Raw genomic sequence first — 55851 nt, 5'->3', positions numbered from 1 at the left:
CGGCCACTTCGATGTCGGCGATCACACCATCGCGCAACGGGCGGATCGCTTCGATGCTGTCGGGGGTCTTGCCCATCATCATCTTGGCATCATCGCCCACGGCCTTCACCCGGCGGATCCCGTTGATCGTCTCAATCGCAACCACCGAAGGTTCGTTCAGAACGATCCCTTGATCCTGCACATAAACCAGCGTGTTGGCGGTGCCGAGATCGATCGCCATGTTTTGCGAGCCGAATTTGAAGAGATTGGACAGGAAGCTCATTGGTGGTGTTGTTCCAGTGGTGGCGGGGCGGGGCCGCGGACCGCGTTATGAACGCGATTGCGGGAAAATCGACCCGGTTATGACATGACGTGATGCGCCTAGCGAATCCGCGCACAAAACGCCAAAATATTTGTCCACCGCAGCGGGGATTTTTTGGGGGTTAGCCTCGAAATTGCGACCATTGATCGCTAGCGTGCGACAAATGCCCGAAATCCGCCGCCTCCCGTCCGCTCTGGTGAACCGCATTGCCGCAGGCGAGGTGGTCGAACGCCCGGCGGCGGCGCTGAAAGAGCTGGTTGAAAACGCGATTGACGCGGGTGCGCGGCGAATCGGGGTGGTGCTGGTTGATGGGGGCCTAGCCCGGATCGAGGTGGTTGATGATGGCTGCGGCATGGGGCCTGACGCGCTCGCGCTGGCGCTGGAACGCCACGCCACGTCAAAACTGCCCGATTCGCTGATTGGCGCAGACGGCGCAATCGAACTGGTCACAACGCTGGGCTTTCGCGGAGAGGCGCTGCCATCCATCGCCAGCGTCGCGCGGCTCACCATCGAAAGCCGTGAGGCAGGCGCGGCAGAAGGCTGGCGGCGGGTGGTCGATCACGGCGCGGTGCTGGCCGATGAGCCCGCTGCGCTGCCCCCCGGCACACGGGTGCGGGTAGAGGAATTGTTCGCCAAGGTGCCCGCCCGCCGAAAGTTCCTGCGCACTGCCCGCAGCGAATATGCCGCTTGCCTTGATGTGGTGCGCCGCTTGGCAATGGCGCGGGCCGACATTGCTTTTACGCTAGAAACCCTTGGCGATGCTGGCAAACGCACGGTGCTCTCGCTTCAGGCGGGAGAGGAACTCGCCACCCGCGTGGCGCGGATCATTGCGCATGAATTGAAGGACAATTCGGTTGCGATAGAGTTCAAGCGTGACACCCTGCACGGGGTGATGCGATTGACGGGCATCGCGGGCCTGCCGACTTACAACCGCGGGGTGGCCGATCACCAATATCTGTTCGTCAATGGCCGCCCGGTGAAAGACCGGTTGCTGGTGGGCGCGGTGCGCGGGGCCTATGCCGATATGCTGGCGCGCGATCGCCATGCGGTGCTGGCGCTGTTTCTCGACCTGCCGCCGCAAGACGTCGATGTGAATGTCCACCCAGCCAAGACCGAAGTGCGGTTCCGCGATTCCGCCGGGGTGCGCGGGTTCATCGTCAGCGGTTTGCGGCAGGCGCTCGGCACCGGGGATCGCCGTAGCGCGCAGGGGCCGGATCGCGGGGCGATGGCGCGGTGGGTGAGCGAACCTTCGCTTTCCCCGCTCCCCTCGGGCGAGGGGGTGCTGCCAGCATGGCCCGCTACACTCCACCCCAACCCCTCATCGCAAGGGGAGGGGCTATTGCTGCGTGAGGCCTCGCTGGCGTTCTCCGCACCATTGGGCCGCGCCGAAGAAGCCGCGCCGCTGCCGGAGCAGGCGCACCAATACCCGCTCGGCATCGCGCGGGGGCAAGTGGCGAACACCTATATCGTTGCCGAGGCTGCCGATGGGCTCGTGCTGGTCGATCAGCACGCCGCCCACGAACGCCTCGTGCTCGAACGCCTGCGCGCCGCCGGGGCAGGGGAGTTGGGCCGCCGCAGCCAAGCGCTGCTGGTTCCCGATGTGGTTGAGCTGGACGAGGTCGAATGCGACCGCTTGGAGGACGCGGCAGAAGGCCTGGCGCGTTACGGGCTGGTGATCGAACGCTTCGGGCCGGGCGCGATGCTGGTGCGCGCGCTCCCCGCCGCGCTGCCCAAGGCGGACAGTGGCAAACTGCTGCGCGATCTTGCCGACGATATCGCCAAGCACGGCAAGCAGGAAGACAGCGGCGCGCTGCTGCTGGCAGAACGGCTCGAACTGGTGCTGGCGACGATGGCCTGCCACGGATCGGTGCGGGCAGGGCGCACGCTCAACGTCGCGGAAATGAACGCACTGCTGAGGGAGATGGAAGCGACGCCGAGATCAGGCCAATGCAATCACGGACGGCCGACGTGGGTGAAGCTGAGCATGGACGATGTCGAGAAGCTGTTTGGGCGGCATTAACGTCATCCCAGCGAAAGCTGGGACCTCAGGCGGCAAGTGCTGCGTTTTCCAGCCCTAGACCCCAGCTTTCGCTGGGGTGACGGAAACGGGAAGCCGGACTCCCGCACCACCCGTTCCAAGCCTTTCGCCGCAGCCTGCCCCGCGCACCTATCGCCCGCATCAGCGCCGCAGCGCCGCACGCACATCCGCCAGCTTTCCATCAGCGTCCGCATCCTCGGGCAGCCCGAGCGTCGCGCGCAGCAGTGCTGCCACCGCGACATTGTCGAACACCGCCATCTGCTCGCCCTCGGCAAAAGCCGGGCCGTGGGCGATGAATAGCGCCAGCATTTCCGGATCGGCATTGTCATAGCCATGCGCGCCGCCCTTGACCGGGTAAGCGGGCGGGCCGGACAGGATCGTCCAGCCATTTTCCGCGAGGCAGATGATCGCCGCCACGCGCGGGTTGGTGCCGTATTTCAGCCGCGCGGGCAGGTCTTCCTTGCGGGTGCAGGTCATGTGGCCATGCGGCACCAGCAGTGCATTTGCCACGCGGTCATCGGTGCCAGTCACCGGCTCAATCGCGGCGTAAGGCCCGGTTTCAACCGCGATGTAGCTTTCGCGGTCGATCAGATCATCAAGCTGGATCACCCGGCTCTCGTCAGTCTGGCGCATTCCGTGGTCGGCGACGATCACCAGGTTCACCGGCACACCCAGCGCCGCAATCCCGTCAACCAGATCACCGATCCGTTCGTCGACCTCGGCCAGCGCGGCGTTGACCTCGGCGCTGTCGGGGCCGAAGCGGTGGCCCTGGGTATCGACCGTGTCGAAATAGAGCGTCGCGAAGGCCGGGCGGATCGCTGCCGGTCGCCGCATCCAGTCGAGCAGGGTGTTCACCCGCTGCACATTGCCGATGTTCTGATCGAACCGCAGCCAGTCACTCGGTCGCACGCCGCGGATGGCGACTTCGCTGCCGGGCCAGAACACGGTTGCGGTGCGGATTCCGGCGCGTTCAGCGGTGACCCACACCGGCTCGGCCTCGTCCCACCAGAACGGGTCGAGCGCTTGCCGCGCGTTCCCCATCGTGAACATCTGGCCGGGACGGCGCGGGTCGATCATCGAATTGCCCGAAATGCCGCTGCGATCGGGCACCATCCCTGTGACCATGGCGTAGTGGTTGGGGAAGGTCTTTGTCGGGAAACTCGGCCTCATCGCCCCGCTTGCCCCTTGTGCTGCCAGCGCGCTGAGGCGCGGGGTGATCCCACGGGTCAGGTAATCGCTGCGAAATCCGTCAATTCCGATCAGCAGGGTGACGGGCCGGACTTCGGACGACGTTTCATCCTGCGCCGCGACATGGGCGGGCATGAACAGGACGGCGAGCAGGATCAGGATATGGCGCATAACGGGCTTCCTAGATGCAGGACGCGACAATTGCGAGACGGCAGGATTGATGCGGCGGTTCAGACGTTGAACTTGAACAGCAAGATGTCGCCATCCTGCACGACATATTCCTTGCCTTCCTGCCGCAGCTTGCCCGCTTCTTTCGCGCCCGCTTCGCCGCCCAGCGTGACGTAATCGTCATAGGCAATCGTTTCAGCACGGATGAAACCGCGTTCGAAATCGGTGTGGATCTCGCCCGCTGCCTGCGGGGCCTTTGCGCCGTCATGGAACGTCCAGGCGCGCGCTTCCTTGGGGCCGACGGTGAAGAAGGTTTTGAGGCCGAGCAGCTTGTATCCGGCGCGGATCACGCGGGCGAGGCCGCTTTCGGATAGGCCAAGCGCTTCGAGGAATTCGCCCCGGTCTTCGATTGGCATCGTCACCAGATCGGCCTCAATCGCGGCGGAGACGACCACCGCCTCGGCGCCCTCGGCTGCGGCCTTGGCGAACACCTTGGCCGTCAATTCATTGCCCGTCGCCGCGTCTTCTTCGGCCACGTTGCACACATAGAGCACCGGCTTGGCGGTCAGCAACTGCGCCTGAGCAAACAGCCGCGCTTCCTCGTCATCGCCGGGAACGGTCAGGCGGGCAGGCTTGCCTTCACGCAGCAATTCGAGCGCTTGTCCCAACACGCTCGCCATCGCTTTGGCTTCCTTGTCACCCGCCGCACCGCGCTTGGCCGCTGCGGGGACGCGCTTCTCTAGGCTCTCCAGATCCGACAGCATCAACTCGGTTTCGACCACTTCGGCGTCGGCAATCGGATCGACCTTGTTGGCGACGTGCTGGACATCGTCATCCTCGAAGCACCGGAGCACGTGGACGATCGCGTCTACCTCGCGGATATTGCCGAGGAACTGGTTGCCAAGCCCTTCGCCCTTGCTCGCGCCTTTCACCAGCCCGGCGATATCGACAAAGCCCAACTGGGTTTCGATGATCTTGGCGCTTTTGCCGATGGCCGCGATCTTTTGCAGCCGTTCATCCGGCACCGCGACCTGCCCCACGTTCGGCTCGATCGTGCAAAACGGATAATTGGCTGCCTGCGCCGCCTGCGTTTCGGTGAGTGCATTGAATAAGGTCGACTTGCCGACATTAGGCAGGCCGACAATCCCGCAGCGGAAACCCATACTTCAATCCTTGGTTTTGCCGTCGATGCGCCAGGGAGGAAAGCGTCGGTTCTGGCCGCCCCAGAACAGGCAGATTTCATTGCCTGCGGGATCGCGCAACCGTGCTTCGCGCCATCCCCAGCTTTCATCGACGGGATCAGTTGTGAAACGCAAGCCCGCGCTTTTGAGGATTGCTACCGTCCGGTCAAGCTCTTCGATCTCGAAATAGACCACCGAGGTCGGTGCGGCCACCGCATCGACCTGATGGATCGAGAAGGTTTCGCCGCCCTGAGTTTCAAACCGGGCGTAGCGCGGCGGCGCGTCAACAATCTGGGTCAACCCCAGCAACGTGTAAAACCGCACCGATGCAGCATAATCCGTGCAGCCGACGGTTACCTGATTGAGCCGCATCACCGCTCATGCACGCTGCGCACCAGCGGCCCGACCAGCGGCGATCCGCCGAGCCAGTCGGTCTGCACCTGCGCGGCGACTTCGTTGATCGGCACTTGCGGCTTGTTTCCGGGATGAACCGGCAGGCGCAGCGGGCGGGTGCCGGGTCGCTGTGCGATCAGCCCGGCAATCGCGCGCGCCACATCCATGGGATCGGCACCGCTGCCAGAGCCATCGCCTTGTCCCATGCGTTCAACTTGTTGCGGATAACCATCAGTATGGCGTTCGTGGGCCCGTTCCTTCAACGCGCCGGAATAGGCGTTGCGGTTGACCCAGATTTTGGTGGGATAGCCACCGGGCTGGATGATGCTGACGTTGATATTGTGCGGCACCAGTTCATAGGCCAGCTGTTCGCTCATCGCCTCCAATGCGAATTTGGTGGCGGAATAATGCCCGGAATAGGGTGCGATCACACGGCCCAATTGGCTGGAAATCTGGATGATCTGGCCCGCGCCTTTCTTGCGCATCCCCGGCAGCACCGCGCGCGCCATGCGATGCGCGCCAAACACGTTGGTTTCAAACATCAGCCGGGTGGCTTCCATGTCCTGCACTTCGACCGGAGAGGTGATGCCGATGCCCGCATTATTGACCAGCACATCAATCGGCCCGCCGTTGATCATCTCGGCCTCGGCCACCCCGTCAGCGATCTGATCGTCAGACATCACGTCGATTTCGATGACGTGCAGATCGAGACGCTCGTTCAGTGCAAGGATGCGCAGTTGTTCCGCTTCCCGCCGGGGCAGGCCGCGCATCGTGGCAAACACCCGCGCACCCTGACGCGCGAGCAGTTCTGCCGTCAGCCGTCCGAAACCGGATGAGCAGCCCGTGACGAGCACGCTTTTCCCTGCATAGTTCGCATCAGGCCGATAAACGGGTTCAGCAGCAGCACTGGCGCGCGGTGTTGCGGCCAGCGCACCGGTAGCTGCGGCGGCGGCGATCAGCGAACGGCGATTGATACGGGGCATGGACAGGTTCCTTCGTGACCGGAAACAGGATCACGCAAGGTTATTGTGTTCGCGCCAGAGTGCAAGCGCGCTTGGAGATTCAAGCCGGATGATCTTGTTTGCCCATGGCGCGATGGCGGCCTCGGTGCGCGGGCGCGGGCCGCGGTTCCAGTTCAACACATACCAGAAAAACGCGAGGTCAAAGCGTTCGGGGCAGCCTGCGGGCATATCAGGCCGCGCTTGCCCGCGATGCGTCACGATCCGCCGGATCAACCGCCACAGGCACAGGGCAATCGGGAAATCGAGATATATTACCGTGTCCGCCCGTTTGAGCCGGGGCAGGAGCGTGCTGCCGTAGTTGCCTTCGATCAGCCACTCATCCTGCGCGACGGCTTCGGCTAGCCGGGCGTGCAATTCGGCCTTCTGAGTCTCGACCCAGCCATCCTGCCATCCGAGTTGATCCATGTGGATCAGCGGTAGACCAAGCAGCGGTGCCAGTTCGCGGGCGAGGGTGCTTTTACCCGAACCGCACGGGCCGATGATCAGCACGCGGCGCATGGTCGTCAGTCCGCGCGGACCGGCAACAGGCGGGAATCGCTGATTGCGGCGGTGCGGTGGGCGGCAATCCTCTGGCTTTCAGGATCGCTCGCAAAGGCGAGGAAGCTGGCCTTGCTTTCTTGTCGCACCAGCAAGACATAATCCCAGGTTTCGGTTGCCGGGCCGATCAGGAAGTGCGCGCTGGTTCCGGAAAACAGCACCTCACCGCCGCTGCGTTCCAACAACGGCAGCATGTCCCGCATATAGCGCTTATAGGCCTCGCGCCCGGAAATAGGGGTCTCAGGTGTAAGCTCTGGAGCGTGAGCGTAGTCAGCGCAGTCGCGAAAGCGCAACAGATTTAGCATCACGACCGGGCCTTCGTCGGGCAATCCGAAAAAGGCGGCACCCTGTTCGGGGCTAACATCGCGAAAAACGGCGGTTGTCATGGTGTTTGGTCCTGCATCCTCAAGGCAACATCATTCATGAAGCGCGCGTCATCGCCCTTGGCGAGCCATTCCGCCTCAGCCGCGATGGCTCCGAGCATCGCGGCGAGGTCATCTTCTTCGGTCTTGCCATAATTGCCGAGCACATGGCCGGTCACGCGATCCTTGTGCCCCGGATGGCCGATGCCGAGCCGCACGCGGCGGAAACTTGCCCCGCAATGCTGGTCAATCGATCGCAGGCCATTGTGTCCCGCCGTGCCGCCGCCTTGTTTCACCTTTACCTTGAACGGGGCAAGATCAAGCTCATCATGGAAGACGGTCAAGATATCGGTGCCTAGTTTGTAGAACCGCAGCGCCTCTCCGACACAGCGCCCGCTTTCATTCATGAATGTGGCGGGTTTCAGCAGCAGCACTTTGGAACCGCCGATCCGTCCTTCCTGCGCCCAGCCCTGAAACTTGCTCTGCACCGGGCCAAATCCGTGCATGTGGGCAATGACGTCCACCGCCATAAAGCCAACATTGTGGCGGTGGAGCGCGTAGCGCGGTCCAGGATTTCCAAGGCCAGCCCAGATTTGCATGATGACCCTCTAACGATACCTCACCCAAAACGAAACGCCGGACTTCTTGCGAAGCCCGGCGTTCATCAGCCGTTGGTGGCTGTGTTGGGTTATTCTTCGGTAGCTTCCTCGACAGCAGCGTCGTCGGACGACGCAGCGCCTTCGCTGCGCTTGAGCGCGGACGGGGCGACCAGTGTGGCGATGGTGAAATCGCGATCGGTGATCACGCTGGTCACGCCCTTGGGCAGGGTGACTTCGCTGATATGGATCGCATCGCCAACGTCCTTGCCGGTAACGTCGATCTGAATTTCTTCAGGGATGTTGGCGTTGGGGCACAGCAGATCAAGCTCGTGACGGACAACGTTGAGCACGCCGCCCTTCTTCAGGCCTGGCGAGGCATCTTCGTTGACGAATACCACCGGCACCTGCACTTCGACCTTGCTGTCGCCGGTAAGGCGCAGGAAATCGACGTGGAGCGGACGGTCTGTCACGGGGTGAAACGCCACATCCTTGGGCAATGTGCGAACGGTCTTGCCACCGATCTCAAGATTGACGACCGAGTTCATGAAGTGACCGGTCATCAATTGCTTGACCAGTTCCTTTTCCTCGACGTGGATCATGGTGGGTTCTTCCTTGCCGCCGTAAATCACGGCAGGAGTCCGACCTTCGCGGCGAATTGCACGGGAGGCTCCCTTGCCAGCCCGTTCGCGCGCTTCAGCCGGCAGGTTCAGAGCGTCGCTCATAATAGTGCCTTTCGAATGCGTGTTGAATAAAGACTATCGCGCGCACCGCCTCCAGGGATGACCGGAGCGCCGAAGCGCGGGCCCTTAGAGGCAAGCGCCGCGAAAGGCAACCTGTTTAGGGCAGGCGCCGGAGGCGGTAGCCTGCCGCTTGCAGCAGGCTTGCCAGCCCGTCGACCCCCACCAGATGTGCCGCACCGACCGCAATCAGAGGGCGCGGCTCATCTTCGAGCAGCGGGATAATCGCCTCGGCCCATGCGCGGTTGCGCTGCACCAGCAAAGCCTCACGCAGTTCGGGATCGGCAAGGATGCCGCTGCGGGTCGCCTCATCAAGCGCGGCGACATCACCCGTCAGCCAAGCGCGGCGCAGTTTTTGTGCCTGTGCTTTCGCGTCGCTGGCCTGCGTTATCACAGCAGCCAGCAAGTCACGCTGATCGGCTTCGGGTAGACGGTCGAAAATTGCCAGTTGCGCCCGCGCGCCTTCCAACTCGCGCACCGGACGACCGGAAAATTCGCGGATCAGCGCGCGGTCAACGCCGTTGGCCGGATCGCCTTCCGCGCTGAGTTGCGCCAGCGTCAGCGCCGCAGCCCAGGTTTCTGTCGATGCAAAGCTGCCGCTATCCAACCCGCCACGATCGAGCATATCTGCCAGCGCGGGGGCAAGGGTGGCAGGAACACGCTCGGCGATGGGCGGCAGGCCGGGCGTGGTGCCCAATTCAGCAAATGTCTCGGCCAGCGCGGCGCGATTATCCAGGGCAGCAATTTCCACCAGAAGCAAATCGGCCTCGTTTATGGCAGAGGCAATCGCTGGCGTGCGCCATTTCGTGCCATCGGGCAGGGCATGGATGGTGCCGAGCATCCACCCCTCCACCGTGCCATCGGCGCTGGCGATTTCATACAAGAGCGGGTTGGGCGGTGGGCCGTCTGCCTCATCACCGGGGGCATCACTGCAACCGACGAGGCCAAGCAACAGGATCGGGGCCAGCATCGCTGTGAAGCTGCTGCGCACAAGCTGCACCATGCCGGCCCCGGTCAAGTTCATTGCTATTCCGCTGTGCCGGTTACTTGATGCGCGTCACAGTGATGCCTTTTTCGGCAAGGTAATCCTGCATACTCCTGACCCCGGCAAGGTGGCCCGCGCCAACCGCAATGAACACCGTGCCAGGTTCATCGAGCCGCGTGTCCACCCACTCCGCCCAATTGGCGTTACGGGTATAGAGCAACGCCTCGGCAATTGCCGGATCGGTCATCCCTTCGTTCATGATCGCGGCGAGCTCATCGGCATCGCCCTCGGCCCATTTGGCAACCATCCGGTCAAGCATCGGTTTGACTTCGTCCATGCCTTCAGCCGCCTCCATCAGGAAGGTGATCTGCGCGGCCTGATCCATTCCATCAAAAATGTCGAACTGGAATTCGGCAGTTTCCAATGCACCTTGCGGCTTATCGTCGACCTTGGACAACAACACCTTTTCCACCCCTGCGCCGGGCGTGTAACCCTGCTGCATCAACGGGATCAGCGACAATGTGAGACCGGTAAGCCACGGCTTGAATTGATCAAATGCGGCAGGGGGAGCACCGACCTTGGCCAGCGCGGCTTCATAAATAATCGTCTGTTCCGGGGACAGCAGCGAACGCAGCGTGGTGCCCGCCGGCAGCACTCCCTTGGACATGGCCAGCTGCTGCTGCGCGGCCTCACTGCCCGGATCCATCCGGATTTCGGTAACGATGATATCCGATCCGGTCAGCGCATCGGCGATGGTGGCATCGTACCAGTCGATTCCTTCGGGAAGCACGTGGACGGTGCCGAACAGGTAGATCGTGGTGTCTTCATCAGCCACCTTCCACATCGCGGGACCGTTACCGATAGTTGCGGGCACAACAGCTTCGGTCGTCGCGTGGTCATCAGCGAGCGCGGGGCTGCCCGCAAACAGCGCGAGAGGGGCAGCGGTGAGGGCGAGTAGAGAGGCAAGTTTCACAGGGTTTCCTTTCATCAAGGCATAAAATTTCAGCGATTTAGTCAGTCTGAGAAACGGGTAAGGAGTTGCCTTTGTGCCGATGACCCAAAAGGCAAGCGCGGTAGACGATCAGCTCTTATGAATGATTATTGCCAGCCAAAGACAATCCGGCAAGCCATTTGGCATTGTCCATCTCATGTCCCACCACTTGCTGCATCGCACCATTGACCCTTAGGGGGTGTTGGGCCATGGCGAGCCGCCATGAACGCCGTCCCTTCTTTTACGCCCGCCCAAGGCCTGCCGGCCCGCGATCCGGCTCGTTCGTTTCAGGACATGATCCTGAACCTCCATGATTTCTGGAGCGCGCAGGGCTGCGTGATCCTGCAACCCTATGACATGCGCATGGGGGCGGGGACGTTCCACACCGCGACTACGCTGCGCGCACTGGGGCCGGAACCGTGGAACGCCGCCTTTGTGCAGCCCTGCCGTCGCCCGACAGATGGGCGCTACGGCGAAAACCCCAACCGGTTGCAGCATTATTACCAGTATCAGGTGATCCTGAAGCCTTCGCCGCCAGACATTCAGGAGCTCTATCTCAAAAGCCTCAACGCCATCGGTATCGACCCGCTGGCGCACGATATCCGCTTTGTCGAGGATGACTGGGAATCGCCCACGCTCGGCGCATGGGGGCTGGGCTGGGAGGTCTGGTGCGACGGGATGGAGGTGACGCAGTTCACCTATTTCCAACAGATGGGCGGGTTCGATTGCAAGCCCGTAGCGGGCGAATTGACCTACGGGTTGGAGCGTCTCGCGATGTATATTCAGGGCGTCGACAACGTCTATGATCTGGCGTTCAACACCGCCGGGGTTTCTTACGGTGAGGTGTTCCTTGAGAACGAACGCCAGATGTCGAAATGGAACTTCGAGGTGGCGGATACAGACGCATTGTTCGACCTGTTTGCCAAAGCCGAGGCTGAATGCCGCAATGCCCTTTCCGCAGGCGTTCCGATTGCGGCCTATGAACAGGCGGTCGAAGCAAGCCATGTGTTCAACCTGTTGCAGGCGCGCGGCGTGATTTCGGTGCAGGAACGCGCCAGTTACATGGGACGGGTGCGCGATCTGGCACGGTCTTCGTGTGAGGCCTATGCGCAAAAGATGACGCCCGAATGGGAAGCGAAATATCCGGGGTGGGTGTTGTGAGCGATTTCCTGCTCGAACTGCGCTGTGAGGAAATCCCGGCCCGGATGCAGGCGGGTGCGCGCGCCGAACTCGAAAAGCTGTTCCGGCGTGAACTGGACGCGGCGGGCGTTACGGTGGGTGATCTCACCATCTGGTCAACCCCGCGCCGCCTTGCGCTGATCGCGCGCGGATTGCCGCTGGCGACCGAAGCGGTGAGCGAGGAAGCGAAAGGCCCGCCCGAAGGCGCGCCCGATGCCGCGATTGACGGGTTCTGCCGCAAGGCCGGAGTTGCACGCGATCAATTGGAACTGCGCGACGTCAAAGGCCGGATGACTTACTTCGCGGTGATCGAGCAACCGGGCCGGGCGATGGCAGACTTGCTGGCCGCGGCGATCCCCGCGATTATCCGCGACTTCAGCTGGCCCAAGTCGATGCGCTGGGGCGCAGCGTCGATTGCGACCGAGAGCCTGCGCTGGGTGCGGCCGCTTTCTGGCATTGTCGCATTGCTCGATGGCGAAGTGGTGCCGTGTGCGGTCGATGGCATCGCCAGTGGGCGTGAAACCGCGGGGCATCGTTTCCATCACGAAGGCCTGATCACCATCGGCAGCGCGGACGATTATGCCGAGAAACTGCGCGCCTGCCATGTCATCGTGGATCACGAAGAACGCGCCGCGATCATCCGCAACGGCGCGGCGCAGGCTGCGGCGGACGCGGGTCTGACACTGGTCGCCGATGAAGGGCTGGTGATCGAGAACGCCGGACTGACCGAATGGCCGGTGCCGCTGCTGGGGCGCTTTGACGAGGCGTTCCTGGATGTGCCGCCCGAAGTCATTCAGCTGACCGCGCGGGTGAACCAGAAGTATTTTGTCGCTACGCGAGCTCCCGCGCAGGCGGGAGCCTCAGGCAGTGGCGCACAATTGACTGAGGTCCCCGCCTGCGCGGAGACTCACATTTTGGCGAACGCCTTCATCTGCACCGCCAATATCGATGCGATTGACCCCGCTGTGGTGGTTGATGGCAATCGCAAGGTGCTGGCTGCAAGGCTCTCGGACGCTCGATTTTTCTGGGAGCAGGATCAGAAGAAAACGCTCGCGGAGCACGCGAAGGGGCTGTCGCGGATCACCTTTCACGAGAAGCTGGGCACGGTCGCCGACAAGGTTGATCGCGTGGCGAAGCTGGCGCGGTGGCTGGTTGAGGAGGGGATTGTTGGCCCCGCCGCGAATCCCCGCGAAGGCGGGGACCTCCCGCAGAATGGCACTCCATCGCCTGAGATCCCCGCCTTCGCGGGGACTCGCGAGGCATTGGCCGACATGGCCGATCAGGCCGCGCAGCTGTGCAAGGCCGATCTGGTCACCGAGATGGTCGGCGAATTCCCGGAATTGCAGGGCCTTATGGGCGGATATTACGCCGCCAAGGAAGGCCTGGCGCCAGAAGTCGCCGCAGCGATCCGCGATCACTACAAGCCGGTCGGGCAGGGCGATGACGTACCGACGGCTCCGGTGACGGTGGCGGTATCTTTGGCGGATAAGTTGGATACGCTCGGAGCGTTCTTTTTTATCAATGAAAAGCCTACTGGCTCGAAGGATCCGTTTGCTTTGAGGCGGGCGGTCAACGGAATTTTGCAACTGATATTCGAAAATAATCTGCGGGCTGACTTTAAGAAGGTTTTACAGCCAGTTTTCGATCTGCTTGCATGGCCGCGTTTCTTCGATTTGATGGAGAGCAAGCTTTTCAAGGATGTCTCTAGGAGCCAAGTTTGGTCGGAAATTTGGCGCGACTATCGTAGCTTCACATTGAAGTTCACTGACAGCAAGAACTTCGACGTTCGCTTCAAGGGCGAGCCATATTTAGTCTCATTTTCCGGTAACCCCGGTCAATCGTCTGAATTTGAGAGTTTTAGCGTTTTTTCGAGCTCTTTGCTTTCGTTTGCCATCGATCGCCTCAAAGTCCAGCAACGCGAAGCGGGCGTCCGGCACGACCTGATCGACGCGGTCTTCGCGCTTGGTGGGGAGGATGATCTCGTCCGCTTGCTCGACCGTGTCCATGCGCTGCAGGCCTTTGTCACGATTGAGGATGGGGCGAACCTGCTCGCGGGCTACAAGCGTGCGGCGAATATCCTCAAGAAGGAAGGTTGGGATACGCAACCCCGTCTCCCCGGACTTGATCCGGGGTCCCGCTCCACTTCTGACGCAGATGAAGAAGCGGGATCCCGGCTCGGGGGCCGGGACGACGGGGATATTGGTATCTCATACACCCCCGAACCTGCCGAACAGGCGCTGATCGATGCGCTTGCCGCTGCGGCCCCTCGCGCTGCCGAGGCGGTGGAGGCAGAGCGCTTCGCCGATGCGATGGCGGCGCTTGCGACCTTGCGTGCGCCCATCGACCGCTTCTTCGAAGAGGTGATTGTCAACGCCGACGAAGCGGACAAACGCGCCGCGCGGCTGGCGCTGCTCGCGCGGTTTCGCGATGCGGTGCACCGGGTCGCGGATTTCAGCCGGATCGAGGGATGATTTTCCCTATCGCTCCCAATTAACCAACTGCTCGGGAACTGCCATGACATTGAAGACGGTCTATGTTTTTGGGGGCAAAGCCGACCATTCCGACCCGCGCCAGAAGGATAAAACCATCACCGGAGGCAAGGGCGCAAACCTTGCCGAAATGGCCAGCATCGGCCTGCCGGTGCCGCCGGGCTTCACCATCACCACCGAAGAATGTGTGCGTTATCTGCAAGATGGCGCGGATTTCTCGGACAAATTGCGAGCCGCCGTCGCCGCTGCGTTAACCCATGTTGAGGGGAGCGTGGGCAAGAATTTCGGCGATGCGGGCGATCCGCTGCTGGTATCGGTGCGATCAGGCGCGCGGGTTTCGATGCCGGGGATGATGGACACCGTGCTCAATCTCGGCCTCAACGATGCGACCGTCAAAGGCCTGGCGGCATCATCGGGGGACGCCCGCTTCGCGTGGGATTCCTATCGCCGGTTTATCCAGATGTATTCCGACGTCGTGCTCGGCCTCGATCACGGATTGTTTGAAGAAGCGCTGGAGATCGTCAAGGAAGACAACGGCTTCTATAACGATACCGAGATGACCTCTGAAGACTGGCAGGCGCTGGTCAGCGAATTCAAAGGGATTGTCGAACAGGAACTGGGCCGCCCGTTCCCGCAGGACGTCCACGAACAGCTGTGGGGCGCCATCCGCGCGGTGTTCGATAGCTGGGATAGCGACCGCGCCAAGGTTTACCGCCGGTTGAATGACATTCCCGCCGATTGGGGCACCGCGGTCAATGTGCAGGCGATGGTGTTCGGCAATATGGGCGACACCAGCGCCACCGGGGTCGCCTTTACCCGCGATCCGGCGACGGGGGAGCGCGCCTATTACGGCGAATACCTGATCAACGCGCAGGGAGAGGACGTGGTCGCGGGCATCCGCACACCGCAATACCTCACCAAATCCGCACGCGAAGCCGCCGGGGCCAAGCCGCTGAGCATGGAAGAGGCGCTGCCCGATGCCTATGCCGAGTTGGCCCGCGTGTTCGATCTGCTCGAACTGCATTACAAGGATATGCAGGACATCGAGTTTACCGTGGAACGCGGCACCTTGTGGATGCTGCAAACCCGCTCGGGCAAGCGCACCGCCAAGGCCGCGCTCAAGATGGCGGTCGATATGGTGGCAGAAGGTCTGATCGACACGCGTGAGGCGGTGCGGCGGGTCGATCCGATGGCGCTCGACCAATTGCTCCACCCGACCCTCGATCCCAAGGCCGAACGCCATGTGCTGACCACCGGGCTTCCTGCATCGCCGGGCGCGGCGGCGGGCAAGATCGTGCTTGATGCCGATACGGCTGAACAATGGGCCGGGCGCGGGGAGAAGGTGATTCTCGTGCGCGTTGAAACCTCGCCCGAGGATATTCACGGGATGCACGCCGCACAGGGTATCCTCACCGCGCGAGGCGGAATGACGAGCCACGCGGCGGTGGTCGCGCGCGGAATGGGCCGCCCTTGCGTGTCCGGCGCAGGCGCGGTGTCGATTGACCGCGCGGCCCGCACGCTGCGGATCGGGCAGCACGAACTGGCGGAAGGTGATGCGATCACGCTCGATGGTGCAACCGGGCAGGTCATGCTCGGCATCGTGCCCACGGTTGAGCCGGAACTGGTGGGCGATTTCGGCACGCTGATGGTTTGGGCCGATGAATTGCGGCGGATGAAGGTGCGCACCAATGCCGAAACGCCAGAAGATTGCCGCATGGCGCGGCAATTCGGCGCGGAAGGCATCGGGCTGTGCCGAACGGAACATATGTTCTTTGAAGCGTCCCGGATCAGCCTGGTGCGCCAGATGATCCTTGCCGATGACGAGGCCGGCCGCCGCCGCGCGCTGGATCAACTACTGCCCGAACAGCGCGCTGATTTTACGTCGATCTTTGAGGTGATGGCTGGGCTGCCGTGCACCATCCGCTTGCTCGATCCGCCACTGCACGAATTCCTCCCCCACGCGGATGAGGATTTTGCCGAACTGGCCGATGCGACCGGGCTGGGGGTCGATCATCTCAAGCGCCGGGCGGGTGAGCTGCACGAATTCAACCCGATGCTGGGCCATCGCGGCTGCCGCCTTGGGATCACTTATCCTGAAATCTACGAAATGCAGGCGCGCGCGATTTTCGAAGCCGTGTGCGCGGTGAAGGCTTCAAGCGGTGAGGCGCCGTTGCCCGAAATCATGATCCCGCTGGTCGCGACCAAGCGCGAATTGGCGATCTTGCGCGCGTTGATCGACCGGGTGGCTGAAGCGGTGTTCGCCGAAGTCGGCACGCGAGTGGAATACCTCGTCGGCACGATGATCGAACTGCCGCGCGCAGCGTTGATGGCGGGCGAGATTGCCGAGGAGGGTGCGTTCTTCAGTTTCGGCACCAATGATTTGACGCAGACGACACTGGGTGTGTCGCGCGATGATGCGGCAAAGTTTCTCAGCACCTATGTCGACAAAGGCATTTTCCCGCGCGATCCCTTCGTCAGCCTTGATATCGAGGGCGTCGGCCAGTTGGTCGAACTGGCGGCGCAGCGGGGCAGGGCGACGCGGCCGGGTATCAAGCTGGGCATTTGCGGCGAACACGGCGGCGATCCGGCTAGCATTGCTTTTTGCGAAAAGGTCGGGCTCGATTATGTCAGCGCCTCACCATACCGGGTGCCGATTGCGCGATTGGCAGCGGCACAGGCCGCGCTGGCGAAGGGTTAGGTTCCGGCGAGGGAACGCCGCCCGGTCAGGGTGACGATCTCGAAGGTTTCTGTGGTTTTGCCATCGTCATCGGCCCGTTCAGCGAAAGCGGCGCGGGCGCGGGCCAAGGCGGCTTTGCCAAGCGGCGGGCCGGGGCGTGCCAGCGCATTGCCCAGCCCCTGATCGCGCAGGTCTGCAACCAGTCGGTCGAGATTGGAATAGCGCACGGTCAGCGTGTGGGTATCAACCACCGGGTCTTTCCAGCCTGCGCGCTGGAGCAATTGCGGCGCGGCGCGGGCATCGACCATCGGATGAATGCGCGCAGCCGGACGATCAGGCTCAGCAGCGAGCATCGCAGCACGCAGGGCGCGCAAGCTTTGGCCGCCGATAAAACTGGCGATCACCAACCCGCCGGGGGTTAACGCGTTGCGCAAGTGAATAAGGGCGCCGGGCAGGTCATTGACCGCATCAAACTGACCGATAACGGCGATAAAATCATAGCCGCTTTCGGGCAGCGGCTGCGCCGAATCGGCGGTAGCGCCGAAAGTCAGCGCGGCATCGCCGCACGTCAGATAATCCGCAAGCGTATGGCCGCCGGTGCCGATCACCAATGCGCTCTTGGGCTTGTGCCGGACGAAGCCTAGGCGTTCGATCATGTCATCGGCAATATCATCGATCAGAAAGCTGGCTGTATCACCCCGATGCAGGCGGCGCTTGGCAGAGCGAAGGACGCGTGCCACGCGGCGGCGTTCCGAAAAGATGGTGGGGACTTGGCTCAGGCTCATCATCAGCGCCCTGCCGCGCTTGCCAGTATAGCGCAAGCCATGCGACAGTTGCGTGGATGGCAGTGGTCGCTCAGCTAGCCCAAGGTATTCGTCCTGTGGTGGATATGATCTATCCGCCGCGCTGCCCTGCGTGCGGTGTCGCGCTTGCCGATCAGCACGGGCTGTGCGGTGAATGCTGGGCCTCGCTCGATATCCCGGCGGCTGGGGCGGAGGAGGTAGGCAGCACACCGATTTACGCGGCAACGCTATACAACGACACCTCGCGCAAGCTGGTGCTGGCTTACAAACATGGTGGGCGAATTGCGCTGTCCCGCTTGCTTGCCAGCATGATCGCAGCACGCCTGCCCGCAACCGCCATCCCGCCGTTGCTGGTGCCAGTCCCGCTGCATCGCTGGCGATTATGGCACCGCGGGTTCAATCAGGCAGCATTGCTGGCCAACGAACTGGCTTGCCTGGGAAAGGGTGAACCCTGTGTCGATGGGCTTATCCGCCGAAAGCGCACGCCGAGTTTGGGCGGTCTGGGCCGCGAAGCGCGCGATAGGGCCTTGGCAGGCGCGATCGTATTAAACGCAGCGAGGGCAGGCCTTATGGCGGGACGCGATGTGATCCTGATCGACGATGTCTTTACCAGCGGAGCGACCAGCCGCGCCTGTATCTCTGCGATCGTGCAAACCCGTCCAGCCAGCATTGCGGTGGCCTGCTTTGCGCGGGTTGATACTGACAAACGCCTGATCAATCGATAGCGCCTGCCATAAAAACATAACGCCCGAGGCTTTGTAAGCCTCGGGCGCCACGTGACGAAACGGTGTGGATCCACCCTTCCGGGTTTTATCGGCCACCCCCTAAGTTGGCCGACAGGATCCTGTCCCTTACGTTCAATCGGTCGCACTGGCACCCCGTTGCCAGTTTGCGGCCCGACCACCCCCAAACGTGACACCGGGCGGTGCCGCTATTCGGTTGAGAACCTCCGTTAAGAGATCTAACGCCTTTGTTTCATTGTGTCAGGCAATGCGGAAGGCGAAACCTTGATCTGGCGATTTTTTTACGTGCGCCTGTTGTGAACGTGCAACAATCATCGCTAGGAAGCGATGCGGCCCTTATGAACGGTATCGAACGCCTTTCTTCACGCAACATAAGTTCGCATGGAGCCTGATTTGACCGAGATCCATTTGACAACTGATGAACGTGAGACCGGCACCACTTTCGCGCCCAAATTCGACGCCATTGGATTGTTGACCGCAGTGGTGGTCGATCATGCAACGTCGATGGTGCTGGTTGTGGCGCATATGAACCGTGAGGCACTCGATGCGACGCTTGCCACCGGGCGCGTGCATTTCTGGTCACGATCACGCGGGCGTTTGTGGATGAAGGGTGAGACTTCGGGGAATGTTCTCGAAGTCGAAGAAGTGTTGGTGGACTGCGATCAAGATGCGTTGGTGATCCGCGCGCGGCCTGCGGGGCCGACCTGCCATACCGGACAGCAAAGCTGCTTTTATCGACGCGTGGAAACTGGCGCCGACGGGCCTGTTCTCGTTAAGGTCAAGACTTGACGCTCACGTAAAGGGAAGGTATGGAGCGGCCATGGCTACAGCACCTGCTCAGAACCCCGCCGCGATCTCGGAAACGGACACCGGTCATGAGCCGCGCCGTAACGGCGCCCATCTTGACCGGCCCGACAAGCACGCCCGCGAACAGTTCACGATATCGGATCTCACATCCGAATTCGGCTGCACCGCTCGCGCGCTGCGGTTTTATGAAGACGAGGGGCTGATCAACCCCGCCCGAGTCGGTCTTACCCGCGTCTATTCGAAACGAGACCGTGCGCGTCTGGCGTGGATCATGCGTGCCAAGAATGTTGGCTTTAGTCTGCACGAAATTCGCGAGATGATCGATCTTTATGATCTTGATGATGGCCGCGTTGAACAGCGCCGCGTCACGATCGAGAAATGCCGCACGCACATCGCCAAGCTTAAGGCGCAACGCGACGATATCGATTCTTCGATCAATGAACTCACCGATTTTGTCGCCGAGATTGAAAAGCTCGACCCGCGCTGATCCGATCAGACGGGCGAAACCTTCACTAACCACGATGTTCACCAAAGGGATTAAGTGATGCCGACCTATACCGCTCCAACCCGCGACACGCGTTTCGTCGTCAACGAAGTGCTCGATCTGGCGAGCTACGGCAATCTGCCCGGCTTTGAAAATGCCACCCCGGACATGATCGACACGGTGATAAACGAGGCTGGCAAATTCTGTGCTGAGGTGCTCGCGCCGATCAATCAGGCGGGCGATGAACATGGCTGCACCCGGCATGAAGATGGCAGCGTCACCACCCCTCCGGGCTTCAAGGAAGCCTATCAGGCCTATGTCGAAAGCGGTTGGGGCACGCTGGCACAGCCAGAGGAATTCGGCGGGCAAGGTCTGCCGCATACGCTCGGCTTTGTGCTGGAGGAATATTCCGGCACCGCCAATCAGGCCTTTGCGATGTATCCGGGCCTGACTGCCGGGGCGATTTCGGCAATTACTGCCAAGGGATCGGACGAACAGAAGGCGGCCTATCTGCCCAAGATGATTTCAGGCGAATGGTCGGGCACCATGAACCTGACGGAACCGCATTGCGGCACCGATCTGGGCATGATCCGCACCAAGGCGGTGCCCAATGGTGACGGCTCTTATGCGATTACCGGCACCAAGATTTTCATCTCGGCAGGCGAGCATGATCTCACCAGCAACATCATCCATCTGGTGCTGGCCAAGACCCCCGGCGCACCTGACAGCACCAAAGGTATTTCGCTGTTCATCGTGCCCAAGTTCATCCTCGACGAAAATGGTGAACCGGGCGCGCGTAACGGCGTGACCTGCGGCTCGATCGAAAAGAAGATGGGCATCCATGGCAACGCCACCTGCCTGCTCAACTACGACGGCGCGACCGGCTACATGGTGGGTGAGGAAAACAAGGGTCTGGCCGCGATGTTCATCATGATGAACGCCGCGCGGCTTGGCGTTGGCATTCAGGGCTATGCCCAGGCCGAAGTCGCCTATCAGAACGCGGTTAACTACGCGCTTGATCGCCGTCAGGGCCGTGCGCTGACCGGCCCGGCCGAGCCCGATGCCAAGGCCGATCCGATCTTTGTCCACCCTGACGTGCGCCGCATGTTGATGGACGCCAAGGTGTTTACCGAAAGCATGCGGGCGCTGTGTCTGTGGGGGGCGTTGCAGGTCGATCTGACCCACAAGGCCCAGACTGCAGAAGCGCGTGAAACCGCCGATCTGCTGATCGGCCTGATGACTCCGGTGATCAAGGGCTACGGCACCGACAAGGGCTATGACATCGCCACCAACATGCAGCAGGTTTACGGCGGGCACGGCTATGTGCGCGAATGGGGCATGGAACAGTTCGTGCGCGATAGCCGTATCGCGATGATCTACGAAGGCGCCAACGGCGTGCAGGCGATGGACCTGTGCGGCCGCAAGCTGGCAGCCGGCGGCGGCAAGGCGATCCAGCTGTTCTTCGCCATGATCGACGAGGAAATCGCTGCGGGCAAGCAGGTGGCAGAGTTGAAAGACATTGCCGAACGGCTTGAAAAGGCGCTGGGCGAACAGAAGGCGGCGACCATGTGGTTCATGCAGAACGCGATGGCCAACCCCAATCACCTTGGCGCAGGCGCGCATCACTATATGCACATCATGGGGATCGTGACTCTCGGCTTCTTCTGGTTGAAGATGGCCAAGGTGGCGCTGGCCAAGCTCGCCGATAAACCGTCAGACCATGCGTTTTACGAGGCCAAGCTGGTTTCGGCCAACTACTACGCCGAACGTTTCCTGCCCGATGCGGGCGCGTTGCGGCGCAAGCTGGAGGCGGGGAGCGAATACATGATGAAGCTTCCAGCAGATGCGTTTGCCACTGCGGCATAGGAACGCTTGCACACAACTGCGCCCTTGGGTTGCGCATGGGACATTGACATCAGGCGCATTCGGGCCGCCTTGTTTTTACAGGGCGGTCCGCTTTGTGTGTCGCGCGTGGGTTCGCGTTCAGTTGGCGGGACCCTATCTTGCTGTGGTGAGGAGCAGGCTTTGACTATTCGGCTATTGTTGCAGGCCTTGGCGGTGATGGCGCTGGCTTTTTCCGGGTCGGGGCCAGCAATCGCGGGGCAGGTTGAACCAACCAACGCAGAAACAAGTGGTCGTTATGTGTTTTCCGGCTGGGAAGGACCAGACTTACCGGTGTGGTACCAGCTGCCAGACCTGGTCGCGGCCGATACGCCAGTGGTGTTCGTGATGCACGGCGTGAACCGCGATGCCGATCGCTACCGCGATGAATGGGCGGCGCTGGCCCGTCAGCACGGATTTATCGCGGTGGCGCCCGAGTTTTCCCGTGCCGATTTCCCCGGTTCACGCGGGTATAATACCGGTTATTTTGCCAACACGGATGGCTCGCCGCGGCCACGCGCATTGTGGTCATTTTCCGCAATCGAACCGCTGTTCGACGAGGTGCGACAACGGTTCGGAACGCAGGTGCAGCGTTACACGATCTATGGCCATTCAGCGGGCGCGCAATTTGTCCATCGCTATGTCCTGTTCATGCCCGATGCGCGAATCGAACAGGCCATTGCAGCCAATTCCGGCTGGTACACCATGCCCGATTTTGGCACCGCGTTCCCCTATGGCCTTGCGGCTACTCCGATTGACGAGGCTTCCTTGAAGGCCGCGCTTGGAAAACCGCTTACCGTGCTGTTAGGCACCGCCGATACCGATACCGATGATACAGACCTGCGCAAGACGCCGCAGGCCAACCGTCAAGGCCCGCACCGCTATGCACGCGGGCAGACGTTCTTTGCGAAAGCGCAGAAAACGGCTGCTGCAATGGGGACGACGCTGGGCTGGAGTCTGGAAACCGTGCGCGACATCGGCCACAGCAATGCTGGTATGGCCAAGGCTGCGGCGCAGCGGATCGCTGCGCGGGCAAACAGGGATAAGCAACGATGATGAAGCGGTTGATGACGCAGGCGGCGTTTCTGGCGCTGACAATAGTGCTGCCGGCAGGGTCAGCCACCGCCGAGGTTGCACCGAACGCGCAATTGTCGGCACCATTGCACTCCTATCTGGATAGCCAGTATGATCAGGTGATTGCAGACCTGATCCGCATCACCGAAACCCCCGCTCCGCCGTTCAAGGAGCAGGCGCGCGCGGAATTGTTCGCCGCAATGCTGCGCGATGCCGGGCTGGCCGATGTGACCATTGATGCTGAAGGCAACGTGCTCGCGCTGCGGCCCGGAACCGCAGATGGCCCCGTGTTCGTTGTCTCTGCCCATCTCGACACGGTCTTTCCCGAAGGCACCCCGATCAAGGTGACGCGCGACGGCGATCGCTTGATGGCTCCGGGCATTGGTGACGACAGCCTTGGCCTTGCCTCGATCCTCGCATGGGTGCGCTTGCTGGAGGCAGAGGGTGTCGCGACCAGCCATCCCATCCTGTTCGTGGCCACCGTGGGCGAAGAAGGGCCGGGCGACCTTCGCGGCGTGCGCCATCTGTTTACTAAGGGCGAATATGCGGGCCGCATCGCCGGCTTCCTGTCGATCGACAATGCCGATGCCGGACGTGTGGTCAACGCTGCCGTGGGCTCGCGCCGCTACCGTCTGGCGTTCAAAGGGCCGGGCGGGCACAGCTATGGCGCGTTCGGTATCGTCAACCCGATGGCCGCGATGGCCGAAACCGTCAGCAGGCTTTACGCGATCGACGTGCCATCTGACCCCAAGACGACCTACGCGGCGAGCGTGGTCAGCGGCGGTACGTCAGTCAATACGATCCCCAATGAAATCCTGCTTGAAATCGACATGCGGTCGAGCGATCCGGCAGCACTGGCTAAGCTGGAACAGGCAATGCTGGCCGCAGCCGAAGCGGCAGTGGCGCGTGAGAATGCGGCGCGATCGGTCAATGCTGGCGTCGTTACCCTTACCCCGCAATTGATTGGTGATCGCCCTGCGGGATCGACCGCTGTCGATCACCCACTGGTGCGCGATGCCATCGCTGCCTCACAGGCGGCCGGGTTTACGTCCCGTCTCGATGCGTCGTCTACCGATGCCAATATTCCCATGAGCCTTGGCATCCCTGCGCTGACCATCGGTACCGGGGCTGGTGGCGGGCGGACGCATAGCGTTGACGAATATCTTGAAACCGGGCGCGAACGGTTTGTCACCGGGCTTTCTGTCGGGCTGGGCATTATTCTGGCGCAAACGCAGGCGCGCCCCGGCGACTGATCAGGCCACTTCGATTTTGGCGGCGACTTCTTCAATCGTGCCTGTCACCAGCAAGGGGCTGCCGCCCACCATCCCGACATTGGTCTGGCCGTTTTCGCCTGTGCGCAGCCACGCGATGTTTTGCGCCACGACAAGATAATTGCCGCCACGTGATTCCAGCAGAACGAATTTCATGTGAAGTCTCCCGAGCCGCTGGAGCGATTCCCGGCAGGTCGTCTGCCGGGATAGCGCGACTCGGTTAAGGATACTTATTCAACCGGCAGGAAATCGGGCACCGAGAGATACCGCTCTCCGGTATCATAATTGAAGCCCAGCACGCGGGCACCCGCAGGCAGCTCACCCAGCTTCTTCGCAATTGCCGCCAGCGTCGCGCCAGATGAAATCCCTACCAGCATCCCTTCTTCGCGAGCCGCACGGCGGGCCATTTCCTTTGCCTCTTCAGCGCCGACCTGAATCGCCCCATCAATTGCAGCGGTGTGGAGATTGCCCGGAATGAAGCCCGCGCCGATGCCCTGGATCGGGTGGGGGCCGGGCTGCCCGCCGTTGATGACCGGGGACAGTTCAGGCTCAACCCCGTAAGCCTTGAACCCGGCCCAGTGCTTTTTCAGCTCCTCGGCGCAGCCCGTCAGGTGTCCGCCGGTGCCAACGCCGGTGATCATCACATCAATCGGTGCATCGGCAAAATCAGCGAGGATTTCGTGCGCTGTGGTGCTGGCGTGGATGGCGGGGTTGGCGCTATTGTCGAACTGGCTTGGCATCCATGCGCCGTCGGTCTGATCGACCAGCTCCTGCGCCCGCTCAATCGCGCCTTTCATGCCCTTTTCGCGCGGGGTAAGGTCAAAGCTTGCTCCGTAAGCGAGCATCAATCGCCGCCGTTCGATCGACATCGATTCGGGCATTACCAGTACCAGCCTGTAACCCTTGACTGCGGCCACCATCGCAAGGCCGATACCGGTGTTGCCGCTGGTCGGTTCGACAATCGTGCCGCCGGGCCGCAGCGCGCCGCGTGCTTCGGCATCCTCAACCATCGCCAGCGCGATGCGATCCTTGATCGAACCGCCGGGGTTCGACCTTTCGGATTTTATCCACACTTCGTGATCGGGGAACAGCCGCGCCATGCGGATATGCGGGGTCGCGCCAATGGTCGCAAGGATGCTGTCAGCTTTCATGTCGTTACCTCTCTCTTGAGCGCAGCAGGTTCAAAACTGCGCGCGCGGCGCAGTTCAGGGAAATACCACGCCCATACCAATGTCACGAGTATCGCACCTGCGCCGCCGAATACAACCGCTCCGGTCGCACCCAAGATCGCAGCGGCGACGCCCGATTGCATCTCGCCCAATTCATTGGAGGCAGAAATCGCAAGGCCCGAAATCGCCGAAACCCGCCCGCGCCGGTCATCGGGCGTGAACAATTGCACCAGCGAAGACCGGATGAACACCGACACCATGTCGACCGCCCCCATCACCGCAAGGATTGCCAGCGACAGGATGAAGTTGCGGGAAAAGGCAAAAGCAATAGTGGCCGCGCCGAACGCAGCTACTGCCCACAGCATCTTGATGCCCACTTCGCGCTCCAATGGTCGGAACGACAGCCACAACGCAACACTCGCCGCGCCCAGTGCAGGGGCAGCGCGCATCAGGCCTAATCCTTCCGGCCCGACAAACAGGATGTCGCGCGCGAACACCGGCAACAGCGCGGTTGCGCCAGCCAGCAGCACTGCGAACAGATCGAGCGTGATGCAGCCCAGCAAAAACCGTTCGCGCCACACATAAACCAGTCCTTCGATGATCTGCCGCAGCGGCTTTAACGGCGGGCCTTCGTGCGTGGCGCGAACCGGGCGGACGGTGAGGATCAACACCATCGCCGCCATCAGCATTGCAGCAGACAGCGCGTGAGGCAGCCATTCGGCGCGCGCAAATATCAACCCGCCCACCGCAGGCCCGGCTACGCTGGCGGTCTGCCATGCGATTGATGAGAGTGCGATCGCGCGCGGAAGCATCTGGGAGGGGACAATATTCGGCGCAATCGCGCTCATTGAAGGGCCGACGAATACGCGCGCCGTGCCATGCGCCGCAGCAAGTGCGAACAGGATCGGGATGTTGAGCGCGTCCTGCCAGGTCATCACCGCCAACAGCACTGCAACGCAACCGTCGATCCCATTGGCAAAGGCCGCAACATGGCGGCGATCAAACCGATCAGCCGCCAGACCCGCGACCGGGGTCAGCAAGAACAACGGAATGAACTGCGCGAGGCCTAGTAGCCCAAGCTGGAACGACGCCTCAGCCACGCTCATCCCGTAGTCGGCGCGCGCGGTTTCATAGAGTTGATAACCGAGCAACACGACCATCGACATGGTCGCAAACACCGCGAAGAAGCGGGCGAGCCAATAGCGCCGGTAATCGCCGATCTGCAGCGGTGAGGTTGGTTCGGTCATATCTGCGCCATGGCAGGCGAATATGCGGCTGCCAAGCAGATGAAATCTGTCAGCGGCGAGACTGACCTATCAGGTGTGTCAGCGCGAACGGCGCAGGCGCGGGTTGGGCTGCAACTGATCGATGATCGCAACGAAATCATCGAGCCGGATTATCCGTTCGAACTGAAGCCCCGCGCGGTCATCACGCGTCCACATCACATAGGCTTCGATCCGGCCAACCACGGGGAGGCGAATGATGATGCGGTCGCCGCGCTGCAATTGCCTGACACCATCGACCATAAAGCCGTGCGCGGAAAGGTTACAGACGTGCAAATGCAGATCGCCGTGCACAAAATGCTCGACGATAGCCGGAAAATCGACCGGGTGGCGCGCTGCACGGCGCAGATCGGTAACACTGAGATTAGCTCCACCAGCCACGTCTTGCGATCCTTCCGTCCGCATTGGTCCAGAAGCGAAAGATGCCGCATAAAGGCTGATAATTGGTAAAGAACGTCCGCCAGTCAGTATCAGCAATGCACCAGAGCGTGCCGTTTCCTGCCCAGGCTGATCCTCAACGTCTCACCATCGCCTGGCTGGACGAGGAAGGCTGGATCGGTGATTATCTCGCCGTCCAGCTTGACCGCGCCCTCAGCCAGCTTGCGTTTAGCCTCGCCGTTTGAGGCGGTGAGGCCAAGTTCGGTCAGCAGCGCGGCGATGCGCATCCCGTCGATGCCCACGGCGAGGCTCGGCAGATCCTCTCCTGCGCCGCTTCCGGCAAAAGTCTCACGCGCGGTTGCTTCGGCGCGGGTTGCGGCATCGTCGCCGCGCACCAGCTTCGTCACCTCGTTCGCGAGCACCGCCTTGGCCGCGTTGATCTCCGCGCCTTCAAGCGATTCGAGCCGCGCGATTTCGTCCAGCGGCAAATCGGTGAACAGCCGCAGGAACCGCCCCACATCGCGATCATCGACGTTGCGCCAGTATTGCCAGAAATCGTAGGCCGGAAGCTGATCTTCGTTGAGCCACACCGCGCCCGCCGCCGTCTTGCCCATCTTCGCGCCGTCGGCGGTGGTCAGCAGCGGAGTGGTCAGGCCGAACAGTTCCGTCCCGTCCATTCGCCGGCCGAGTTCGATCCCGTTGACGATATTGCCCCACTGATCGCTGCCGCCCATCTGCAAGCGCGCGCCCATTTCACGCGACAAGTGGCGGAAATCATAGCCTTGCAGGATCATGTAATTGAATTCGAGGAAGGTCATCGGCTGTTCGCGTTCCAACCGCAGCCGCACCGAATCGAAGCTCAGCATCCGATTGATGGTGAAATGCGTGCCCACCTGCTGGAGCAGTTCGATATAGCCCAGCTGACCCAGCCAATCATGGTTGTTGACCATCACCGCGTCGGTCGGCCCGTCACCAAAGGTCAGCAACTTGTCGAACACCGTGAAGATCGAGGCGATATTGGCCTCAATCACCTCATCGGTCAGCATTTTGCGGCTTTCATCGCGCCCCGAAGGATCACCGATCCGCGTCGTGCCACCACCCATCAGCACAATCGGCTTGTGCCCGGCCTGTTGCAGACGGCGCAGCATCATGATCTGCACCAGGCTGCCAATGTGCAAAGACGGTGCCGTGGCGTCAAAACCGATATAGCCCGGCACGACCTGCTTTGCGGCCAGCGCGTCAAGCCCGGTCGCATCGGTCATCTGGTGAATATAGCCGCGTTCGTCCAGCAGGCGCAGCAGGTCGGATTCGTAATTGCTCATGGTCGCGGCGCTTAACAGGGGGGAGGGGCAACGGGAAGTGGCTTGCGAGGGTGGAACCGAAGCGGCAAAGCTGGGCAATGCACACGCTCATGCTCCATCGCACCTGCGACCTCGGCCCGATCCGCGCTGTCACAGCTTCGATAACCGCCACACCGCAGGGGTGCGAGGCGGAGTTCCGGCTCGATGGGCAAGTGCCCGCCATCGTGTTGCCGCGGCCCGCTGCGCCAGAACGCGCTGACAATCTGTGGCGGACCACCTGCTTCGAAATATTCTGGCAGCCGCTGGGCGGGACATATTACCGCGAATTCAACCTCTCACCATCGGGTCGCTGGGCCGCCTATGACTTCGATTCCTTCCGCGAAGGGATGCACGATGCGCCGGTTGATGCGATTGCGCTGGCGTGTTCGCATGATGACAGCGGACTTGTGCTGCGTGCACAGATCGCAGCCGATTTGCCGATCCCTGCGCAAGTTGCGCTCAACGCGGTCGTCGAACATGCTGATGGCGGCAAGCAATATTGGGCGCTCGCTTTCCCGCCCGGCCCGCCCGAATTCCACTCCGAGGCAAACCGAAAGTTGATCATCGCACCTTAAGGCGCAGTGGGCGCGTGACCAATGATACCGTTCATCGGTGCAAATGCCATTGCCTTTGCCGCTTTGCTGCTCCACCCCTTGACGCATGAAGACAGGTATTGACCGGCTGCTGGCCGATCCCGAACTGCTGACGGCGCTCAAGGGCCGCCGCGTCGCGTTGGTAGCCCACCCGGCGAGTGTGACGTCCGATCTTACGCATAGCCTCGATGCGCTGATCGCAGTGGGCGTGAACGTCAACAGCGCGTTTGGCCCGCAGCACGGGTTGAAAGGCGACAAACAGGATAACATGGTCGAAACTGCGGATGCGATGGATCCGCGTTACGGCATCCCGATATTCTCGCTTTATGGCGAAGTGCGCCGCCCGACCGGGCAGATGATGTCGAGCGCCGATGTGTTCCTGTTCGACCTGCAAGACCTCGGCTGCCGGATCTACACCTTCGTCACCACACTGCTGTATTTGCTGGAAGAAGCCGCCAAAGCGGGCAAGGAAGTCTGGGTGCTCGATCGCCCCAACCCGGCCGGACGCCCGGTCGAAGGCACGTTGCTGGTGCCTGGGCAGGAAAGCTTTGTCGGTGCCGCACCAATGCCGATGCGTCACGGATTGACGATGGGTGAAATGGGCCATTGGTTCATCGCCCATTTCGGGCTCGACGTCGCTTACAAGGTGGTGGCGATGGAGGGTTGGCGTCCCGATGCAGATGACGGATGGGGCTGGCCGACGTCACGCTTGTGGATCAACCCTTCGCCCAATGCCGCCAATGTTAACATGGCGCGCTGCTACGCTGGCACCGTGATGCTCGAAGGCACCACGCTGTCAGAAGGCCGCGGCACCACGCGGCCACTGGAGGTGCTGTTCGGCGCGCCCGATGTTGACGCCGGCGCGGTGCTGAGGGAAATGCGCCGCCTCGCGCCCGCGTGGCTGGCAGGCTGCAGCTTGCGCGAATGCTGGTTCGAACCGACCTTCCACAAGCACGCAGGTGTGCTCTGCAATGCATTGATGATTCATGCAGAAGTTGGCTTTTATGATCACTACGCATTCAAGCCCTGGCGCTTACAGGCGCTGGCGTTCAAGGCGATCCGGCGGCTTTATCCGGATTACCCGCTGTGGCGCGAATTCCCTTACGAATACGAACTGAACCGGCTTGCGATCGATGTGATCAATGGCGGGCCTTCGCTGCGTCAGTGGGTTGATGACGCCGCCGCAAAGCCAGATGATCTTGACGTCATGGCGTCCCATGACGAGGCGGCGTGGGTCGCCGAAGTGCGCGAACACCTGCTTTACGCATGAATAAATCTCGCGGCGCCGAAACGCCGTTAGCAAAACAGAATGGCGGCACGACTGCCATCAAGGGAAGGGATTGCAAATGGCGACCACACCGATGAACGTATCGGGTTCCAGATCGGTCAGGGTGACGCTGTGGATACTGTTGATCGTCTATATTTTCAACTTTATCGACCGCCAGATCGTCAATATCCTTGCCGAACCGATCGCCCGCGATCTGGGGCTTAGCGACACCCAGATCGGGTTGATGACCGGGTTGGCCTTTGCGCTGTTTTACACGGTGCTGGGCATCCCGATTGCGCGCTTTGCCGACCGGTCATCCACCAGTCGCCCGGCAGTCATCGCGGTTTCTCTGGCCATATGGTCGGGCATGACCGCGCTGTGCGGGCTGGCGCAGAACTTTTCGCAACTGCTGCTCGCGCGGATCGGGGTGGGCGTGGGGGAGGCGGGTTGCACACCGCCCGCGCATTCGTTGATCAGCGACATCGTGCCGCCGGAAAAGCGCAGTTCGGCGCTCGCCTTCTATTCGCTCGGCATCCCGATCGGCACGCTGATGGGGATGGTGATTGGCGGGATTCTCGCCGATTTCGTTGGTTGGCGAGAGGCATTCCTGATCGTCGGTTTGCCCGGCGTGGCGTTGGCGCTGGTGGTGTGGTTCGTGCTGAAAGACCCGCGCCGCAGTGATGCCCAGATGATCCTGCGTAACCAGAACCAGCCCGCCGCACTGCCGTTGATGGATGCGCTGAGGGTGGTGGTGAGTTCACGGGCGTTCGTGTTGCTGCTATTCGCGGGTTCGGCAGCGTCATTCCTGTCCTATGGCAAGACCACGTGGACCACGATCTTTTTCCAACGTACGCATGATCTGACACCGGGCGAGGTGGGGCTGTGGTTCGGCATCGTCGGCGGGGTAGGGGGCATCGTTGGCACCGTGCTCGGTGGCTATCTGGCTGATCGCTTCGGCGCAAAAAATCGCCGCCATGTGCTTAGCGCGCCCGCAATCGGCATGGCGTTGGCAGTGCCGCTGGCGTTGTTGGCCTATAATTCGCCAAGCTGGCCGATGGCGCTGGTGCTGCTGTTTTTGCCGACGATGTTCAATTCATTCTATTACGGGCCGACCTATTCGGCGGCGCAGGGGCTGGTGCCGATCCGCGCGCGCGCGATTGCGGCGGCGACGCTGTTGTTTTTCCAGAACCTGATCGGGCTGGGGTTGGGGCCGCTGTTCTTCGGAATGTTATCCGACCTGCTTCAGCCAGCCTATGGCACCGAAAGTGTGCGCTATGTGTTGTATGGCGCGGCGTTTCTGGGGCTGGTTCCGGCGTATTTCTTCTGGCGCTGCGGATTGCGGCTGAACGAGGAGCTGGATCAGAAGGATTAGTCGGGCGTGCGCACTGGCTGCACCACCGCCACCAGCACGAAGCTGATCAGCATCAACAGATACCAGCTGCCATATTTGGCGAGGCTGACCATGCGCCATTCGTTTTCCTGCCCCGGATAATTCCAGGCATTGGCGAAGGTGGCGATATTCTCGGCGAACCAGATGAACAGCGCAACGAGGCCGAAGCCGACCAGCAACGGCATCCAGCGATGCTCGCGCCAGTTACGAAAATGGACGCGGGTGCGCCAGAAGATCAACGCCGTGGCGGCAAACAGCCCCCAGCGGATGTCGATGGTGAAGTGGTGGGTGAAGAAATTGATGTAGACTGCTGCCGCCAGCGTCCACGTAATCCAAGCGGGCGGATAGTGACTGAAGCGGAAGTCGAAAATCCGCCACACCCGCGCGATGTAACTGCCGACAGCAGCATACATGAAGCCTGAAAACAGTGGCACGGCGCCGATGTGGAGCACGCTTGCCTCGGGATAAGTCCATGATCCGGCCTGCGTCTTGAACAGCTCCATTACCGTGCCGACGACGTGGAAGATCAGGATCACCCGCGCCTCGCGCCATGTCTCCAGCCGGAAGGCGAGCATCGCGGCTTGAATCGCGATGGCGGCGAGGGTTAGGAAGTCATAGCGGTGGAGAGGGGTGCTTTCGGGGTAGAAAAGGTGCGTCCCCAGCAGCAGCGCCAGCAGCAAGCCGCCAAACAGGCAGGCCCAGCCTTGCTTGAAGCCAAACAGCAGGAATTCATAGAGCCACAGCCGCCAGCCCGTGCCGGGGTCGAAGGCTTCGAGCTTGAGGCGGACCGCCTCGAAGCGGGTGTGGCCAGCTCTCGCCCCCTCTTCAGAGATCATTGGGTTGGCTTTGCCTCACACACCGCTGGTAGCGACCTCCCCGTCAGCACCCGTCGAGCAAGTGACTTGTCATAACCACCCTCATCAAGGTGGATGGCAATGACGGAGGGGAAACGCCGCTCCGTATTGATAACCGCATCGGCGTCTTGCGGGGCATTGCCCTCGTAAATGGTGGCACCGCGTTGCGGATCTGACAGATGGTAGGTCACAAAATCCATCATTCTGTCGAACTTCCGCATCTGCTCATCTTGGTGCAACTCGATGCCGAAACCGATCCCGCAGACTAGGCCGGGGCCAGTGTAAAGAGTGGACTGGACGCCTTCCCTACGCTCAGAATCAGGCACCGGACCTGATGGCGCCATTCTGACATCGCGCTCAGGTCGTGGGCCTGTGCAAGATGCACAAGCCAATGCCGCACCAGCAAGGAAGGTGCGGGCGAACCTCAAGCCCCGTGCTTCCGCGACAGCTCCCGCATCGCGTCGTCCAACCCATCGAGCGTCAGAGGATACATCCGGTCATTGACCAGCTGCTTGATCATCTTGGTCGATTGCGAATAGCCCCATTGCTTTTCCGGCACCGGGTTGAGCCACACGGTCGCGGGGTAAGTGTTGACCACGCGCTGCAGCCACAATGCGCCTGCTTCCTCGTTCATGTGTTCGACACTGCCGCCGGGATGGCTGACTTCATAGGGGCTCATCGCCGCATCGCCCACGAACACGATCTTGTAATCGTGGCCGTATTTGTAGAGCACGTCCCAGGTCTTGGTGCGTTCCTGCCAGCGGCGCTTGTTGTCCTTCCACACGCCTTCATATAGGCAGTTGTGGAAGTAGAAGAATTCAAGGTTCTTGAATTCCGCCGTGGCAGCGCTGAACAGCTCTTCGACCAGCTTGATGAAGGGGTCCATCGACCCGCCGACGTCGAGGAACAGTAGCAGCTTCACCGCATTGCGGCGTTCGGCGCGCATGTGGATGTCGAGCCAGCCCTGCTTGGCCGTGCCCTTGATCGTCGCATCAATATCAAGCTGATCCTGCGCGCCTTCGCGAGCGAAACGGCGCAATCGCCGGAGCGCCATCTTGATGTTGCGGGTGCCGAGTTCCTTGGTGTTGTCGAGGTTCTTGAACTCGCGTTTTTCCCAGACCTTGATCGCGCGCTTGTGCTTGCTCTCCCCGCCAATCCGCACGCCTTCGGGGTTGTATCCCGAATTGCCGAACGGCGAAGTGCCGCCAGTGCCGACCCATTTGTTGCCGCCCTGATGGCGCTTTTCCTGTTCTTCGAGCCGCTTTTTCAGCGTCTCCATGATCTCGTCCCAGTCGCCGAGCGATTTGATCGCTTCCATTTCCTCGGGCGTCAGGAACTTTTCGGCGACCGCTTTCAGCCAGTCTTCAGGGATATCGACCGGGTTCTGGCCGTAATCGGACATGATCCCCTTGAACACCTTGTGGAACACCTGATCGAACCGGTCGAGCAGGCCTTCATCCTTCACGAAGGTGGCGCGGGAGAGATAATAGAACGCCTCGGGCGTTTGATCGATCACGTCCTTGTCGAGCGCCTCCAGCAAGGTGAGGTGCTCTTTGAAACTGGCACCAATGCCGGCGGCCCGAAGCTCGTCGATGAAATTGAAAAACATGGGTGCGTGCTTAACCCGCGTCAGCGAACCTGACCAGTCCCCATTCTTGTGCAGCCTGCGCGCGGCGATTTAACACTTCGCTTACCATCATCGGTTACGTCTGCGCACACACAACAGGGGCCGCGCAGCCATGCAACAATTCGCCATCGACACCGCCAATGCTCACGCACTCGGCATGATCCCCGAAAGTTGCGGGGCGGTAACTGTCGGTTGCACCGATGTGGCGGGCGTGGTCGAGGCGGTGATCGCTTCGTCCAAGGCGCTACGCAGCGAACACGAGGCGCTGCGCGAAACCGTTCTCGCGCTGGAGGCTGACCAGTCGAAGGTCGCCGAAGCGAGCGATGAGGCCCGCCTATTGTCAGAACGCGCGATTGAACGCCTGTCGGAAGGCACCGCGCTGATCCAGTCGTCGCTCGGCCAGATCGCCGGGCTGATCGAGTTGGTCGACACGCTCGGCCAGCACGTCACCAGCTTTTCCGCCGCAATGGAGCAGGTGCGCCGCAGCGCGCAGGATATCGACAATATCGCCGAAACGACCAACATTCTTGCATTGAACGCCACTATCGAAGCGATGCGCGCAGGCGATGCGGGGCGCACCTTTGCGGTGGTGGCGGCCGAGGTCAAAAGCCTCGCCAATGATACCCGCAAGGCGACCGAGGAAATCGCCCAGACGATTGATGCGTTGGGCGGCGAGGCCGAAGTGGTGATCACCCGGATCGAGGCAGGGGCCAAGGCCAGCGGCGAAGCCCGCGCCTCGGTCGCACGGATCGAAAGCAGTCTCTCCAATGTGAGCGCTCTGGTGGAAGAGGTCGACAAGCAGAACGATGTCATCGCCCGGTCAACCGGCACGATCAGCAGCCATGTCGACAAGGTGCAGCGCGTGCTCACCAGCTATGACGCCGCCTCGCGCAGCAACGAAGAACGGCTGCACGGCGCGCACCGCAAGATGGAAGAGCTGGAAATCACCGCCAGCGAAATGTTTGATCGGATCGTTCAGGCAGGCCTCAGCCCTGAAGACAGTGCGATGGTTAGCCAGGCGCAGGAATTTGCCACCGCCGTCGCCGCCCATACCGAAGCGGCGCTGGCATCGGGCGCGCTCGACATGGGGTCACTGTTCGATACGGACTATGTGCCGGTGCCGAACACCAATCCGCAATTGTTCCGCACCCGGCTGACCGATTGGGCGCACGCGGAATGGCGCCCGTTCCTCGACCGCACCAAGGCGGGCGACGCGCGCATTTTGGCGGCGGCCTGCACCGATCTGAACGGATACCTGCCGACCCACCTCACCGAACGTTCACGCAAGCCAACCGGTGATCTGGCGCACGACACCAAATATTGCCGTAACGGGCGTTTGATGTTCGATACGATCGACCGCAAGGCCAAGGCCAGCACTGCGCCCTATATGATGGCGGTGTATCGTCAGGAAGGCGACGGCAACAATTACGTGGTGGTGCGCAACGTCTATGTCCCGCTGGTAATAGGTGGGCGGCGATGGGGTGATGTCGAACTGGCTTACAGTTTCGATTGATGGCTACAAAAAGCCGATGTTTCACGTGAAACATCGGCCTTAAGTCCTTCAAAAAGAGCCTAGCGGGGGTCTAGAGCGACCTAGGCGGGGCCTAAATCCCCCTAAGAAGTCACCCTTAGCTGGGATTGCGCCGCGCCATGAACGCGAGCCGTTCAAACAGCATGATGTCCTGTTCGTTCTTGAGCAGCGCACCATGCAGCGGCGGAATGGCGCTGTTGGGGTTGGCGTTCTGCAACACTTCCAGCGGCATATCCTCGTTCAGCAGCAGCTTGAGCCAGTCGAGCAATTCGCTGGTCGAAGGCTTCTTCTTCAGGCCCGGCACGTCGCGCAGATCGTAGAAGATATCCATCGCCTTTTTGACCAAGGATTTCTGAATATCAGGATAGTGGACGTTGATGATGTCCTGCATCGTGTCGCGGTCGGGGAACTTGATATAGTGGAAAAAACAGCGGCGCAGGAACGCGTCGGGCAGTTCCTTTTCATTGTTCGAAGTAATGACCACGATCGGGCGTTCTTTCGCCTCGATCCGCTCCTGCGTTTCGTAAACGTCGAAGCTCATCCGGTCCAGTTCCTGCAACAGGTCGTTCGGAAATTCGATATCGGCCTTGTCGATTTCATCGATCAGCAGCACCGGCAGTTGCGGGGCGGTGAAGGCTTCCCACAGCTTGCCCTTCTTGATGTAGTTGCGGATATCGTGGACGCGTTCTTCGCCCAATTGGCCATCACGCAGGCGGGCCACCGCATCATATTCATACAGGCCCTGCTGCGCTTTGGTGCTGGATTTGATGTTCCATTCGATCAGCGGGGCATTCAGCGCCTTGGAAATTTCATACGCCAGCACGGTTTTGCCAGTGCCGGGTTCACCCTTGATCAACAACGGGCGGCGCAGCATCACCGCGGCATTCACCGCAACCTTGAGGTCTTCGGTGGCGATATAGGATTTCGTGCCTTCAAAACGTTGCGGGCTATTGGGCTGCTGGCTCATGGATTTTCCTTTGCACTTTCCGTTCGCGTTAAGTGGCTGCGCCACCTTGTGCAAGGGTGACGCAGCGGAACCCGAACAATTGACGGGGCGCGTGCCACGGCTCGCTGAAACTTTTGTGCCTGCACAGCGAATAACCCGTTAGACTGCCGCGCAAGGAGACTGCCGATGCCGACCGAGAACCTCAAGATCACGACCGCGAAAGGGCACACGCTTGCCGCTGCGCTTGAATTGCCCACTGGGCTGGTGCGCGGGGCGGCGTTGTTTGCGCATTGTTTTACTTGCACCAAGCAATCCAAGGCGGCGACTGCCGTCACCCGCGCGTTGGCGCGTGAAGGGATCGCCGCGCTGCGCGTCGACTTTACCGGTTTGGGGGCCAGCGAAGGTGATTTCGGCAGCGCCGGCTTTGCCAGTGATGTCGAAGATCTGGTTGCCTCGGTCGATTATATGATCGCTCAGTTCGATTGCCCGATCCTGCTGGTTGGCCATAGCCTCGGCGGGGCAGCGGTGCTGGCTGCGGCGAGCATCCTTGGCCGCGAAAAGGTTGCTGCGGTGGCAACCATCGGCGCGCCTAGCGACGTTCCCCATGTGCTTCACAACATAAAGGGCGATCTGGCAGAGATCGAGCGCGTGGGTGAGGGCAAGGTCACCATTGGCGGTCGGTCGTTCGTGCTGAGCGCGGAGTTTCTCACCAAGACCCGCGACGTTGAACTGCTCGACCAGATGACCAAGCTGCGCGTCCCGCTGATGATCATGCATTCGCCAACCGATACGATTGTCGGGGTGGAGCACGCGGGCAAATTGTTTGACGCGGCCAAACATCCCAAAAGCTTTGTCAGTCTGGCCGGCGCCGATCATCTGCTGACCAATGATGATGATGCAAATTTCGCTGCGCAAATGATCGCCGCCTGGGCGGTGCGTTATCTGGCGAACAAGGATATGTCACCAAAGCCGGAATCGGGCGTGGTGGTGCAGACCGGAAACGGTAAATTCGGCACCGAAGTTTTCACCTCACGTCACCGCTTTGTCGCGGATGAACCGGCGAGTGCGGGTGGGAATGATACTGGCCCAACCCCGTATGACCTGCTGTTGGCGGCGCTGGGCACCTGCACCGCGATGACGATGAAGATGTATGCCGATCGCAAGCAATGGCCGTTTGAAGGTGCGCGCATTGCGCTGACCCATGATCGCGATCACGCTAAGGATTGCGACCACTGTTCGGATAATGAGGTTTCAGCCAACGTGCAATCGCTCAATCGCAAGATCGAGCTTTTGGGTGATGAACTGACCGCAGAACAGCGCGCGAAAATCATCGAAATCGCGGACAAGTGCCCTGTCCACCGCACGCTGGAGGGGCATCTGCACATTCACACCGAAGCGGTCGAGCATATGTGATCGCAATGCGCGGTGCGATCACAGCCTGCTGGCGGCACCAAGGCAAACAAACGCAAGTTGCGCCGCCAGCATCGCGATTGTGGCGACCTTCCAGCCCGTGCCGGCAGCTTTCATCCCGCGATCCCACGTCCACATTCCGAGCATCCCGGTAATCAGCGCCGCAAGGCCGATCACGATCCAGCCCGATTGATTTTGCAGCACCACAAACAGCGCGAACAGCGTCGTCATCTGGATGAGAAACGCCGCCGCAAACCAGACAATCGGGATCGGGCGATAGGATGCATCGGGGATGATCGAATCCGGCAGCGCGCTGTCGGGGCGAGACACCCGGCGGTCGCCAGCCATGATGTCTTCCTCACGCGGGTCGGGATATTTGCGATCAGGCATCGATCGACGCGCGGTCAATCTCGCCTGCGCGGTTCTGGATGAAGTTGAAGCGGTGTTCGGGGTTGCGGCCCATCAGTTCATCGACCAACCGCGCCACGCCTGCGCGCTGTTCAAACTCCTGCGGCAGCGTGATGCGGATCAACCCGCGCGTTTCGGGGGCCATCGTGGTTTCGCGCAATTGCTGCGGGTTCATCTCGCCAAGGCCTTTGAAGCGCCCCACTTCAACCTTTTTGCCCTTGAACACGGTCGCCTCCAATTCGGCGCGGTGTGCATCGTCGCGGGCGTAGCGGCTCTCTTTGCCCGCGGTCAGCCGGTAAAGCGGCGGCTGGGCGAGATACAGATGCCCCTTGCGGACGATATCGGGCATTTCCTGAAAGAAGAACGTCATCAGCAACGTGGCGATATGCGCGCCGTCAACGTCGGCATCGGTCATGATGATGATGCGGTCGTAGCGCAGCTGATCGGCGTCGCAATCCTTGCGGGTGCCGCAGCCGAGCGCGAGCGCAAGGTCGGCGATTTCGGAATTGGCGCGGATCTTGTCAGCGGTGGCCGATGCGACGTTGAGGATTTTGCCCCGGATCGGCAGGATCGCCTGAGACTTGCGGTCGCGCGCCTGTTTGGCGCTGCCGCCCGCAGAATCGCCTTCGACGATGAACAGTTCCGTTTCACGCCCGCCTTCACCGCTGCAATCGGTCAGCTTGCCCGGCAGGCGCAGTTTCTTGGCATTGGTCGCAGTCTTGCGCTTGATTTCGCGTTCCTGCTTGCGCTTGAGCCGTTCATCCATCCGCTCCATCACCTCACCCAGCAACGCCTTGCCGCGCTCCATATTATCGGTGAGGAAGTGGTCGAAATGATCGCGCACCGCGTTTTCGACAAGGCGCGCTGCTTCGGGTGACGTCAGGCGGTCTTTGGTCTGTGACTGGAATTGCGGGTCGCGAATGAAGACGCTGAGCATCACCTCGGCGCCGGTCATGACATCATCGGCGGTAATATCTTTCGCCTTCTTGGCGCCGACCAATTCGCCAAACGCGCGCAGTCCCCGCGTCAGCGCCGTGCGCAGGCCCTGTTCATGGGTGCCGCCATCGGGGGTGGGCACGGTGTTGCAATACCAGCTGGTCGACCCATCGGAATAAAGCGGCCAGGCAATCGCCCATTCGACCCGGCCTTGCGCCTCGCCGCCGATTTCCGCGAAATCCTGCTTGCCGGTAAAGGGCTGCGCGGTGACACATTCGCGCCCGCCCACCTGTTCGGCCAAGTGATCGGCCAACCCGCCGGGAAACTTGAAGGTTGCCTCTGCCGGGACATCGTCGCTGGCGAGGCTGGCGGCGCATTTCCAGCGGATTTCAACGCCCGCGAACAGGTAGGCTTTCGACCGCGCCAGCTTGAACAATCGCTTGGCGTTGAACTTGCGTTCACCGAAGATTTCCGGGTCAGGGACGAACGTCACCGTGGTGCCGCGCCGGTTGGGGGTCGGGCCAAGATTTTGCAAAGCGCCTTGTGTGATCCCGCGCGAAAACTCTTGCGCATAAAGCTGCTTGTCGCGCGCTACTTCGACCCGGGCATGCACCGAAAGCGCATTGACCACGCTGACCCCGACACCGTGCAGGCCGCCGCTGGTGGCATAGGCCTTGCCTGAAAACTTGCCGCCCGAATGGAGCGTGGACATGATCACTTCCAGCGTCGATTTGCCCGGAAACTTGGGGTGTTCATCAACCGGAATGCCGCGCCCATTATCCGCGACGCTCAGGCGATTGCCTTCATCAAGCCGCATCTCGATCCGCGTGGCATGGCCTGCCACAGCCTCGTCCATCGCGTTGTCGAGCACTTCGGCGGCAAGGTGGTGGAACGCGCGTTCATCGGTTCCGCCGATATACATGCCGGGGCGGCGGCGAACCGGCTCAAGCCCTTCGAGAACCTCGATGGCAGAGGCATTGTAATCGCCGCTGGAGGTGGGGGTATTGGCGAACAGATCGTCTGGGGTGGTATCGGACATAGCCGCAGCTATAGGCCTGCGCTCGGGCCCCTCACAAGCGGCGCTTGCCGGTTTTACTCAGCGCGTAAAGCCGGTTGGCGCAGCATCGACCGCGACAACCTCACCGCCGCGCACTTCGCGCACTTCGAGCGCGCGTTCAATCACGCCGTTGCGGCCAAAGCGGAACGCGCCGTCAACGCCCAGAAAGCCGCCGCGGTCATACAATTCGCTCTTGGGAAAGGGCGTGCCAACCTTCCAGTCACGCGCGATCCGCAAGGTCAGCAGCACAGCATCGTAACCTAGCGTCGCCACCCGGAAGGGCTGCGCCCCAAAGCGCGCTTCGTAACTGTCGGCGAAGCGTTTGAAGCGCTGGTCGGACACGGCGGCGAACAGCGCGCCCTCCATCGATCCGGCGCGGGCCAGCGTCGCCTCTCCGCTCCAGAGTTCGGTGCCGAGAATGCGCGCCCGCGCAGATCCTTCGCGCTGCAATTCATCGGTAGCCTGAATGGCAAGCCGTGCGCTGTCGGCAATCACGACAGTGTCATACCCGCCCGCTGCGCGCAGGCGCTGGGCTGCGCTGACAATCGAGGTATTGCCGCGCGCATAGCTCTCCCGCCCCGCCAGCGCGCCGCCGAAATCGCGTAACGCATTGTCGAGCGCCGATGCTGCGCGGGTGCCGTAATCGCCTTCGGGCAGCAGCGCGGCAAAGCGGTTTGAACCGCGCGCGCGGGCATATTGCACGCTGCGGCGAACCGATTGTTCGGGCACATGGCCGATCACGAACACGTCCGGCCCGGCAACGCTGGTGTCGTTGGAAAAGGAAATGACCGGCACCCCTGCCGGGCGCGCGACGGCCTGCACGGCAGGCACCCCATCGGCCATCAACGGACCAAGGATCAGCTTGTTACCATCAGCAATCGCCTTGCGCGCCGCAGCCGACACTCCCGCGGAGGTATCATAGGTGGTGATCCGCAGATTATCCGCGCTGGTATCGAGCAGCGCCATCGTCGTCGCATTGGCGATCGCCTGCCCGACGGCTGCGGTATCGCCGTCCATCGGCACCAGCAACGCGATGCGGTGGCGGCCCGAATCTGTGGGGAGCGCGGTCGCCGAAGGTTCGGGTGTCGGCGCGGGCGGCGGCGCGGTGGCAACGTCGGACTTCGGGATCACCTGACACCCGGCGGCCAGCATCAGGCCGCCCACCAGCGCAAGATTGCGCCCGGTAAGCAGCCGTGCGCTGCGCATCAGCCTGCGATCTCGTGCGGGTGCCCAAAATGGCAGATTTATGCGCTTCATCCTTGCCGACCTCTCGCTGCTGCTCCATTGATCCGGCCATAATGACCGCAGAGCTTCCATCCATCCCAACAGGGACGCCAGATCCCGGTCTCTACATCGTTGCGACCCCGATTGGCAATCTAGGCGACATGACGTTGCGTGCGCTCGACATCCTGCGCGGCGCAGCGATGATCGCGTGCGAGGATACGCGCGTGACGGGCAAGCTGCTCAAACATTTCGGTATCTCGGCGCGGTTGCAACGGTTGGACGATCACGCCCCGCCCGAAGTGCGCGCGCGGTTGATCGAACTGGCACGCAATGAAGCGGTGGCGCTGGTGAGCGATGCCGGGACGCCGCTGATTTCCGATCCGGGTTATCGACTGGTGAAAGAGGCACGCGCGGCAGGCGTTCCCGTCATCAGCATTCCGGGGGCCTGTGCGGCGGTATCAGCCCTGTCGATTGCCGGCCTGCCGAGCGACCGGTTCCTGTTTGCCGGATTTCTCCCCGTCAAGGACAAGGCGCGGCGTGAAACACTCGAAGCGCTGGCCGGTATCGCCGCCACGCTGGTATTCTACGAAACCGCCCCCCGGATCGAGCGTTCGCTGCGCGCAATTGCCGAATTGTGGCCGCAGCGCGAAGTGGCGGTTGCGCGCGAACTGACCAAGCTGCACGAGGAATGCCGCAACGGCAGCGCCGCCAGCCTCGCCGATCATTACGCAGCGCATCCGCCCAAGGGTGAGATTGTGCTGCTGATCGGCCCGCCAGCCGAGGCCGAAACGCCGGTGGCCGATCCCGACAAGCTGCTGCGCGCAGCATTGGCCGATGCGGGGCCGGGCAAGGCGGCGGGAATCGTCGCCAAGGCCACCGGGCTCGACCGCGCAGCACTCTATGCCCGCGCGCTGGAGTTGAAGGGGGAATGACCCGCGAACGCTCCACCGATGTGCGCCGCGAAGCCGATCAGCGCGGGCGCGAGGGTGAGGCTGAGGCGGCGATGTGGCTCGCCCAGCAAGGTTGGCGCATTGTCGCCGAGCGGGTCAAGACCAAGGCGGGCGAGATTGATCTGATCGCCCGCAAGCCCGGGCTTGTCGCCTTCGTCGAAGTCAAATGGCGCGCACGCAGCGCTGCACTGGCTGACGCGATTGACGAACGGCGGCTGGCGCGGGTGGCCAAAGCGGCGGAAATCGTCGCGCACGAATACGCGGCCGACGGCGAAGATATCCGCATCGACGTGATCCTGCTTGCACCGGGCCGCCAGCCCACCCACATCGAAAACGCGTGGATGCCGTTCTGCTAAACCACATCGGAGTTGATTGAATGACATTGCGCATTGCCGTCCAGATGGACCCCATCGACCGGATCAACATTGCGGGCGATAGCTCGTTCGCGCTGATGCTGGCTGCGCAGGCGCGGGGCTACGCCATTTACGAATACCATGTTGAAAGCCTGACGCTGGACGAGGATGACCGGCTGTTCGCGCACGCGTTCCCGGTAACAGTGCAGCGGGTGGAGGGCTATCACTTCACGCGCGGAAAGCAGGTCAGGCTCGATCTCGGCAAGGATGTCGACGTGGTGCTGATGCGGCAGGATCCGCCGTTTCACATGGGCTATATCACCGCCACTCATATGCTCGAACGCATAGCGCGCGAAACGCTGGTCGTGAATGATCCGGCCAATGTCCGCAATTCGCCCGAAAAGGTGATGGTGCTCAATTACCGGCGCTTCATGCCGCCGACGCTGGTGACACGCTCGGTCGATGAAGTGCGGCGCTTCATGGCCAAGCACGGTGCGATTGTGGTCAAGCCGATCCACGGCAACGGCGGCAAGGCGATTTTCCGCATCGGAGAGAACGGCGAAAACCTCTCCGCTTTGTTCGAAGTGTTCAACCAGACCTGGCCCGAACCGCATATGGTGCAGCCCTTCCTGCCCGAAGTGGCGCAGGGCGATAAACGCATCGTGTTGATTGATGGCGTGGTGGCAGGCGCGATCAACCGGCTACCGGGGGAGGGCGAGTTTCGTTCTAATCTCGCCATGGGCGGCAGCGCACAACCAACCGAATTATCGGCGCGCGAACAGGAAATCTGCGATGCGCTTGGCCCCGATCTCAAACGGCTTGGCCTCACCTTTGTCGGGATTGACGTGATCGGCGGAAAATGGCTGACCGAAATCAACGTCACATCGCCCACCGGGATCGTGGCGATAGACAAATTCAACCAGACCGATACGGCGGGCATGATCTGGGACGCGATCGAGCGGCGATTGGCCGAACGCGGCATCGCAGCCCCCGGCAAATAGTAGAGGCATAATGACCGAACTCCTGCTCGGGCTGCTCGACAAGGGCGGCTATCTCGGCATTTTTGTGCTGATGATCCTTGAAAACGTGTTCCCGCCGATCCCGTCGGAGGTGATCCTTGGCGCTGCCGGGGTGCTGGTGGAACAGGGTAAGATGAACGGGATCACGCTGTGGATCATCGCCACGGCGGGCACACTGGCGGGTAATCTGTTCTGGTATTGGCTCGGCTCGCGCTGGAGCGAGGATCAGCTTAAGCGCGTGATTGATCGCTGGGGCCGCTGGCTGACATTCGAATGGGATGAATTCACCAAGGCGCGCGACATTTTCCGCAAATATGGCGACTGGATCGTGTTCCTGCTGCGGTTCTCACCGCTGCTGCGCACCATCGTGTCGCTGCCTGCCGGGCTGGCGAAGATGAAGCTGTGGCGGTTCGCGCTGTTCACCTTCCTCGGCTCGCTGATCTGGAACGGGTTGCTGATCCTTGGCGGGCGGGCGCTGGCGGGTGTGATTGACCGCTACGAGTCGACTGCGGGCTATGTCATCGTCGCCATCGTGGTGCTGGGCGTGGCCTATTACATCTACCGCGTGGTGACGTGGAAGCCGGTCAAGGCGTTCGAGCCTGAGGAATAGGCGCTATACCTTGCCGCCCCGTGGGTGGGCATTGCGGTAATTTTCCAGCAGGCTGGCAGCATCGACGCGGGTATAAATCTGGGTCGAACCCAGCGACGCATGGCCGAGCAATTCCTGAAGCGATCGCAAGTCCGCCCCGGCGCTGAGCAGGTGCGTGGCAAACGAATGCCGCAGCGCGTGGGGCGTGGCGGTATCGGGCAGGCCCAATGCGCGCCGCGCCTGCGCCATCGCGCGCTGCACCATGCCGGGCGACAACGCCCCGCCCTTGGCCCCGCGAAACAGCGGCTGATTGGCGGACAGCGGCCACGGGCACAGGCGGACATATTCAGCCACGCCCGCGCGGGTGATCGGCAGCACCGGCACCATGCGCTGTTTTCCGCCCTTGCCGGTGACTTGCAGCACGTCGCCCAGCGGCACGTCGCGCCCTGTCAGCGACAGCGCCTCGGCAATGCGCAGGCCCGATCCATACATCAGCAACAACACCGCCCGGTCGCGCGCGCCGATCCAGTCGGTGGCCGCGGTGCCATCGACCATCGCGGCAAGGTTTACCGCCTCATCAGGCGTTACCGGGCGCGGCAGACCTTTCTTCAGGCGCGGGCCGCGCAGGCGGGGCGGGGCGGGGTCGGGATCGCCGCTTTGCTGGCGGGCAAAGGCGATGAAGGCTTTGAGCGCGGAAAGTTCGCGCGCGGCGCTGGCATTGCCCAATCCTTGGGCACGGCGCGCGGCGAGGAAGGTGCGCAGATGGTGTGCCTCGGTGCGGGCAACCGCCTCCCAACTTTCCAGCGCGTTGGCGGCCACCAGCCTTTGTGCCGCCGCGACATAGGCGCGCACGGTATGCGGTGAGCGGCGGCGGTTGTCCGTCAGATGCGCGCGCCATTGCTCGGCCAAGGATGCGCCGCTCATGCCGCCACCAGCGTATCGGCCACCACCTCGGCCAGCAGCGCATCGAGCAGCGCGCGGCCCGGCAGGGCGACCCCGATGCGCGTGCCATCCTGCCACATCAGGCCAAGCGTGATCAGGCGGGTGAGCGCGGCGTCCTCGATCAACCCGGCACGGGGCAGGCCGAACCGCGCTGTCAACGCCGCAAGGTCAACCCCCTCGGTCAGCCGCAGCCCCATCAGCAACGCCTCGGTCGCTTGCTCGGGCACAGACAGGTTTCGCGCCTCGACAATCCCGTCGCCCTGCCGCGCGACAGCGGAAAGGAAGTTCTCGGGCTTCTTGTGCCGCACCGTCGCCATGCCCCCGCGCCGTCCATGCGCGCCGGGGCCGATCCCGACATAATCCTGATACCGCCAATAGACGAGATTGTGGCGGCTTTCCTCACCCATGCGGGCGTGGTTGCTCGTTTCATAGGCAGGCAGGCCCGCCGCTTGCGTCAGGTTTTGGGTGATGGTGAATAATTGGGCAGCGGCGTCATCATCCAGCGGGATCAGCCGCCCGCGCCGCACATCGCTGGCAAAGCGGGTGCCGGGTTCGATGGTGAGTTGATACAGCGACAGGTGCCCGGTGCCTAATGCCAGCGCACGGGTCAGCCGATCATGCCACAATTCGGGCGTGTGGCCGGGCAAGGCGTAGATCAGATCAAAACTCACACGCTTGAAGTGGGCTTGTGCCGTTTCGAGCGCCGCTAGCGCCTCCGTGGCCCCGTGTAGCCTCCCCAAAAACCGCAGTTCCGCATCATCCAGCGATTGCACGCCGAGCGAGACGCGGTTGATGCCCGCGCTTGCCAGAGCCGCGAAATTGGCGGCTTCGACCGATGACGGGTTGGCCTCCAGCGTAATTTCGATGTCCGGCGCGAACCCCCACAGGGCTTCCGCCTCGACCAGCAATGCCGCAACCAGTGCAGGCGGCATCAGCGATGGGGTGCCGCCGCCAAAAAAGATCGAGGTCAGCGGCTCTCCGCCTGCTACCGCAGCCTCGGCGCGCATATCCGCAATCAGCGCCGCCTGCCACGCCGCGACATCGACCCCGGCCCGAACGTGCGAGTTGAAATCGCAATAGGGGCATTTCTTGGCGCAAAATGGCCAATGAATATAAAGCGCGCGGGCCATGATCGGGATTTTCAGCCCTGATTAACCGTTGGATCATAGAATGATTGCATGAAGGGAACCCATCTCGTGCGCGCCATTGGCCTTGCACTGCTTATGACAGCTATGCCCGCGATGCCGCAAGAGCAGCGCGAGCCGCAGGCGGCCGAGCGCGAATGGCTCGCCGCCCATAACGCCGCGCGCGCGGAGGTTGGCCTTGCGCCGCTGCGCTGGAGCAATGCGCTGGCGCGTGATGCCGGGGATTGGGCGACGCACCTTGCCGATCGCCGCACATTTCAACACACGCCCGATCACTTGCGCGGCGGGCAGGGCGAAAACCTGTGGAGCGGCACGCGGGATCACTACTCCCCGTGGCAGATGATTTCCTATTTCGTGGCCGAAAAGCGCGATTTTCGTCCCGGCACCTTTCCCCACGTTTCGCACACCGGGCGCTGGAGCGACGTTGGGCATTATACCCAGATCATCTGGCCCGAAACGCAGGAGGTGGGATGCGCCACCGCGCGCAATCACCGCCATGAAGTGTTGGTGTGCCGCTATTGGCCGGCTGGCAATGTGATGGGCACCCGGCTCGACCCGGCAGAGCGACTCTCACGCCGTTGAGCGTTTAGCCGAATTGGTCAGCGACCAACTTGGCAAAAGCATCGGCGCGGTGGCTGATCGCGTGTTTTTCCTCCGGCGCGATTTCGGCAAAGGTTTGGCTGCGCCCGGCAGGCACGAACACCGGATCATAGCCGAAGCCCAACGTCCCGCGCGGAGGCCATGTCAACGCGCCGTCGCAGCGGCCTTCGTATATGGCGTATTCTCCATCAGGCCAGGCGAGCGCTAGCACGCAATGGAACGCGGCGCTGCGATCAACGTCCGACCCGCGTTCGGCCAGCAACCCTTCAACCTTGCCCATCGCCATATACCAGTCGCGGCCCGGCGCGCCTTCGAACCACTGCCGTTCGGCCCAGTCGGCGGTGTAAACGCCGGGGCGGCCATCGAGCGCGGCCACGGACAGCCCGCTGTCGTCAGCCAGAGCCGCCAATCCCGAAGCCTCCGCCGCCGCGCGCGCTTTTAGCAAGGCGTTCTGCACAAAGGTCGTGCCGGTCTCAGCCGGTTCGGGCAGGCCCAGCGACCCGGCGGACAGGCATTTCACCCCGTAAGGTTCCAGCAGCGCGCCGATTTCCTTGAGCTTGCCCGCATTATGCGTGGCAATCACCAAGGAACCTGAGCCGAGGCGGCGTGTCATTTCACCGCGTCCAACTGCGCGGCGAAAATCCGGTCGCAGCCCATGCGGGCGAGGCGCAGCAGGCGTAGCAGGGCTTCCTCGTCATAGGTTGCGCCCTCGGCCGTGGCCTGCACTTCGGCGATTTTACCACCTGTCAGCAGCACGAAATTGCCATCGGCTTCGGCGTTCGAATCCTCGTCATAATCGAGGTCGAGCACCGGGGTGCCCTTGAATATCCCGCACGAAATCCCGGCCACCTGCGCAAGAATCGGATCATGCTTGATATCGCCCGACGCCATCAAGCCGTTGATCGCCAGCCGCAGCGCAATCCACGCGCCCGAAATCGCCGCAGTGCGCGTGCCGCCATCGGCCTGGATCACGTCGCAATCCAAGGTAATCTGGCGCTCGCCCAGCTTTTGCAAGTCCACCACGGCGCGTAAAGAACGTCCGATAAGACGCTGAATTTCCTGTGTGCGGCCCGATTGCTTGCCCTTGGCCGCTTCGCGCTGCCCGCGGGTGTGGGTCGCGCGCGGCAGCATCGAATACTCGCCCGTCACCCAACCTTCACCCTTGCCGCGCATCCACGGCGGAACCCCGCGTTCGACGCTGGCGGTGCACAGCACCTTGGTATCGCCAAACCCGATCAGCACCGATCCTTCAGCATGGCGGGTAAAGCCGGTTTCGATGGTGATGGCGCGCATTTCATCGGGCGCGCGTCCTGAAGGGCGCATGGGGTTCTCCGTTGATGTGATGCGGGGCAATAGGCGCGGGCCACTTGTCGCCGCAAGCGCAAAGACTAAAGAATAAAGGCATGACCTCGCTCCCCGTAACCGAACTGACCGCCCGCGCCCGCGAAATCTTTCGCCGGGTGGTGGAGGAATATATCGACAGCGGGCAGCCGGTTGGATCGAAGACGTTGGCAGCGGATGGAACGCTCAACCTCTCGCCCGCATCAATCCGGTCGGTGCTGGCTGATCTCGAATCCGCAGGCCTGCTTGCCGCGCCGCATACCAGCGCGGGGCGGCTGCCGACCGACGCGGGATTGCGCATCTTCGTCGACGGGATGATGCGCGTGGCCGAACCGACGATGCAGGAACAGGCCGCGATCGAGGCGCGCTTGGCCGAGGCGGGGCCGGTTGAGGCGGCTCTGGCGCAGGCATCCGCGATCCTCTCAGACCTGTCGGGCGCAGCGGGGATGGTGCTGGTCGCCCCGCGTGAACAGCGGCTGGCGCAGTTCAATCTGGTCGATCTGGGGCAGGGCCGCGCGCTCGCCGTGCTGGTGGGCGAAGATGGCGGGGTTGAAAACCGCATCGTCACGATTGGCGGCGCGATCAGCGCTAGCGCGCTCGATCAGGCGAGCAATTACATCACCGCGCGGCTTGCGGGCCGGACGCTGGCAGAGGCAGCGCAGGCGATGCGCGCTGAAATCAACGCAGGGCGCTCGCAGCTCGATAACGCGAGCCGCGATCTGGTGGAACGCGGGCTGGCGGTATGGAGCGAGGATGCCGCCGCGCGCCCGGTGTTGATCGTGCGCGGCGCGGCCAACCTGCTCGATGAAAGCGCGCTGGGCGATATTGAACGCGTGCGCCGCTTGCTCGAAGATCTTGAGGACAAGCAATCGGTTGCCAGCCTGCTCGATTCCGCGCGTGAGGCCGATGCGACCCGCATTTTCATCGGTTCCGAAAACCGGCTTTTCGCATTATCCGGCTCATCCGTCATCGCCTCGCCCTATCGTGATCGTGAAGGGCGGGTGGTCGGTGTGCTGGGGGTGATTGGCCCCACGCGGTTGAATTACGCGCGGGTTGTCCCCATGGTGGATTTGACCGCCCGTTCATTGGGCAAGCTGATCGCTTGAATGGAAGCACACGACATGACCGAGAATGAAAAGCCGCTGGATCAGGCGGCTGAAGACGAATTGAAGGGCGTGCCTGAGGAATTGCGCGAAGGCGGCGATGAGGCCGAGGCGGATACGCTGACCGAGGCGCTCGAATCGCTCAAGCGCGATCTGGAAAGCGCCAAGCAGGAAGTGCTCTACGCCAAGGCGGAAACCCACAATGTGCGCCGCCGGTTGGAGCGTGAAAAGGACGAAGCGCGCGCCTATGCCGCGACCGGATTTGCCCGCGATATCCTGAGCGTGGCGGATAATCTTTCACGCGCCGTGCAGGCGATCCCCGAAAGCCTGCGCACCGATGACAGCATGAAGGGGCTGGTCACCGGGATCGAGGCGACCCAGCGCGAGCTGGAAAAGGTGTTCGCCAGCCACGGCATCACCCGCATTGCGGCTGTCGGCCTGCCGCTCGATCCGAACCAGCATCAGGCGATGCTGGAGGTGCCAAGCGCCGATCACGAACCCGGCACGGTGGTGCAGGAAATGCAGTCAGGCTGGATGATCAAAGACCGCCTGCTGCGCGCCGCAATGGTGGCGGTGGCAAAGGCGGCGGAATAGGGCGTTTGCGTCAGGGATTGAAGGGCAAAATCGCCTCGTAAATCGCCAGCGGGGGCGCGCCGGTTACGCTCGCCCCCTTTCGCAACAAAAACGCGTGGCGGACGATTTCGGCTTGCTGTTCGATCCCGTATTGGGTCAGCCGCCAGCCCGGCTTGATCGCATAGTCATAACGGCACCACGGGTGGCGGCGTAGCACCAGATACCATTCACCGCGCGTCTGGGTCTGCCAGACGTGCACCATTTCGTGAATGAAATGCGCTTGCAGGCTTAGCGACGCGGCGGCGAAATCATCGCAGTAATGGTGCGCGGCCGGGTGAAAATGCAGGTGGCCGCGCGGGGCCATTGTGACTTTGCGGGGGTGGAACGGAAAGAACTTGCGCCGCTTGATCCGCACCTGTGCGTAGTCAATCGCATCGCCAAAAACACTGCGGGCCAACGCAACCTCGCCCGGCGACAACGAACGCTCCCCGCCGACCGGGCAGATATGCAGAGTGGCATCCAAAGCGTTCAGCGTTCTTCCCCGGCGGCGCGCACATCTGCGGCAAAGCTCTGCGTCGTGCCATCCGACAGGGAGAGTGTGACATTGACAGTGCCGCCCGGCTGCCACGCATCCGAAGGCTGCATCGCCATTACGTGCAGCCCGCCCGGCGCGAAGCTGACCGGCGCACCGGTGGTCAAAGCAATCGGCGCAGCTTCCGTCATCGTCATTGCGCCATCTTTTTCGGCTGTCTGGTGGATCATCGACATTCCCGCGCCTTCAACCGTTACGGTGTTGAGGGTTAGGCCGTCTGCGCCCGCGTAGGAAAGATCGAAATAGACCGCCGCCGGATTGCCTTTGACCGGGGCCAGCACCAGCCGGGGATTGGTGATTGACAGGCCTTTGACCAGAACCGGGGACGCGGAGTCTGTGGGCGCGCCCGTATCGCCTTGATTGCAAGCAGCCAATCCCAACAGGCAAAACGCCGCAAATGCAGTGCAGGCGGCGCGGTTCATCATTGTCACTTCAACTGTCTCCCTTGTGGATTGGCCGCAAAACTAGGGCCGCCTGTCTCTTGTGCCAAGCGAAACCGCACCTATATCGCGCTCACAATCGAGCCGCCAACGCGCTTTGCCCATACCGGGGAAGCGCATCGGCGCGGTGTCCAACAATTGTCCAGATGGATGGGGTAAACATGGGTAAAGTAATCGGTATCGACCTCGGCACCACCAATTCCTGCGTTGCGGTCATGGATGGCGGCAAACCCAAGGTGGTTGAAAATTCGGAAGGCGCGCGCACCACGCCGTCAATCGTCGCCTTCACCAAGGATGGCCAGCGCCTGATTGGGCAGCCGGCCAAGCGTCAGGCGGTGACCAACCCCGACAACACCCTGTTCGCGATCAAGCGCCTGATCGGTCGCCGGTTTGAAGACCCGCTGACCAAGAAAGACATGGAGCTGGTCCCCTACACCATCACCAAGGGCAAGAACGGCGATGCCTGGGTGAACGCGGGCGGCGAAGATTACAGCCCGTCGCAGATTTCCGCCTTCATCCTGCAAAAGATGAAAGAAACCGCCGAAAGCTATCTTGGCGAAGCCGTGACGCAGGCGGTGATTACCGTGCCGGCCTATTTCAACGACGCCCAGCGTCAGGCGACCAAGGATGCCGGGCAGATCGCCGGGCTTGAAGTGCTGCGCATCATCAACGAACCGACCGCAGCCGCGCTCGCCTATGGGATGGACAAGGACGAAGGCAAGACCATCGCGGTCTATGACCTTGGCGGCGGCACCTTCGATATCTCGATCCTCGAAATCGGCGACGGCGTGTTCGAAGTGAAGTCGACCAACGGCGACACCTTCCTTGGCGGCGAAGATTTCGACAACGCGATCGTCGAGTTCCTGGCGGATTCCTTCAAGAAGAAGGAAAATATGGACCTGAAGACCGACAAGCTCGCGCTTCAGCGTCTGAAAGAAGCTGCCGAAAAGGCCAAGATTGAACTGTCGAGCGCCGCTTCGACCGAAATCAACTTGCCGTTCATCACCGCACGCATGGAAGGTGGCAGCACCACCCCGTTGCATCTGGTGGAAACCATCACCCGCGCTGATCTGGAAAAGATGGTCAACGCGCTGATCCAGCGCACGCTTGACCCGTGCAAGAAAGCGCTGGCGGATGCTGGCATTTCGAAAGACCAGATCGACGAAGTAATCCTGGTCGGCGGGATGACCCGGATGCCGCGCGTGCGCGAAGTGGTTGAACAGTTCTTCGGCACCAAACCGCACACCGGCGTCAACCCGGATGAAGTCGTCGCCATGGGCGCGGCCATTCAGGCGGGCGTGTTGCAGGGCGATGTCAAGGACGTGCTGCTGCTCGACGTGACGCCGCTTTCGCTCGGCATTGAAACGCTGGGCGGGGTGTTCACCCGCATGATCGATCGCAACACCACCATCCCGACCAAGAAGACCCAGACTTATTCGACCGCCGAAGACAATCAGAACGCGGTGACGATCAAGGTCTATCAGGGCGAGCGCGAGATGGCGGCGGATAACAAGCTGCTCGGCAATTTCGACCTGATCGGCATTCCTCCGGCCCCGCGCGGCGTGCCGCAGATCGAAGTCACCTTTGACATCGACGCTAACGGCATCGTCAGCGTCGCGGCGAAGGACAAGGGCACCGGCAAGGAACAGACGATCAAGATTCAGGCGTCGGGCGGTTTGACCGACAACGACATTGATCAGATGGTCAAGGACGCTGAAAAGTTCGCTGAGGAAGACAAGAAGCGCCGCGCTGCTGCCGAAGCGCGCAACCAGGCCGACAGTCTTGTTCACGCGACCGAAAAGCAGCTGGAAGAACACGGCGATGCAATCGACGCTGGCACCAAGTCCGACGTTGAGGCTGCGATTGCGGCGGTCAAAACCGCACTTGAAGGCGGAGACGCTGATGACATCAACGCCAAGGCGCAAGCCTTGACCGAAGCTGCGATGAAGATGGGCCAGCAGATCTACGAAAAGCAGCAGGCTGCAGGCCCCGATGGCGACGCGCCAGCTGCGGCCGAAACCGCCGCTGACGAAGACGTTGTCGACGCCGAATTCTCCGAGGTTGATGAAGACAAGAAGGGCTAACGCCCCGATGCATCCCGCTGACCTGCCGCTGCGACCGGATTATCTATCCGGCGCGGCGGCGGGCAGTGGTCACGGGGAATAGGTCAAGACTATGTCCAGCGCCCAGATTGATTATTACCAGACGCTCGAATGCGCCCGCGATGCGGATGGCGCGACGCTGAAAAGCGCCTATCGCAAGCTCGCGATGAAGTTCCACCCGGATCGCAATCCGGGCGATACCGCGTGCGAGGCCAAGTTCAAGGCGATCAACGAGGCCTATGATTGCCTCAAAGACCCGCAAAAACGCGCGGCCTATGATCGCTACGGCCACGAGGCGTTCACGCAGGGAATGAATGGCGGCGGTGGCGGTTTTGGCGGCGGCGCGCGCGGCGATTTTGCCGATATTGGCGATATTTTCGAAACGATTTTCGGCAGTGCCTTTGGCGGCGGCGCGCAGCGACAGCAGAACCGGCGCGGCGCAGACTTGCGTTATGATATGCAAGTCACGCTTGAAGAAGCGTTCCACGGCAAATCGACCGAAATCGAAATCGAAGTTTCGCAAGCCTGCGACACCTGCAAGGGCAGCGGCGCCACGCCCGGCACCAGCGAACGCCAGTGCAACCTGTGCCACGGCAACGGCAGTGTGCGCGCCAAGCAAGGCCTGTTCGTGATCGAACGGCCATGCCCCACCTGCAACGGGCGCGGCAGCGTGATTGAAAACCCGTGCCGCGATTGCCGGGGCGAAGGTCGGGTGGACAAGGCCCAGACGCTTTCCGTCGATATTCCCGCCGGGGTTGATACCGGCACCCGCATCCGCCTGTCAGGCAAGGGTGAGGCTGGCCAGCGCGGTTCGCCTGCTGGCGATCTGTATATTTTCCTCCACGTCGCGCAGCATTCGGTGTTTGAACGCGAAGGCACCACGCTCGCCACCCGCATTCCGGTGAGCTTCACCACCGCATCATTGGGCGGCTGCGTCGAGATTCCCGATCTGGATGGTTCGACCAATCGGCTGGATATTCCTGCGGGGATTCAGTCGGGCAAGCAGTTGCGCATTCGCGGCGCGGGAATGCCGGTGCTGCAAGGGCGCGGGCGGGGTGATCTGGTGGTCGAAATCGCGGTGGAAACGCCGACCAAGCTTTCACGCCGCCAGAAAGAAATCCTCGAAGAATTCCGCGCCACCGAAACCGGTGATGAATGCCCCGAAAGCCGCGGGTTTCTCGATAAGCTCAAGGAAGTCTTCGGGGGTTAACCCAACCGCTCACGCACTTCGAGGCGGATCTGCCCGATCAGCCCGCGCCCGCAGCGTCCCAACCCCTCCTCCTCGTCCAGCACGGCGAGGAATACTGCGCATTTGGCAGCGTCGATGGCTTCGCGCGGCATCCCCCCGCTGACGGTTGAGGCAACCAGATCGATCATCCGTTCGGCCCCGTGCAGGCGCCCCCACAGGTAATCATTCTCACGGTAATCGCGGCTGAAGAACGCACCGAAATTATAAAACTCGATCCCGCGCAAGGTCGCCGCGGTGCCGCCTTCGCGAATGCTGCGTGCGTCTTCGGGCGAGATGCGGTCAATCTTGACCGGGTTGAATTCATCCAGCCCTTCACGCCGCGACAGGGGCAGGGTGGCGACATCGTAGAACGGAAAGCCCAGATAGGTCAGCAGCATCCGCCGCTTGAGATTTTTGGGCATATCTTCAAGCGCATCGATCAGCAGTTCTTCAGCGGCCAGGTCGGTCGTGGGCAACAGGCGTTCGGTGGCGAGGAAATCTAGCACCGCGCCGGGGGCTTGCCGTGCATCGGCGGCCAGTTGCGCGAACCGCGGTGATTGCAGCACGCCATCATCCGCGCGGTAATAGAGCGCGAGTATCTCGTAGAGACGGTCACGTGCTAGGTCGAGCGCTTCGTCGGAAATGTCGGGATCAAGCTGCCAGTCACGCGCCAGTTTGCGCGCCAGCAATTGCAACCGGCGCATGCGAAACCCGGTGTCATGCGCACGGAAAAACGTGATCGCACCCACATTTGCACCGCCATGTTCATCGGTAAGCCGATCAAGCCCGCGTGCCTCCATCTCGCCGCGCAAAGCATGAATGATCGGCGCGGGATCACCTTGAGCCTGCCCGGAGGCCTTCAGCGTCAACCGCGCGAGTTGATCGAGGATGCCTTCAAACTTGGTCAGGGCATAGGCGCCAAATGCGTATCCGGCGCGCTCGGCTGCGGCCTGCTGCGCCTTGGCCCGCCATCCCGCGAGCCGTTTGGGCGTCGGCCGGTCGAGCAGGAAGGTGTAGCCGAACAGCTTTTCCACCGCGAGGTCGATATCGGTCTGCAAATCCATCACGATCCGCTTCTGCCGCGCCGCATCGCGCGATTGCTGATCGATCCGTTCCAGATCATCGCGGATCGGCTGTTCGCGCGGGATGGTGGACAGCGAACCGAAAATCGCCCCGAAAAATCCCACTTCGGCGGTGCGGGTGCCGGGATCGATCCCGCCGCCATCGGGGCGCGGGTCGAGATAGACGAACCGCCGGTCGACCTCGCGTTGCGCCGGGCGGCCATGCAGCGCGGATAGCGCCGCTCCGAACGGTGCGTTGACCAGCACCGATCCATCGATCAGCGCCACGTCGTCAACCGTCCCGCGTGCAACATGGGTCGGCATAATCCGCCCTAGAAATGCCCCGCGCGAGGTCCAGTGATGGCCTTCTGCCTCGGCCAGGTGGTCAATCTCTGCCAGAGTGAGAGGGGGAAATGCTCCCGGAAAGCTCGCCGTGGCGCGCGCGGCGAGCACCAGTTCGAGCCGGTCGGCAAGGCCAATGGCAGGATCA

General features: G+C 61.9%; 55 protein-coding genes (2 of these 55 cut by a window edge). 24 read left to right on the top strand and 31 right to left on the bottom strand.

From position 1 onward, the window contains the following. On the bottom strand, positions 1–262 hold the beginning of the coding sequence (locus ABIE62_RS12495) for a rod shape-determining protein (protein WP_354326477.1). The gene continues 782 nt to the left of window position 1, outside the view; the window shows 262 of its 1044 coding nt (coding positions 1–262); the start codon lies at positions 260–262; the stop codon falls past the left edge of the window. A 202-nt stretch (positions 263–464) separates the two neighbouring features. Here ABIE62_RS12495 and mutL point away from each other — a divergent pair, with 202 nt between their 5' ends. Continuing rightward, the gene (mutL, locus tag ABIE62_RS12490; RefSeq protein ID WP_354326474.1) at positions 465–2321 is read left to right on the top strand and encodes a DNA mismatch repair endonuclease MutL; all 1857 of its coding nucleotides are present in this window, start codon (positions 465–467) and stop codon (positions 2319–2321) included. Between the two features lie 159 nt (positions 2322–2480). On the opposite strand, the gene ABIE62_RS12485 is transcribed toward mutL, so the two are convergent. The 10 genes from ABIE62_RS12485 to ABIE62_RS12440 form a co-directional block, all read right to left on the bottom strand. Next, positions 2481–3698: an alkaline phosphatase family protein gene (locus tag ABIE62_RS12485; RefSeq protein WP_354326473.1), complete on the bottom strand. Its 1218-nt coding sequence runs from the start codon at positions 3696–3698 to the stop codon at positions 2481–2483. Between the two features lie 59 nt (positions 3699–3757). After that, positions 3758–4858 (bottom strand): redox-regulated ATPase YchF, encoded by a 1101-nt coding sequence (gene ychF / locus ABIE62_RS12480; protein WP_354326471.1) that lies wholly within the window; start codon positions 4856–4858, stop codon positions 3758–3760. Between the two features lie 3 nt (positions 4859–4861). Further along, on the bottom strand, positions 4862–5248 hold the full coding sequence (locus ABIE62_RS12475; protein ID WP_354326469.1) for a VOC family protein: 387 nt from the start codon (positions 5246–5248) through the stop codon (positions 4862–4864). Next, positions 5248–6252 carry an SDR family oxidoreductase gene (locus ABIE62_RS12470; protein WP_354326468.1) on the bottom strand — a complete coding sequence of 335 codons (1005 nt, stop codon included), beginning with the start codon at positions 6250–6252 and terminating at the stop codon, positions 5248–5250. Before ABIE62_RS12470 ends, ABIE62_RS12475 begins: the two co-directional genes overlap by 1 nt. Positions 6253–6282: 30 nt before the next feature. Next, on the bottom strand, positions 6283–6789 hold the full coding sequence (locus ABIE62_RS12465; RefSeq protein WP_354326466.1) for an AAA family ATPase: 507 nt from the start codon (positions 6787–6789) through the stop codon (positions 6283–6285). Positions 6790–6794: 5 nt separating this feature from the next. Then, the gene (locus ABIE62_RS12460) at positions 6795–7214 is read right to left on the bottom strand and encodes a DUF1330 domain-containing protein (RefSeq protein ID WP_354326464.1); all 420 of its coding nucleotides are present in this window, start codon (positions 7212–7214) and stop codon (positions 6795–6797) included. Continuing rightward, on the bottom strand, positions 7211–7789 hold the full coding sequence (gene pth / locus ABIE62_RS12455; RefSeq protein ID WP_354326462.1) for an aminoacyl-tRNA hydrolase: 579 nt from the start codon (positions 7787–7789) through the stop codon (positions 7211–7213). Before pth ends, ABIE62_RS12460 begins: the two co-directional genes overlap by 4 nt. A gap of 89 nt (positions 7790–7878) precedes the next feature. Continuing rightward, positions 7879–8511: a 50S ribosomal protein L25/general stress protein Ctc gene (locus ABIE62_RS12450; protein ID WP_354326460.1), complete on the bottom strand. Its 633-nt coding sequence runs from the start codon at positions 8509–8511 to the stop codon at positions 7879–7881. 115 nt (positions 8512–8626) lie between these two features. Next, positions 8627–9550: a TraB/GumN family protein gene (locus tag ABIE62_RS12445; protein WP_354326458.1), complete on the bottom strand. Its 924-nt coding sequence runs from the start codon at positions 9548–9550 to the stop codon at positions 8627–8629. Between the two features lie 19 nt (positions 9551–9569). Beyond that, positions 9570–10484: a TraB/GumN family protein gene (locus ABIE62_RS12440; protein WP_354326456.1), complete on the bottom strand. Its 915-nt coding sequence runs from the start codon at positions 10482–10484 to the stop codon at positions 9570–9572. Between the two features lie 240 nt (positions 10485–10724). Between ABIE62_RS12440 and ABIE62_RS12435 the strand changes: the two genes are divergently transcribed. From ABIE62_RS12435 to ppdK, 3 genes are read left to right on the top strand one after another with little or no spacing between them, the layout of a single operon-like run. Then, on the top strand, positions 10725–11663 hold the full coding sequence (locus ABIE62_RS12435; protein ID WP_354326455.1) for a glycine--tRNA ligase subunit alpha: 939 nt from the start codon (positions 10725–10727) through the stop codon (positions 11661–11663). Further along, positions 11660–14152: a glycine--tRNA ligase subunit beta gene (gene glyS / locus ABIE62_RS12430; protein WP_354326502.1), complete on the top strand. Its 2493-nt coding sequence runs from the start codon at positions 11660–11662 to the stop codon at positions 14150–14152. The genes ABIE62_RS12435 and glyS overlap by 4 nt, the downstream gene beginning before the upstream one ends. A gap of 43 nt (positions 14153–14195) precedes the next feature. Then, a complete protein-coding gene (ppdK, locus tag ABIE62_RS12425; RefSeq protein ID WP_354326453.1) occupies positions 14196–16868 on the top strand; it encodes a pyruvate, phosphate dikinase in 2673 nt (890 codons plus the stop codon). Here the strand turns inward: ppdK and ABIE62_RS12420 are convergent. Continuing rightward, positions 16865–17587 carry a methyltransferase domain-containing protein gene (locus ABIE62_RS12420; RefSeq protein ID WP_354326451.1) on the bottom strand — a complete coding sequence of 241 codons (723 nt, stop codon included), beginning with the start codon at positions 17585–17587 and terminating at the stop codon, positions 16865–16867. The two genes, ppdK and ABIE62_RS12420, sit on opposite strands and share 4 nt — an antisense overlap. Before the next feature lie 101 nt (positions 17588–17688). On the opposite strand from ABIE62_RS12420, the gene ABIE62_RS12415 reads away from it, so the two are divergent. The 6 genes from ABIE62_RS12415 (at position 17689) to ABIE62_RS12390 (ending at position 23892) form a co-directional block, all read left to right on the top strand. Then, on the top strand, positions 17689–18375 hold the full coding sequence (locus ABIE62_RS12415) for a ComF family protein (RefSeq protein ID WP_354326449.1): 687 nt from the start codon (positions 17689–17691) through the stop codon (positions 18373–18375). A 411-nt stretch (positions 18376–18786) separates the two neighbouring features. Next, on the top strand, positions 18787–19182 hold the full coding sequence (gene hisI / locus ABIE62_RS12410) for a phosphoribosyl-AMP cyclohydrolase (protein ID WP_354326448.1): 396 nt from the start codon (positions 18787–18789) through the stop codon (positions 19180–19182). A gap of 31 nt (positions 19183–19213) precedes the next feature. Further along, a complete protein-coding gene (locus ABIE62_RS12405) occupies positions 19214–19687 on the top strand; it encodes a MerR family transcriptional regulator (protein ID WP_354326446.1) in 474 nt (157 codons plus the stop codon). Between the two features lie 57 nt (positions 19688–19744). Next, a complete protein-coding gene (locus ABIE62_RS12400) occupies positions 19745–21550 on the top strand; it encodes an acyl-CoA dehydrogenase C-terminal domain-containing protein (RefSeq protein WP_354326444.1) in 1806 nt (601 codons plus the stop codon). Positions 21551–21709: 159 nt separating this feature from the next. Beyond that, positions 21710–22621: an alpha/beta hydrolase family protein gene (locus ABIE62_RS12395; RefSeq protein ID WP_354326442.1), complete on the top strand. Its 912-nt coding sequence runs from the start codon at positions 21710–21712 to the stop codon at positions 22619–22621. Continuing rightward, positions 22618–23892: a M20/M25/M40 family metallo-hydrolase gene (locus tag ABIE62_RS12390; protein ID WP_354326440.1), complete on the top strand. Its 1275-nt coding sequence runs from the start codon at positions 22618–22620 to the stop codon at positions 23890–23892. Before ABIE62_RS12395 ends, ABIE62_RS12390 begins: the two co-directional genes overlap by 4 nt. Here ABIE62_RS12390 and ABIE62_RS12385 read toward each other — a convergent pair whose 3' ends face one another. The 5 genes from ABIE62_RS12385 to tyrS all read right to left on the bottom strand — a co-directional run bounded on the left by ABIE62_RS12385 (position 23893) and on the right by tyrS (position 28062). After that, positions 23893–24066: a hypothetical protein gene (locus ABIE62_RS12385; RefSeq protein ID WP_354326439.1), complete on the bottom strand. Its 174-nt coding sequence runs from the start codon at positions 24064–24066 to the stop codon at positions 23893–23895. It lies immediately after the preceding gene. A gap of 74 nt (positions 24067–24140) precedes the next feature. Then, positions 24141–25061, bottom strand: a complete 921-nt coding sequence (gene cysK, locus ABIE62_RS12380) for a cysteine synthase A (protein ID WP_354326437.1) — start codon at positions 25059–25061, stop codon at positions 24141–24143. Further along, positions 25058–26326, bottom strand: a complete 1269-nt coding sequence (locus ABIE62_RS12375; RefSeq protein ID WP_354326435.1) for an MFS transporter — start codon at positions 26324–26326, stop codon at positions 25058–25060. The genes cysK and ABIE62_RS12375 overlap by 4 nt, the downstream gene beginning before the upstream one ends. A gap of 78 nt (positions 26327–26404) precedes the next feature. After that, positions 26405–26743, bottom strand: a complete 339-nt coding sequence (locus ABIE62_RS12370) for a PilZ domain-containing protein (protein WP_354326433.1) — start codon at positions 26741–26743, stop codon at positions 26405–26407. An 89-nt stretch (positions 26744–26832) separates the two neighbouring features. Continuing rightward, a complete protein-coding gene (gene tyrS / locus ABIE62_RS12365) occupies positions 26833–28062 on the bottom strand; it encodes a tyrosine--tRNA ligase (RefSeq protein WP_354326431.1) in 1230 nt (409 codons plus the stop codon). A gap of 77 nt (positions 28063–28139) precedes the next feature. Here tyrS and ABIE62_RS12360 point away from each other — a divergent pair, with 77 nt between their 5' ends. The 3 genes from ABIE62_RS12360 to ABIE62_RS12350 all read left to right on the top strand — a co-directional run bounded on the left by ABIE62_RS12360 (position 28140) and on the right by ABIE62_RS12350 (position 31312). Continuing rightward, on the top strand, positions 28140–28655 hold the full coding sequence (locus ABIE62_RS12360; protein ID WP_354326429.1) for a DOMON domain-containing protein: 516 nt from the start codon (positions 28140–28142) through the stop codon (positions 28653–28655). An 85-nt stretch (positions 28656–28740) separates the two neighbouring features. Further along, complete coding sequence (locus ABIE62_RS12355; RefSeq protein ID WP_354326427.1) at positions 28741–29943, top strand: exo-beta-N-acetylmuramidase NamZ family protein; 1203 nt, start codon at positions 28741–28743, stop codon at positions 29941–29943. A gap of 76 nt (positions 29944–30019) precedes the next feature. After that, positions 30020–31312: a spinster family MFS transporter gene (locus ABIE62_RS12350; protein ID WP_354326426.1), complete on the top strand. Its 1293-nt coding sequence runs from the start codon at positions 30020–30022 to the stop codon at positions 31310–31312. Here ABIE62_RS12350 and ABIE62_RS12345 read toward each other — a convergent pair. The 3 genes from ABIE62_RS12345 to ABIE62_RS12335 form a co-directional block, all read right to left on the bottom strand. Next, on the bottom strand, positions 31309–32166 hold the full coding sequence (locus tag ABIE62_RS12345; RefSeq protein ID WP_354326424.1) for a DUF817 domain-containing protein: 858 nt from the start codon (positions 32164–32166) through the stop codon (positions 31309–31311). The two genes, ABIE62_RS12350 and ABIE62_RS12345, sit on opposite strands and share 4 nt — an antisense overlap. Continuing rightward, positions 32163–32387 carry a hypothetical protein gene (locus ABIE62_RS12340; protein WP_354326422.1) on the bottom strand — a complete coding sequence of 75 codons (225 nt, stop codon included), beginning with the start codon at positions 32385–32387 and terminating at the stop codon, positions 32163–32165. The genes ABIE62_RS12345 and ABIE62_RS12340 overlap by 4 nt, the downstream gene beginning before the upstream one ends. Before the next feature lie 221 nt (positions 32388–32608). Further along, entirely contained in the window at positions 32609–33793 is a 1185-nt protein-coding gene (locus ABIE62_RS12335; RefSeq protein ID WP_354326420.1) for a vWA domain-containing protein, read from the bottom strand. Between the two features lie 130 nt (positions 33794–33923). On the opposite strand from ABIE62_RS12335, the gene ABIE62_RS12330 reads away from it, so the two are divergent. Next, the gene (locus tag ABIE62_RS12330; RefSeq protein WP_354326418.1) at positions 33924–35324 is read left to right on the top strand and encodes a methyl-accepting chemotaxis protein; all 1401 of its coding nucleotides are present in this window, start codon (positions 33924–33926) and stop codon (positions 35322–35324) included. A gap of 115 nt (positions 35325–35439) precedes the next feature. Here ABIE62_RS12330 and ABIE62_RS12325 read toward each other — a convergent pair whose 3' ends face one another. Next, a complete protein-coding gene (locus ABIE62_RS12325) occupies positions 35440–36309 on the bottom strand; it encodes an AAA family ATPase (protein ID WP_354326417.1) in 870 nt (289 codons plus the stop codon). Between the two features lie 165 nt (positions 36310–36474). Between ABIE62_RS12325 and ABIE62_RS12320 the strand changes: the two genes are divergently transcribed. Continuing rightward, the gene (locus ABIE62_RS12320; protein ID WP_354326415.1) at positions 36475–37701 is read left to right on the top strand and encodes a bifunctional alpha/beta hydrolase/OsmC family protein; all 1227 of its coding nucleotides are present in this window, start codon (positions 36475–36477) and stop codon (positions 37699–37701) included. An 18-nt stretch (positions 37702–37719) separates the two neighbouring features. On the opposite strand, the gene ABIE62_RS12315 is transcribed toward ABIE62_RS12320, so the two are convergent. Genes ABIE62_RS12315 through ABIE62_RS12305 form a run of 3 tightly spaced genes read right to left on the bottom strand, consistent with a single transcriptional unit; the run spans position 37720 to position 41305 of the window. Continuing rightward, entirely contained in the window at positions 37720–38088 is a 369-nt protein-coding gene (locus ABIE62_RS12315; RefSeq protein ID WP_354326413.1) for a hypothetical protein, read from the bottom strand. Next, positions 38081–40081, bottom strand: a complete 2001-nt coding sequence (gene parE, locus ABIE62_RS12310) for a DNA topoisomerase IV subunit B (RefSeq protein ID WP_354326411.1) — start codon at positions 40079–40081, stop codon at positions 38081–38083. The genes ABIE62_RS12315 and parE overlap by 8 nt, the downstream gene beginning before the upstream one ends. Before the next feature lie 57 nt (positions 40082–40138). Then, the gene (locus ABIE62_RS12305; RefSeq protein ID WP_354326409.1) at positions 40139–41305 is read right to left on the bottom strand and encodes a penicillin-binding protein activator; all 1167 of its coding nucleotides are present in this window, start codon (positions 41303–41305) and stop codon (positions 40139–40141) included. A gap of 92 nt (positions 41306–41397) precedes the next feature. Here ABIE62_RS12305 and rsmI point away from each other — a divergent pair, with 92 nt between their 5' ends. Genes rsmI through ABIE62_RS12285 form a run of 4 tightly spaced genes read left to right on the top strand, consistent with a single transcriptional unit; the run spans position 41398 to position 44255 of the window. Next, complete coding sequence (rsmI, locus tag ABIE62_RS12300) at positions 41398–42255, top strand: 16S rRNA (cytidine(1402)-2'-O)-methyltransferase (RefSeq protein ID WP_354326408.1); 858 nt, start codon at positions 41398–41400, stop codon at positions 42253–42255. Continuing rightward, complete coding sequence (locus ABIE62_RS12295) at positions 42252–42629, top strand: YraN family protein (RefSeq protein ID WP_354326406.1); 378 nt, start codon at positions 42252–42254, stop codon at positions 42627–42629. The genes rsmI and ABIE62_RS12295 overlap by 4 nt, the downstream gene beginning before the upstream one ends. Before the next feature lie 20 nt (positions 42630–42649). After that, positions 42650–43627, top strand: a complete 978-nt coding sequence (gene gshB, locus ABIE62_RS12290) for a glutathione synthase (RefSeq protein WP_354326405.1) — start codon at positions 42650–42652, stop codon at positions 43625–43627. A 10-nt stretch (positions 43628–43637) separates the two neighbouring features. After that, positions 43638–44255, top strand: a complete 618-nt coding sequence (locus tag ABIE62_RS12285; RefSeq protein ID WP_354326404.1) for a DedA family protein — start codon at positions 43638–43640, stop codon at positions 44253–44255. A 3-nt stretch (positions 44256–44258) separates the two neighbouring features. Here the strand turns inward: ABIE62_RS12285 and ABIE62_RS12280 are convergent, their stop codons facing one another. Next, complete coding sequence (locus ABIE62_RS12280; RefSeq protein WP_354326402.1) at positions 44259–45158, bottom strand: tyrosine recombinase XerC; 900 nt, start codon at positions 45156–45158, stop codon at positions 44259–44261. Next, the gene (gene hemW / locus ABIE62_RS12275; protein WP_354326401.1) at positions 45155–46306 is read right to left on the bottom strand and encodes a radical SAM family heme chaperone HemW; all 1152 of its coding nucleotides are present in this window, start codon (positions 46304–46306) and stop codon (positions 45155–45157) included. The genes ABIE62_RS12280 and hemW overlap by 4 nt, the downstream gene beginning before the upstream one ends. Positions 46307–46354: 48 nt before the next feature. On the opposite strand from hemW, the gene ABIE62_RS12270 reads away from it, so the two are divergent. Then, a complete protein-coding gene (locus ABIE62_RS12270; protein WP_354326400.1) occupies positions 46355–46903 on the top strand; it encodes a CAP domain-containing protein in 549 nt (182 codons plus the stop codon). Positions 46904–46907: 4 nt separating this feature from the next. On the opposite strand, the gene rdgB is transcribed toward ABIE62_RS12270, so the two are convergent. Together rdgB and rph are read right to left on the bottom strand one after the other, a co-directional pair. Continuing rightward, a complete protein-coding gene (rdgB, locus tag ABIE62_RS12265; protein WP_354326399.1) occupies positions 46908–47534 on the bottom strand; it encodes an RdgB/HAM1 family non-canonical purine NTP pyrophosphatase in 627 nt (208 codons plus the stop codon). Then, complete coding sequence (rph, locus tag ABIE62_RS12260; protein WP_354326398.1) at positions 47531–48244, bottom strand: ribonuclease PH; 714 nt, start codon at positions 48242–48244, stop codon at positions 47531–47533. The genes rdgB and rph overlap by 4 nt, the downstream gene beginning before the upstream one ends. An 80-nt stretch (positions 48245–48324) precedes the next feature. Between rph and hrcA the strand changes: the two genes are divergently transcribed. Beyond that, the gene (hrcA, locus tag ABIE62_RS12255) at positions 48325–49368 is read left to right on the top strand and encodes a heat-inducible transcriptional repressor HrcA (protein WP_354326396.1); all 1044 of its coding nucleotides are present in this window, start codon (positions 48325–48327) and stop codon (positions 49366–49368) included. A 15-nt stretch (positions 49369–49383) separates the two neighbouring features. After that, a complete protein-coding gene (locus tag ABIE62_RS12250) occupies positions 49384–49959 on the top strand; it encodes a nucleotide exchange factor GrpE (RefSeq protein ID WP_354326500.1) in 576 nt (191 codons plus the stop codon). Between the two features lie 10 nt (positions 49960–49969). Here the strand turns inward: ABIE62_RS12250 and ABIE62_RS12245 are convergent, their stop codons facing one another. Beyond that, on the bottom strand, positions 49970–50461 hold the full coding sequence (locus ABIE62_RS12245; protein ID WP_354326394.1) for a vgr related protein: 492 nt from the start codon (positions 50459–50461) through the stop codon (positions 49970–49972). A gap of 5 nt (positions 50462–50466) precedes the next feature. Further along, complete coding sequence (locus tag ABIE62_RS12240; RefSeq protein WP_354326392.1) at positions 50467–50955, bottom strand: copper chaperone PCu(A)C; 489 nt, start codon at positions 50953–50955, stop codon at positions 50467–50469. A gap of 176 nt (positions 50956–51131) precedes the next feature. On the opposite strand from ABIE62_RS12240, the gene dnaK reads away from it, so the two are divergent. After that, positions 51132–53054 (top strand): molecular chaperone DnaK, encoded by a 1923-nt coding sequence (dnaK, locus tag ABIE62_RS12235; protein ID WP_354326390.1) that lies wholly within the window; start codon positions 51132–51134, stop codon positions 53052–53054. Between the two features lie 91 nt (positions 53055–53145). Continuing rightward, positions 53146–54282: a molecular chaperone DnaJ gene (dnaJ, locus tag ABIE62_RS12230; protein WP_354326388.1), complete on the top strand. Its 1137-nt coding sequence runs from the start codon at positions 53146–53148 to the stop codon at positions 54280–54282. On the opposite strand, the gene ABIE62_RS12225 is transcribed toward dnaJ, so the two are convergent. Then, positions 54279–55851, bottom strand: the 3' portion of a protein-coding gene (locus tag ABIE62_RS12225; protein ID WP_354326386.1) for a patatin-like protein. The gene runs 743 nt beyond the window's last position; the window shows 1573 of its 2316 coding nt (coding positions 744–2316); the start codon falls outside the window, past its right edge — the gene reads right to left on this strand; it ends in the stop codon at positions 54279–54281. The genes dnaJ and ABIE62_RS12225 overlap by 4 nt on opposite strands.

Source organism: Porphyrobacter sp. MBR-155, assembly GCF_040547625.1.
Classification (GTDB): domain Bacteria; phylum Pseudomonadota; class Alphaproteobacteria; order Sphingomonadales; family Sphingomonadaceae; genus Erythrobacter.
The sequence above is the reverse complement of the archived record's forward strand: the minus strand, read 5'-3'. Positions and strand labels throughout refer to the sequence as shown.

What these genes read in the sequence shown, in the direction of transcription:
- ABIE62_RS12315 (WP_354326413.1), bottom strand. Translation starts at nt 38,088, where the DNA reads ATGCCTGATCGCAAATATCCCGACCCGCGTGAGGAAGACATCATGGCT.
- ABIE62_RS12285 (WP_354326404.1), top strand. Translation starts at nt 43,638, where the DNA reads ATGACCGAACTCCTGCTCGGGCTGCTCGACAAGGGCGGCTATCTCGGC.
- ABIE62_RS12405 (WP_354326446.1), top strand. Translation starts at nt 19,214, where the DNA reads ATGGCTACAGCACCTGCTCAGAACCCCGCCGCGATCTCGGAAACGGAC.
- dnaK (WP_354326390.1), top strand. Translation starts at nt 51,132, where the DNA reads ATGGGTAAAGTAATCGGTATCGACCTCGGCACCACCAATTCCTGCGTT.
- ABIE62_RS12295 (WP_354326406.1), top strand. Translation starts at nt 42,252, where the DNA reads ATGACCCGCGAACGCTCCACCGATGTGCGCCGCGAAGCCGATCAGCGC.
- ABIE62_RS12415 (WP_354326449.1), top strand. Translation starts at nt 17,689, where the DNA reads ATGGCAGTGGTCGCTCAGCTAGCCCAAGGTATTCGTCCTGTGGTGGAT.
- ABIE62_RS12375 (WP_354326435.1), bottom strand. Translation starts at nt 26,326, where the DNA reads ATGACCGAACCAACCTCACCGCTGCAGATCGGCGATTACCGGCGCTAT.
- ppdK (WP_354326453.1), top strand. Translation starts at nt 14,196, where the DNA reads ATGACATTGAAGACGGTCTATGTTTTTGGGGGCAAAGCCGACCATTCC.
- tyrS (WP_354326431.1), bottom strand. Translation starts at nt 28,062, where the DNA reads ATGAGCAATTACGAATCCGACCTGCTGCGCCTGCTGGACGAACGCGGC.
- ABIE62_RS12385 (WP_354326439.1), bottom strand. Translation starts at nt 24,066, where the DNA reads ATGAAATTCGTTCTGCTGGAATCACGTGGCGGCAATTATCTTGTCGTG.
- ABIE62_RS12470 (WP_354326468.1), bottom strand. Translation starts at nt 6,252, where the DNA reads ATGCCCCGTATCAATCGCCGTTCGCTGATCGCCGCCGCCGCAGCTACC.
- hemW (WP_354326401.1), bottom strand. Translation starts at nt 46,306, where the DNA reads ATGGCCCGCGCGCTTTATATTCATTGGCCATTTTGCGCCAAGAAATGC.
- parE (WP_354326411.1), bottom strand. Translation starts at nt 40,081, where the DNA reads ATGTCCGATACCACCCCAGACGATCTGTTCGCCAATACCCCCACCTCC.
- ABIE62_RS12450 (WP_354326460.1), bottom strand. Translation starts at nt 8,511, where the DNA reads ATGAGCGACGCTCTGAACCTGCCGGCTGAAGCGCGCGAACGGGCTGGC.
- rdgB (WP_354326399.1), bottom strand. Translation starts at nt 47,534, where the DNA reads ATGACACGCCGCCTCGGCTCAGGTTCCTTGGTGATTGCCACGCATAAT.
- ABIE62_RS12485 (WP_354326473.1), bottom strand. Translation starts at nt 3,698, where the DNA reads ATGCGCCATATCCTGATCCTGCTCGCCGTCCTGTTCATGCCCGCCCAT.
- ychF (WP_354326471.1), bottom strand. Translation starts at nt 4,858, where the DNA reads ATGGGTTTCCGCTGCGGGATTGTCGGCCTGCCTAATGTCGGCAAGTCG.
- ABIE62_RS12355 (WP_354326427.1), top strand. Translation starts at nt 28,741, where the DNA reads ATGAAGACAGGTATTGACCGGCTGCTGGCCGATCCCGAACTGCTGACG.
- ABIE62_RS12465 (WP_354326466.1), bottom strand. Translation starts at nt 6,789, where the DNA reads ATGCGCCGCGTGCTGATCATCGGCCCGTGCGGTTCGGGTAAAAGCACC.
- pth (WP_354326462.1), bottom strand. Translation starts at nt 7,789, where the DNA reads ATGCAAATCTGGGCTGGCCTTGGAAATCCTGGACCGCGCTACGCGCTC.
- hrcA (WP_354326396.1), top strand. Translation starts at nt 48,325, where the DNA reads ATGACCTCGCTCCCCGTAACCGAACTGACCGCCCGCGCCCGCGAAATC.
- ABIE62_RS12340 (WP_354326422.1), bottom strand. Translation starts at nt 32,387, where the DNA reads ATGATGGATTTTGTGACCTACCATCTGTCAGATCCGCAACGCGGTGCC.
- cysK (WP_354326437.1), bottom strand. Translation starts at nt 25,061, where the DNA reads ATGAAAGCTGACAGCATCCTTGCGACCATTGGCGCGACCCCGCATATC.
- ABIE62_RS12390 (WP_354326440.1), top strand. Translation starts at nt 22,618, where the DNA reads ATGATGAAGCGGTTGATGACGCAGGCGGCGTTTCTGGCGCTGACAATA.
- ABIE62_RS12270 (WP_354326400.1), top strand. Translation starts at nt 46,355, where the DNA reads ATGAAGGGAACCCATCTCGTGCGCGCCATTGGCCTTGCACTGCTTATG.
- mutL (WP_354326474.1), top strand. Translation starts at nt 465, where the DNA reads ATGCCCGAAATCCGCCGCCTCCCGTCCGCTCTGGTGAACCGCATTGCC.
- gshB (WP_354326405.1), top strand. Translation starts at nt 42,650, where the DNA reads ATGACATTGCGCATTGCCGTCCAGATGGACCCCATCGACCGGATCAAC.
- ABIE62_RS12475 (WP_354326469.1), bottom strand. Translation starts at nt 5,248, where the DNA reads ATGCGGCTCAATCAGGTAACCGTCGGCTGCACGGATTATGCTGCATCG.
- ABIE62_RS12240 (WP_354326392.1), bottom strand. Translation starts at nt 50,955, where the DNA reads ATGATGAACCGCGCCGCCTGCACTGCATTTGCGGCGTTTTGCCTGTTG.
- ABIE62_RS12445 (WP_354326458.1), bottom strand. Translation starts at nt 9,550, where the DNA reads ATGAACTTGACCGGGGCCGGCATGGTGCAGCTTGTGCGCAGCAGCTTC.
- ABIE62_RS12280 (WP_354326402.1), bottom strand. Translation starts at nt 45,158, where the DNA reads ATGAGCGGCGCATCCTTGGCCGAGCAATGGCGCGCGCATCTGACGGAC.
- ABIE62_RS12335 (WP_354326420.1), bottom strand. Translation starts at nt 33,793, where the DNA reads ATGTTTTTCAATTTCATCGACGAGCTTCGGGCCGCCGGCATTGGTGCC.
- rsmI (WP_354326408.1), top strand. Translation starts at nt 41,398, where the DNA reads ATGACCGCAGAGCTTCCATCCATCCCAACAGGGACGCCAGATCCCGGT.
- ABIE62_RS12320 (WP_354326415.1), top strand. Translation starts at nt 36,475, where the DNA reads ATGCCGACCGAGAACCTCAAGATCACGACCGCGAAAGGGCACACGCTT.
- rph (WP_354326398.1), bottom strand. Translation starts at nt 48,244, where the DNA reads ATGCGCCCTTCAGGACGCGCGCCCGATGAAATGCGCGCCATCACCATC.
- ABIE62_RS12305 (WP_354326409.1), bottom strand. Translation starts at nt 41,305, where the DNA reads ATGCGCAGCGCACGGCTGCTTACCGGGCGCAATCTTGCGCTGGTGGGC.
- ABIE62_RS12350 (WP_354326426.1), top strand. Translation starts at nt 30,020, where the DNA reads ATGGCGACCACACCGATGAACGTATCGGGTTCCAGATCGGTCAGGGTG.
- ABIE62_RS12330 (WP_354326418.1), top strand. Translation starts at nt 33,924, where the DNA reads ATGCAACAATTCGCCATCGACACCGCCAATGCTCACGCACTCGGCATG.
- ABIE62_RS12360 (WP_354326429.1), top strand. Translation starts at nt 28,140, where the DNA reads ATGCACACGCTCATGCTCCATCGCACCTGCGACCTCGGCCCGATCCGC.
- ABIE62_RS12250 (WP_354326500.1), top strand. Translation starts at nt 49,384, where the DNA reads ATGACCGAGAATGAAAAGCCGCTGGATCAGGCGGCTGAAGACGAATTG.
- dnaJ (WP_354326388.1), top strand. Translation starts at nt 53,146, where the DNA reads ATGTCCAGCGCCCAGATTGATTATTACCAGACGCTCGAATGCGCCCGC.
- ABIE62_RS12400 (WP_354326444.1), top strand. Translation starts at nt 19,745, where the DNA reads ATGCCGACCTATACCGCTCCAACCCGCGACACGCGTTTCGTCGTCAAC.
- ABIE62_RS12325 (WP_354326417.1), bottom strand. Translation starts at nt 36,309, where the DNA reads ATGAGCCAGCAGCCCAATAGCCCGCAACGTTTTGAAGGCACGAAATCC.
- ABIE62_RS12345 (WP_354326424.1), bottom strand. Translation starts at nt 32,166, where the DNA reads ATGATCTCTGAAGAGGGGGCGAGAGCTGGCCACACCCGCTTCGAGGCG.
- ABIE62_RS12460 (WP_354326464.1), bottom strand. Translation starts at nt 7,214, where the DNA reads ATGACAACCGCCGTTTTTCGCGATGTTAGCCCCGAACAGGGTGCCGCC.
- ABIE62_RS12435 (WP_354326455.1), top strand. Translation starts at nt 10,725, where the DNA reads ATGAACGCCGTCCCTTCTTTTACGCCCGCCCAAGGCCTGCCGGCCCGC.